This window comes from Cytobacillus massiliigabonensis, assembly GCF_900199725.1.
GTDB classification, from domain to species: Bacteria; Bacillota; Bacilli; order Bacillales; family Cytobacillaceae; genus Cytobacillus; species Cytobacillus massiliigabonensis.
In genome coordinates this window covers 525,147-580,428 of sequence record NZ_LT904904.1, presented here as the reverse complement: position 1 = coordinate 580,428, position 55,282 = coordinate 525,147, and the positions used below count along the sequence as shown (strand labels likewise).

Genomic DNA, 55,282 nt, shown 5'->3' with positions numbered 1-55,282 from the left:
TGAACTGCCCCATAAATGTTAGACATCAAACTAACATTTATGGGGGTTTTTTAATGGCTAAATTTACTGCAGAACAAAGGATTCTAATTGTTTCAAGGTATTTAAATGGGAATGAATCTATCAATGAGATTGCGCGGGAGGTTCAGGTAAAACCAACTATTTTGAGTGGATGGATTCGCCTATACGAACAACATGGCATTGAAGCTTTTCTAAAAAGCTATACAAGTTATTCAACTCAGTTTAAAATGGATGTACTAAATTATATGATCGAAACGGGTACATCTTCTATTGATACAGCTGCGATATTTAATATTTCTTCTCCTGGAATGATACGAAATTGGAGATTAAAGTTAAATCGAGATGGATTAGACGCCCTACAACCAAAGAAAAAGGGGCGACCATCTATGAAGAAAGAAACAAAGAAAATTGATTCAAAGAAAGAAACACCAAAACTAGTTGAAGATACGGTAGAAGTACTACAAGCGAAAATTGAGCGTTTAGAAATGGAGAATGCCTACTTAAAAAAGTTGAACGCTTTAGTTCAAATGCAGGAAAAATTACAAACAAAATCAAAGCGCAGGTAATTTTTGAACTAAAGCATATGTATGAAGTTGTAGATTTAGTTGAAGTCGCTGACATTCCACGTAGTACGTATTATTATTGGGAGAAAAAATTAAATCAACCTGATAAATATGCGAACGTAAAAGAAAGTATTAAAGAGATTTTTCATGAACATAAGGGTCGTTATGGACACCGTCGGATCACGAAAGAACTAGAGAAACGAGGGTTTAAACACGATAAAAAAACCATCAATCGTTTAATGAATGATATGGACTTACTATGCTTAGTCCGCATGAAAAAGTACCGTTCTTATAAAGGTAATGTGGGAAAAGTTGCTCCTAACATCCTAAACCGTGATTTTTCTGCAGAGAAAGTGAATCAAAAATGGGTAACCGATGTGACGGAATTCCACCTATTCGGTGAGAAACGTTACCTCTCTCCAGTACTTGATTTGTGTAATGGTGAAATCATTGCTTATAACGTCATGAAACGTCCTGTTTATAAATTGGTCGGAGAAATGTTAGTCCAAGCAATAGAACGTCTTCAGCCAGGAGAGCAAGTGATTCTTCATTCAGATCAAGGCTGGCATTATCAAATGAAACAATATCAAAAAACATTAGAACAGCACCAAATTACGCAGAGTATGTCTCGAAAGGGAAACTGTTTGGACAATGCAGTCATGGAAAACTTCTTTGGCTTATTAAAGTCCGAACTCCTTTATCTACAGGATTTTGACAGTATAGAGCATTTTGAAAAGGAATTAGCTGATTATATTCACTATTACAATCACAAACGAATGAAGGCAAAATTAAAAGACCTGAGTCCGGTGGAATACCGAACTCAAGTCTTAAAAGTTGCATAAAATTATTTGTCTAACTTTATTGGGTCAGATCAGTATGCCATTAAAGTAAATGGCTGCTCTCTATTTTTTTTACATTGGAACAACAACATAAATCAGGAATTGAAGGAAATAATGGTAATCCTGTATACAAGCAGTTCTTACAGAAGGAATGTTTTCTGGACAAACCTCATAAGGATGAATGAGCATCTTTTGTTTTGAAAATATGGGGTGATCAATATATTGGGGAGAATAACTGCTGTAGTAATTGGGAGTATGCTGTTAGGGATTGGGATTAACGGCTTTTTAGTTCCGCATCATTTAATAGACGGGGGAATAATCGGTCTAGCACTTATTTTGCATTATTATTTTGATCTTCAAGCAGGGCTATGGTCTGCTTTGTTAAGTGTCCCATTAATCCTTTTTGCTTGGATAAAAGACAGACCACAGTTTCATGGCAGTGTTTACGGGATGATTATGACTGCTATCTTTATTGACATACTGGCACCTATTCGATTTTCCCTGCCGATATGGGCGAGTGCCATTTTAGGAGGAGCCATTTGCGGGATCGGTGTTGGCTTGATGCTTCGATATAAGACAAGCACAGGAGGAACTGACTTGATTGCTTATTTTATAGCCAAGGTTACTCCATTGAGTATTGGTCTGATCATCGCTTTAATGGATCTCTTCATCGTCTTACTAGGGTATCAAACACTAGGACTTCAGAGTATTGTGTTTTCAAGCATCACTATATTAACTGCTGGTGTCCTTGCGAATATTTGTTATGAAGGATTCTAATTGCCTTGTGCCCCTTTGTATTTTAAAGCAGAATTTAGTTATTTCAGATATTCCCTAGATGTTACTATCATTAAGCAAGAAATGGAGAATGTTCGGCACTCATTTCCTATACAAAAAAACCCCACCTAGGAAGGTGAGGCAAACATAATATTATTTTGTCATGTGATTTTTTATGAAGCAACCACAGTCTGCAGCTTTCCGATTCTTTCATCTGGATCTGGGTGGCTAGAGGCAAGGTTGGCCCATAAGCCCTTTGATGCGCTTACTTCTAAGCCGTTAAAACTGTCAATCACATGAATTAGTTCGTCTCCATACCCGCATTTAGCGGCAAATTGGTCTGCAGCATATTCATTTTTTCTTGATGAATGCATCACTAGAACCATACCAAACTTAGTCCATAGCCACATTAAGCCGACGAGGACTACATCGATAAAGAAAGTCATCAACAGTGTACCAATGCTGCGGTTAACAACCGCTGACATCATGCCAATCACATTGAAGATAATGCGGTAAATAACAAACATAACCGTTACAATCATATTTCCTACAGCAACAATTAAAACTAAATCTGTATCTTTATTTGAAAGATGACCAAATTCATGGGCTAATACAGCTTTAATTTCCTCATCACTATAGCTAAGCAGCCCTTTATTTACACAAATGGTTCTTCTTCCTGTTGCGAATGCATTCGGACTGTTATCGTTATTTAGGAATAGCTTTACATCATCAGCAATCGTCGGATCGAGTTGTTTGGCCTTTTTGTAAACCTCATCAAATAATGGCATTAATCTTTCAATATGCTCTTTGCGGCTTAGCTGTTTACACCCTTGCTGTATCCGTAAAATCCATTCGCCAAAAGGTGATAATGCTAGTGCCAATGAAAATACGTACAAAACTAGACCTATAATCGGATCCTGAAATATAAGCATTAGTAAAATCGTATTTAATAGAAGATAGATGGAAATACTGATATTTCTCATTTGTACAAGTCTTTTTACGAAATCAATTAAATACACAAAAATTCCCCTTTATGTTAAAACTTTTATTAACAAGAATCAGTACTTTTTATAAAGTGAAATGGCTGCAGCGCTGCTATCGGTTCGATTTTCTTGCAGGCTTATTTGCACCCTATAGTCCTTGTTAAGTTCATAAAACAAATTTAATACCGGCGGATCAAATTCTATATCTTCTTGCTGGCTATCTGGCTCACCCCATGAACGAATGAAATCATCGCCGGTTAATATTCTTTCAACAGGCAGCTTGCGAATAACCGTATAAATTTTATCCCCCTCTTCTTTTAAATAGGGAATGGCATAAATAAACTTTTCATATTCTAGATGTTTCGCACCCATATATCCAAATTCACTGATTTGGTATTCACCTTTAAGCAAATTAGCAATCTCCTTGTTAGAGTCAGATAATTGCACCTTTGATCCGGGCATGCGGCCTTTCTTTAATTCATCTAAATATTCACGCGATGCAAACCACTTTGAGTCGCCAATCGTATAGGTAATCATCTGGTCAAATGGATTTTCTCCAAATTCTATCGTTTCTCCGAGATCACTTTCTGACACGATGAATGTATCTGGCTCATCTGCCTGCTGCTGCATGCTTGTCCTAATTTGGAAACCGTACAAAGACAAAGGTTTCTCCGGTGTAAACTTTATGACATCCCCGGGCTGCACATCAAGGATTTCTCCATTTGGGATGCTTGCTGTAAGAGGAGCAGCATCATTCTCCTTGTTATAAGTAATAACGAGATCACTTTTAGCGGATGATTGCTTTAACTCTGTTGTATGTGTAACGTCGTCCAACTCGTAGGTATACGTTTCAACTGTATGGGCATCTTCGATAATTAATTGATTCTTTTCCACACGCACTTTTCCATATTGTGTGGCTGTGCTATCGACCCGTTCTATTTTCAGCTGCTGATCTTGAACAGAGAGAACAAGGATGCCCGTTCGGCCGCCTTCTGCCGCATGTTCATAAATCTCAATGGCCACCCTTTCACTGCCTCCATCTAATTTAAGAGATCCTACAAAATTAGCTGGATGAGAAAGGAATTCATTTTTAGCCAATTCCGTTTTCCATTCATCTGCTGATTCATCAAATGTGGCCAATCCAAACCAAGCCGTTTCACCTTCTAAAGAGACATCTCCATTATGATGACAAAAGCTGATAATAGATGGCCTTTTTTGATCGGGCTCTAAATAAGCTGTCGTCATCTCTACTGATAATCGCGGACAGGCTTCTGCCATTTTTGCGGACATATCGACTTCTTGCAATAAATCTTCCAGCTGTTCATTTGTTCTTTCAATTGTTTTTTCCTTGCTTTCCTCAACCGCTGGAGCGTCAGGCTGTTTCGCTTCCTCTTTTTCCTTTGATGATTCCGCACTGCAGCCAGTCATCAGTATTGCGAGTAAAAATATATAAAACCACTTCATTCCTCCACCTCATCTTGTTCATTTTTCATGCTGAAGACTGACTCTGAAATCGAAGTCAGCTGAATATAATTAGAATAAGCATTATGCCTTTCTAGCTCTTTCTTATATGCGGCAATGACGTGAGATATCTTTTCCGCATATACGAATGGAGGGAGTGAAAACCTCAGCCAGCGCTCAAGTTCCTTTCCATAATCAACATGGGGAAACTTCTTAGGTTCAAGCATATGCTCTATGAATATTGATTTAATTTTTTCGACTTGCTTTTGCTCTAGAGACGGCGACTTCATTTTAATATATTGATAAACTTGTGACGCCCGCAAAATGACTTGATCACTTTCATTATTCATTCTAACCGTGTCATTTGCGATCACAACGATCGGGTCAATATGAATATAAGATGTATACTCCCCAAAATTTTTTAGTGTCTCATTCAGAAACCTCTGCTTAATGCCCACATGTCGATTTACTTGACTCGCAACATCCTTCATTGGCTCAACACTGCCATCTGGAAGAACCTTTTGCCACTGTCCATCTTTCGTAACATGAATCATGTATTTACCAGAGCTGCTGAAATTCTTTGCCTCAATTGAAAAAACACCATTCTCAGAAATTATGATTGCATCTGACTCTACTGAGGTCTCCTCTGTTTCAATTCTCACATTATATAAAGTGTGCCAAACATCGCGGTACACCTCTAATTCATTAAATAATTTCTGTTCACCCTCCAAGCCCTTGTCGATGATATATCGTTCATCCCGAATCTTTTTCAAGATAGCCGGAAGAAAGCCTGAATGATATGGCTCAATCCAATTAATCGTGTTTTTGATATATTCATAATCTAATTCATTGCGGGTAAATAATGCTTCAATGGCTCTTACATCGCTTGCATCACGATTATAGATATTGACATCGAATAATTGCACACTAGCTCGATAAAATAAGTGATCAAAAGCTTCTTCAAGCTCTTTCATATTTTCTGCAGACTTTAAATATGAATAATGGGCGATGACCGTCCGGTTAAATACCATCAAAAATTCATCTTCCAATTGATTCAAGTAAGCCATTCTTTCTTCAAGATCATGATAGACAACAGCTGATTTCTGCGGTATTCCGCTATTAAAATAGGCATCTGCAAGTAATTTCTGCTGATATTTCTGTGCTAATTGAAGTTCTTTAAAAATTGCTTGTTCCACATGATCGATATGGTCCATCGGCCATCGTTCAAGCATTTTCTGTGCCACAAGTGCCTTTTTCTTTATCCGTTTTCTCCAAATGAAAAGTAAAACGGCCAATAAAATAATAGGTATAATAACTTTGTAGTAAATCGAAAAAAGTTCAAAAGTAAAATATAATGCGACAAGAATAATAAGGGGAGTGAGACAACCATCATTACTGCTCATATGTATCTTCCCTTATTATTATTTGAAGGTTTGGGAGCACTCGCCTGTTCCAATTCATTAATTTTCCCAATCCCCATTAGCTGCTTCGTTTTTCTTCAAATACCTTAATCTTTTATAGGCATTCAATAATCCAATAATCCATCCAAGGCAAATTGTAGCAATAAATGCCAGGGCAAAATTCAGCATTGTGATTGATAGAGCCGTATAGCCATGTGCTCTGCCTTTCGCCCAATGCTCTCGGTCGCTGCTTCTTATCCGGTTATATAAATTTAGAATCTCTCTCCAGCCATATACAATCCCAATTGGATAACAAGCGATTGCCAATAAAATTAAATAATCATTCGTGCCAAATCTTATATGGGAACCTGAATAATTTTTGATCGCGTAGATACAGAAAATGACTGCCAATACGACGCCAATTCCTGCTAATATAAGGATCTTCCTCCATTCCTTTTTATAAGCCATCTGATTTCCTTCCTTTCAAGCTTTTGCTCTCTTAATTTCTTTTACAGAATCATCCAAATTCTTTTTCGGCAAAAAAAGCCATAGCAAAATAGGCCATGGCTTTCTACTATGGCAACCTGACGATCATAGCACTATGATTTAGTGCCTTAGACTCATGGCTTTGCGTCCTCCTCTTTCAAGCGAGTTTGCCTTTATCAATATTAAACTATTAATAGGTCGGATGATTCATCCGGGAGTTATTATATAAGAAAAAAGTACTTTGGTAAATATATTATTTATAACTATTATTTTCATGAATATAGTATTAATTCCCTTTAAATCTAGTACTTTCCATGATTTTACTTACATTTTATACCATCAAAACCACATTTTACACATTGCTCCTAAAGACAACTCCCTATATTATGACAATGTACCTAATTTATCCTATTCTGGAGGGAATATATGTGAAAAGAAGTAGTTTAGTAATAATGTTTGTTATTGCCTTTTTAGCAGGAACACTCGTTTCTAATACGTCTGTAGGGGCAGCAGTATCTGTATCATCTCTTCAAAAAGAAATTCAATCATTAAAAAACAAACTAACTGCTAAGGATAAAGAAATTAAAAAGCTAAAAGCTGAGGTTGCAAAATATAAAAAGGATGCCGACACATATAAAGCAAATGCTGCAAAAGCAGTAAAATCAAATGTTGGCTATCAAGGCAATATTTTAAGCGGCAACTATCAAAGTGGGAACAAATCTGTTCCGGTATTACTTGATTATCGCGGAGTCAGGTATGCGCCTATTGATATGGTGGGATCCCTATTAGGGGAGAAAACAGCTTTCGACAGATCGAAAAATACGTATTATTTCGGAACAAAACCAGAAGGAAGTTATTTGTCTGATTTAATGAGTCCCTATAAATCTTATAGAGGAGTAGACATTAATGAGGAGATGACGGTAGCTGGAGAGAAGTATAATAAAGGGTACAGTATGTATTTTGGTTATGATGGAGTGGGCTATTCCTTGAATTTAAAAGGGAAGTACACCCAGTTAACAGGAATTCTAGGATTTGAAGATGAATCTGCATACTATGCCAACATGGAAATTTACGGGGATGGAATTCTGCTCGCTACCTATGAATTAAATGGTGGGGAATTGCCGAAAGAAGTGGATCTCGATGTGACAAATGTCCATAATTTAAAAGTAGTTGCAGAAAAGGCTAGCGCTGGGCCAACTATTGACTTTGTAAATATAGTGGTGCGTTAGACTCATTCTTAAAACGTTTATTTTTTATAGCAAAAACTGTGTCTCGTTCTCTAAATAAAAGAGGGTTCCAACAGTATTAATTGAAACTGTAGACCCTCTTTTTATATTAGCTAAATTTCAAATTACACTTTTATTTATAGTAATACTCATACAAGAATAAAACCTCAAGCATCGTATCCTCTGTTAATTCTACCTTTTTAGTAATTTCATTCGGTTTGAATTCCACAGTTATTGACTTTTCCCCTTTTGGCGCTAATCCAAAGGACTTAAATTTCAATGGGTAAGGATTTTCCTTTGTAAAAGCATGGCTTGCGATTTCTTCTGATTCAGCATATAAAGTGAATCTAGAATTCAGCTCTGTAATATAGTGGTTGGTATTATTATAGATAACTAAGTTAGCTACAAGATTTCCATTAGCCTTGTATGAAGCGCTCTCTATAACAGCGTTTACTCCCGGTCTGAATGTTGGTTCCATGATTCGGGCAAGGAATACAGAGAACTCTGCACGTGTTAATGGTTTATTCGGCTTGAAGTAACCATCGCTTCCCACTGTAATATTATAATTAGCAAGTGCCTGAACAGGCTGATAAAACCAATCAGATTTTTTAACATCTTTAAATGGAACAGCCATAGCTGGTACTAATTCAAATGAATCAGCAAATACTTTAGCCATTTGTGCACGAGTCATACTTTTTTCAGGTTTAAAATACTCTGCTTGGTCAAATAGTCCATATGCAACACATGTGGCAATTTCCTTATAAGCCGGATGTGTAACTGGAACATCCTTAAACCCTGGATCCGGGACATCAGCACTATCTAATTCTAAAGCTCTATATAAAATAACAGCTACATGAGAGCGCTTGACCGGGTCGTTAACCCCGAATTTCCCATTTGTATACCCATTAATAATGTTTAAGTTTGCAAGATAATGAATCTCATCTTTTGCCCAATACTTGCTGTTAACATCCTTAAAGCCTGCTGCATCCACCTTTGCTGCAGGGGAAATCAATGAAACGATAAGTAAAAATGCTAAAGCTAAAACAGAAATTTTTTTCATGATAAACTCCCTTCAATCATTATATAAGGAGTATATACATACAATAAATGGATTTAAAGGAACTAAATACCTATTAATAAGGAGTAAAAAACCAATCCATTCGTTGATTTAGGGACCTTTCTCTCATATGAGCTAACAATGCTAAGGGAAAGTTTAAAGGTACGAGATTGTTAGAAGAATCACGAGCTATCGATCTATTAATCAAACGTTTGATTAGAAAAAGCCTCCTTCATATATCCAGAAATTTTTGGTAATATTCAGATGATGACAGTCATCGTTTAATGTTAGTATAGTAATTAATAGTTGCCATAAAAACACAATTAATTAAGGAGCTGTTATTCTATGAAAAAGTGGCTGGCTGGAGCTGCTGCATTCTTGATGATATCAGGATTAACCCCGGCAAAGGATACGCATGCTGACCGCCTTCCGTTTAAGGATATCCCTCAGGATCATCGCTTCTGGGCTGAGGAAGAAATTGGTTACTTAATAAACGAAGGAATTATCAGCGGCTATTCAGATGGAACGTTTCGCCCCAATGACACGTTAACGAGACAGCAAGCATCAGGTTTAATTGTCCAGGCGCTTGACCTTAATTTAGCAGGTCGCCCCGATCCAAACTTTAAGGATATTAAAAAAGGGGCTTACTATTATAAAGCAATTGCTGCAGTAGCTGAGGAAGGATTAATACGCGGGTCAAACGGAAACTTCCGGCCGAATGAATCGATCACAAGAGCACAAATGGCAGCCATTCTCAGAAGAGCATTTGCCTATAAGCCAGTGAATGTTCAAAAGTTTATTGATATTGAGAAAACGCACTGGGCATATTTAGACATAAATTCTATCTCGGAAAATGGCATCACTTGGGGAAAAGGCAAACTGCAATATGATCAAATGGTCCATTACTTTGTTCCAGGTGAAGCTACCACTCGTGCTCAGTTTTCTGTATTCCTTGCTCGGGCTTTAAACAGTGATTTAAGCATTGCTTCGGGTCTGGGAAGTATTAATGGGAATCATACAGAAAATAAATTCCCTAACTTAGGAGATTGGGAGATTAAAGTAGATAAAACTAGCGTTACCGCACAGAATAAAAAAACAGGTGAAGAAGACATTATTGTAGATGAAGGCCAGCTGTTTAACTGGTATAGACATGATTTGAGAAATAGGATGAAAGATAGCAGCACACTAACCGTAGAATTGGATGCTTCAACAGCTAAGCTCTCTAGCCAAAATTATTTACAAATGCCGGTCATTTTAAAAGGGGGTTCACTTCCTAAACCAATCCGCTCCTATCTTTCAATCGAAATTTCAGCAGATGCATTAGGTACTGAAACTGAAAAACCAGTAATTAACTATCGGTTAGACCCCTTCAATGACTACAGCTTAAGCAAATATAATCAGCATCAGATTATCATGGACCGTTTTGTCGGCAATGTAAAAAAGGCTGATAGTAATAATGTGACAATTAGTATATATCGAGGGAGATATTACGACAATCAACTGTTTAAATTGTTCGATGTTCTCATAAAAAACGACCGCACATCGACAGGCTACAAAGACCCAGAGTATAAGGATTTCACTTCTATTCGGGCTGATGGAAGCCGTTATTTCTATTACAATACGAATGGCTTATACAGCATGTACCACGATGGAACACAGAAAAAGCTGCTTCTAAAAGGGAATATTCATTCCTTTAAAATCGATGGAACGACCATTTATGCTGAACTTGAAAACGGTGCTAAATATAAAATGTCCTACACAGGGACCTCCCTGCAAAAGGTGAATTAGCTGAGAATGGTGTTAGGCTGCACTGTCTAAAATATAAAAGGCACATGATGATTTCATGTGCCTGCTATTTTGCAATTTATTGTACTTTTACTTGTTTAGTTGAACTCTTATTTCCAGAAGAGTCCTGTGCATATATCTTTAAGATCGTTCCCTTCGCTTGCGGTTTAATACTTATTTTATAGATTCCGTTTGCCGCAACCTTTGCACTTCCAATTTTCTTGCTTCCTTTATACACGTGAACAGTGGCACCCGCTTCCGTTTTCCCGGTAACTGTCTTCGAACTTTTCGTTACATTATTTACTGTTGGAGCTGCTGGCGGTGTTTTATCGACAACAGTCTTAGTAACTATTTGAGTCCCATATCCATTTTTTGCACTGATTTCAATCTTTGTTCCTGCTTTTTGCTTTGGAATAGTGATTGAAAAGATCCCCTTTGAATTCGCTTTTTTCTTATATTCTTTGCCTGATATCTTTACGATTACTTCTTGATTTACAGCAGTCTTCCCTGTAACCGCCTTCGCGTTATCCCCAATCAGGTCAACCGAAAGTGGTGCTAGAAGATATGGTGCCTTTACATTTAAAAGATATTTTCCAGTTTGTCCGCCCCAGCCGTCATAAATTTTTAAGTAATAGGTTCCTTTAGTCAGTGTAACGGGTTGATGGTATTTAGCTGGATTTTTTGAGCTGCCATGTATATTATCGCTAAAAACGCTATCATTCTCTATGTCTAATAACTGAATATAAGTGCTGCTATCGACATAAGATGTTAAATTAATGAAGATCTCTCCGTTTTTTGGTACCGTGATTTTATAAACATCAGTAGTATCGTTCCATGATAAGAATCCTGTTTTTGTTTGAAAAAAAGGCAGTGTTTGAGCTTCTACAGATCCGTTATTAGGTTCACTATCATGATTATTAGCGTATGCTATGGATGTTTTTACAAGGTATTTACCTGATTGCCCACCCCAGCCATCATAAATTTCTAAATAATAAGTTCCAGGTTCTAAATCTACCGAATTTACATATTTTGCAGGATTTTTGGAACTTCCTTTAAAGTTATCACCAAAAACCTTATCATTATTATCATCTAATAATTTGATATATGTGAGATTATCCACATAGGATGATAGATCAACAGTAAATCTTCCTGCCTTAGGTACAGTAATTTTATAAACATCCATATCATCATTCCATGATAAAAATCCTGTAATCGCCTTATCAAATGGCAGCGGCATTGCCTCGACCGTACCGTTATTAGGTTCGATTTCATTATTTTTTGCTGAAGTAAAACTTGTTTTTATCTTGTAATTCCCTTCTTGGCCACCCCAGCCATCATAAATATCCAACCGATAGGATCCAGCTTCTAAATCGACCCAATTAGTGTATTTAGCTGGACTTTTTGAGCTGCCATAAACATCATCACCAAAAACCTTATTGTTATGATCGTCAAATAATTTGAAATATGTAAGATTATCCACATAGGACGTAAGATCAAATGTGACTCTTCCTGCCTCATCTAATTTTATATAATAACTATTGCTCGTGATATCTTTTGTCAATTCTCCATTTGTTTCCTGATTAAACGGCAGAGTAACTTCCTCAGCCGAAGCCTTTTGGCTTATACCATTGAATCCAATTAAGAAAAATAGTGCTACTAGCAGAAATCTACAAGATTGATAAAATGTATTTTGCATATTCAAAGATGTCCCTCCAATTAAACTGGCATTTTATATAAAAGTAATTTAAAAATAAAAAAATCCATCCCCCCTGCAGATAAATTGAATGAAATCGCAGGAATTGATGAATGAGCTTGCTCTCTATTCATTGAATAAAGGCAACCCGGCTATCATAGTCATTAGACTTTAGACCCGCGGCTTTGCGTCCCTCCCTTTCGAAAGGTTTGCCAATATAATAATTTACTTAAATGATCGTACCATTTTACTAAGAGTTTGGATAGATAGAAAAAAATATTTCTATCTTGTTAATTTAGGTATACGTTTAGTGGACCGCTAATCCTATGAAAAAGCAGAGAATGGCTGCTCAGCGTGGCAGCCATTCCTATTTATCTCGTTCATTTATTTCAATTGCCTTATTCATCTTCAGTCCATCCGCATACGTCTTTTTCTTTCTTTATTTGCAGAATTTCATCAGCTTTGACATAGCAATTGACATCATTATTGTGATGGTTAATGAATATTGTACAATTAAAAAAGCCGGACCGCACTTATCAATTTAAGTACCCGAGCTGATAAATAGGCGGAGAAATTCCGCTTAATTGGTGATTTTTATTAAAAAAAGCATAAATAGGCGGAAAGATTCCGCCTATTTACTCAAAAAATTTGAAAAAAGGGGATTTTTCTTTGCATAAGCGGAAAATCTCCGCTTATATCCCCCGAATTGAGCTCCATTTTGAATATAAGCGGAAAATTTCCGCTTATTTTACTTTTGCTGGTTACTCAATCAAAACTAGACATCTTATTTGTATAAATATCAAAAGATCCGGCCAAACCTCGACTGACCTAGTTTACCGATTGCAAACGGCCATCCATAATTTCCGTTGCATTGATTGTTTTGCCTGCTTTCTTCATTTCACGCAGGTAATCAGCAAATAGTTCACGCTGGAAGTCAGGCTCATCTGTCCATTCCACTTCACCAAATGTGAAGTAGTCATCCCCTTCACCAGTTGACAGGAAGTTGTTCGTCACAACTTTAAATGTTCCTTCAGCAAATTTGCCTTCTTTATACAATGGCGTACCATCTGTTAATTCAATGTCAACGATTCTTTCACCAAGAGGCTTTGTTTCATCAAATTTCACTTTTAGTCCGCCAAATTGAATGCTTAGGAAGTTCCATCCATCTTCTGCTGGTCCTTCTAAGATTTCTTTAATTTGCTGTGCTGTCATATCAGCTACTACATTATAGTTATCAAATGGAAGTACTGCGAATACTTCTCCGTAAGTGATTTCTCCAGAGTCAATATTTGTACGGATCCCGCCTGCATTTTGGAATGCAACCTGTGCTTTTGCTCTTTCAAGCATCGCATCGCTAATCATGTTTCCTAATTGGCTTACACCAAACTTGCCTTCTGATAGATCTCTTGTTAGTTCTCCTTCAGTTATTGAAACGATTTCACTTTTAATTTCATTTACTCTATCTTGATGCTTTTTAACAATATCAGCTACAGCCTGGTCTTCTTTTGTTAAGCCTAATTTTGTTTCTAAAATCTCTGATTCAGAAGAATATACTTCCCCTGTTTTGCGATCGATAAATAATTGGATATGCCCCATTGCTGCCGTATAGCTTTGCGCTTCAACGACAGGAATATTATTCACATGACCAGCCACACGTTTGTGTGAGTGTCCGCCAACGATTGCATCTAAGCTTCCATCTGCATCTTTTGCTAAGTCTGCCAATTCACCAATGATCGCATCGGATTCTTTAGCAACCTCACCTGGTAGATGAGAAGTAACGATGACAAAGTCTGCACCTTTCGCTTTCATTTCTGCAGCTAATTCTTTAGCAATTGGAGCTGGAGTTGGGAATGATAACCCTTTAATATGTGTGGCTAACGTTGTTGAAGGTGTCTGTGGAGTAGCAAAACCGATAATTCCGATTTTATAACCGCCCTTTTCAACGATTGTATAAGGCTCTGCCCAATCCACACGCTTATTTGTTGCTTCATCATAGATGTTCGCACCCAATACCGGGAATTCTGCTTGCTCAATACGATCTTTTAGAACTGGAATACCAAAGTCAAACTCATGGTTTCCGATTGCTGCAGCATCGTACTTAATCTCATTTAATGTTTCGAAAGTGGATGCCCCTTCAGTAGAGTTAGAGATTAACGTCCCTTGGAAAATATCCCCTCCATCTACAACAACCGTTCCATCAGGGTTCACATCACGGAAGCCATTCACTAAGCCGCCAATAATGGCCATGCCGCCATTTTGATATTTTTCATTAAACTCAATATTTCCGTGAATGTCATTTGTGGTTAAGAAATCAATCACATCAAAAACAACTGGCTTGAATGCTTTTGCCGCTTCTCCGCGAGTCATAGGCGCATTTGGATTAAAGTCCACACCATGTTCAAAATCAAAGGCACCCTTTAAAATCGAATAAGCAATAAAAGGCTTCATTTCATCGCTCATTTTGTCTGCATCAGTAAAGTTCTTTAATACAGAAAGATCAACATCAGGCACTTTGCCTTCTGTTTGACTTAACGTAAACATTTTCGCAAATTCTTGCTTTGTAATAATAACATTGGGACCAAACTTATCTTTATTGTCGCCAGTTACTATTTTGGCATGAACGGCTTTTGCTACAGTAGATTTATAGCCTTTAGGTACATCCTTAAAAGTAATGTTTGCTTCTTTGGATCCTAACTCTCCAGCATTTTCAAGCATCCAAAGCAAGTGCATGCGCTTTAACGGCTGATCAGCACCTAAATCCCCATTCGGATACCCTTTAATAATGCCTTGATCCTTCATTAATTCCATTGGTGATAATTTAATCGCATCGAAGTTTGTATCAGCTGAAGCCGTGCCTATCCCAAATAAAGATAGTGCGATTGCCGGCGCAGCAAGTGAAGTGATCAGCTTCTTTTTTCTCATTGAATCTCCTCTTTTCATATGTAATGTAGTTGTTCATATGCTTAGATGAAGAGCTAGAAAAATAGCTATCTAAATTCTTTAACTATGTATTTGATACCAAACATTTATGAAACCGCTTTCAAAAAATAAAAAAAAATATAATCGCTATCATTCTAGCTTCATATGCAATGAAACTATATAATTCTACTATTTTTCATAGAATTCAGTCAAGGGTGACAACCATTCCTTATGTAATCCCTTGCCTTTCTAGCTTGAACTTTCCCTACTACACAGTCCCCAAAAAGAGCAACGAGCTTAATAATAATCCAGATTAAAAGTAACTAGCTTAATTCCTTCCATCTTCTTAAAATATAAAAATTGTATGGATCTTCTTCATTTTTCCTTCCAACCGGATTCACTCCATTTTCTAATAAACTCCATAATGAATAACTGGAAGGTCTTTTGTCATAAATTTAAAAACCATATAGGTTCAATTCTCTCGATATTCAGGACTTTCATAGAATTGAATTTTGCTCAGATGAAGTCCAACCTCTTCTCTGAAATCAAAGGACATGATCTTTTCTTGCTGCTTTAATTCTTAATAAATTTTGTAATATAGTAACTATAGACTAGTTCTATCATCCTGATTTGTTCAGAATTTGTTTAGAATAATATGCTACTCTTGAAATATATTTCAATCACTTTGTAAAGTGATTGGAATATTAAGATAGTGAAACAAAATGGAGGATAACATCATGGAAAAACTTGCGATAAATCATATCGCCTTGAATCGCTATTTATCAGTGATTCTCATTTTCACACTAGTAATATGTCTGATTCCTCAGCACCCAGATATTGTTAAAGCTAAAGGTTCCGCGGACATTGTTACATTTCAGCCAATTGAGGAAGACAAAGGTGCATATGATGGTGAACGTGTATCTGCCATTGCTCCAGGAAAAAGTTTCATTGGGGTTAAAAGTGTTGATGATCAAAATGGCCAATGGCAATGGTTTAATGGTATACAATGGCTGAATATTTCTGATCGCCTCGCTACTGACTCATTCCTTCCTTTATCAGCTGATACGAAAATAAGATTTTCTGCAGTACCGAATTGGAATGGAACAACTACCATTAATTATGTTCATTACACAGAAGGATCAACAGACCCGAGCAATATAGACAACTATGAGCTGGAGCTCAAAACAGCTCAGCTGACAGTAACACCTATAGGAGATGTACCAAATTTGACAGAAGCTGGCGGCAATAATTATCTTGGTTTCAGTAATAATTATGCACATGCTACATACCCAAGTATGGATATTTATTCAGATTCCTTTTCTTTTGAAACCTGGATAAAAACCCCTACGATACAAAATGCCTGGGAAAGAATTTTCGACACCTCTTACGGACCGGATAACTTTAATCTCCATTTAGCATTCCAAGGAGGAACTGGGAAAATGGTGCTTGAAGCACTGCCGCAAAATGGGCCGCGTAATGAGTTCTACCTAGCCGTAACTTCAGAACCCTTTCCAATAAACCAATGGGTACACGTGGCTGTTGTTTACAATCATACTCAAAAAAAGGCATATATCTATTGGAACGGCATACTGAAAGCAGAAGAATTTATGGATCTCACAAATATGGGTAATGGAATTATCCAAAATGGAGCAAATGCAAGGACAAACAACTACTTAGGCAAGAGTACTTGGGCTCAAGACGGATATTTTAAGGGCAGTATGAAACATGTAAGATTCTGGAATAAAGCAAAACTCCAATCCGAAATCATTGACCAAATGAATACGGGTTTGACTCAAACTGAACCGAATCTCCTCGTCCAGTATATGTTTAATGAAGGACAAGGAACGACTGCAGCAAACACTGGAAATATAGCCGTACCTTCAGTTTTGAATAATACAACCTGGCTATCCAATGATGGGTTTATTTACGGGGTTACAGGAACAGTAGGTTCAACACGAGTCAAAGAATTTACCGTTTTAGATAATGATATAGGAGACGTGAATCAAATGAGCATTTCGGCTGTCTCCGAAAATGAAAGTGTATTGCCAAACAGTGACATTCAAATTACTGGAACTAGCACAAACCGAAAGATCATTATGAAGCCTGCACAACAAGGGCTGTCCAAAATTACTGTCACTTTAAATGATGGAGTACATTCATATGAAAGCAGCTTTTTATTAAGCGTAACTTCATTGCCTGATGGGGAGCAACTTGATGAACCAGTGCTAACTCCTGATCCTGGAACAAACCCTGACCCAGGAACAAATCCTGACCCAGGAACAAATCCTAATCCCGGAACAAATCCTGATCCCGGAACAAACCCTGATCCCGGAACAAACCCTGATCCTGGAACAAATCCTGATCCCGGAGCAAATCCTGATCCCGGAACAAACCCTGATCCTGGAACAAGTCCTGATCCTGGAACAAATCCTAATCCTGGAACAAATCCTGATCCAAGACCTACTCCAGGAGATGATTCTGCTACAACTAATACAGAGATCATCACAGTTGACGTAGATGGCGAAAGCGGGAAGAACTTAAATAAGACACCAATCAAACGGACAACAGAATCGAATGGCACAGTTAAAGATTATGTATCAATGCTTGATAGCATTGCAAAAGATACTGTAATAAAAGCAAAGGAATTTGGAGATGATACAGCTCGTATCATAATTCCTGATGCAAAAGATATCGTTTCCGAAACAAATGTTGATGTTCCAAAGTCTGCACTCACTGAGCTGAAGAGCGGAAATTTGAACCTTGAAATATTCACGGAAAATGCGACGATATCCATTCCAAAATCATCATTAACTGACTTCAACGATGATCTATATTTCCGTCTGGTTCCTATCAAAAAGGATTCTGATCGAAAGCTTGTGGAAGAAAGAGCCAAGAAAGAAGAAGTTGTTAAAGAAGCACTTGGGGATGGGTCCATTGAAATAGTGGGACGTCCAATGACCATAGAAACAAATTTAAAGAGCCGAAAAGTGGATCTTATTCTCCCATTACTAGGAGTGACTTTACCTGAAGATGCAGTTGAACGCGAAGACTTTTTGAAAGAACTAGGGGTATTTATTGAGCATAGTGATGGAGACAGAGTGCTAGTAAAACCTGAACCTGTAGAGTACAAAAAAGGAGTACTAGGACTTAAGTTTACGATAGAAAAGTTCAGTACCTTTACGATTGTGAAAATGGAAGGATTAGAGGAATATTTCAGCGGACAGAATCCAAAAACCCATACTCCATATATTAAAGGGTATGAAGATGGATCGTTCCGTCCTGAAGCATTTGTTACTCGTTCACAGATGGCTGCGATGCTCGCAAGAAACTTGCCTGCAGACATCGTTTTGAACTCCCAAACAAACTATCGTGATGTTAGTACCCGGTACTGGGCATATGAAGAAATCATGAAAGCCAAGCAAACTGGCATTATGATAGGTGTTTCAACCGAGAAATTCCTGCCGGAAGAAACTGTAACTCGTGCTCAAATGGCAGCGATTGCCTACCGTTGGATCAAAATGGGTTGCGAAAAGGATGCTGAAGCGTTTGACAGCTGTTCCTCTTTGGCAAATGAAAGCATTATTGATTACAACGATGTTAAGAAAGACCACTGGGCTATCGAAGCCATTAGCTTTATGAAGGCTGCAAGAATGATGGAAGGCTATGATGATGAGAGCTTCCGTCCAAATGAGAAATTGACCAGAGCTCAAGCAGTTAAGGTGCTAAACCGCCTATTTAATCGTGGCCCATTACATGGAAATATTGCTCCTACCTTTAAGGATGTATCCGAAAAGCATTGGGCGTATAGGGAAATTGAAGAGGCGGGCCGGACACATAGCTATACCAAAAATGATGCAGGCGAAGAATTGATCAAAAATTGATGGTGAGATTTAACCCTGCAGCCTGTCTATACTAGGTTGAGCTGACCCGCGAAAATGAGACATAGAAAAAACACCTATGCTACCTAGCATCCATATTCAACTGGAGCTAGGTAGTTTAATTTTGCCTGTATTCGTTTTTCGTTATAGTAACACATAGATTGATTCGCAATCTCTCTTACTCATGTACGGAACTGATTTTATAAGCGATTATCTCATTATTTTACAGATCCATTATAGTTGATAGAGAAAGCATGGAAGAGCCGTCTGGCAGGTATGTACTATCTGTTGCCCACTTTTCATTTGGTCTATTTGTCTTAAAGTTCCGGTTAAAAATATTGTCTGCAAATATTACTTTCTCCATTTATTTCTGTCTTTTCACTTTAATCTGGCATTGAAGATGGAACTTTGCATAATCCCTTGTATTGTCTTGCAATCTACATGAATGTTATAACGCCGCTTTAGAAGTATTACGTAATGCTTGAGGTTTATCCTGACTTTCTTGACCTTTCCTATAGTTGTACTGTTTCCTAACAGGCTGATCAAAACGAATCCCCTTTATGCTCCCAGTGCATCCATGTCTTTATTTATGAGAGATTCTTTATCCCAACTTCCCCCAAAATTACTGCGTTCGTAAAATTTATTCTTCTTCATTTCAATTGCTTTTATTTTAGTATCTGATGGATAATGTACCTTCTTTCCTATATAAAAAAACACCCTCCAGAAGTATCGAATAGTTTCTGACTAAATACGATACAAAGGGGTGTTTTTTCCTTGTCTCAATTTAATTTACTGGGTCACTCTACAATGTGTAGTTTTTTGTTGAAAAAGGTCGAATTTGTTGAGAATTTGTTGAGAATAAAATGTTATGATCACTTCTAGCAATTAGGTAAAAAGCTCTATTAAAGTTTATAAGATCATGCGAAGAAAAGTGGTGAACCTTTATTTAATGTACTAATCCATACATAACTATGCTGTTGTTTGAAGTTATTAAACTAGCAATGCACTCCACTTAAAAAAACTAATGCAAAATAAAATGTAAGGAAGTTAACGATGCATATAAAAAAGACCTTTAATTTATTTTTAATTTTTTCTATTTTAATCACAATGATTTATGTCCCTTTTGATGTGAAAGCTTCGACACCAACTATGCAGGATGAATTCCTTGGGACTAAATATGCAGCCGTAGATGCGGAAGATAACCTTTATGCTTTTATAAGCGATAATCTTGACGGAAAAAGCGACGGGAGTGAAGGACATCTAGGTTCTAAAATTAAGAAAATGGATGGAAATTCAGGAGCTATTACAACTGTGCTAGAAGGAATTATGGGAGAAGCTACAACCTTTACAGTCAGTCCTGCAGGTGACATATTTATTTCTTTTTATAAAAGGGATTTTGAAAACGGGAATACAAGTGAAATCAGAAAATATGATTTGGACAATCCTGAAAATAATACCATAAAAGATCTTGGTCACATACAGGTAAGCAATTTAGCGGTTGATGAGGAGGAGAATATCTATTTTACTCAATTGAATGATCCCTGGGTAAAAAAGATAAGTACAGATGGCACAATTAGGGATTTAGGCAGCTTCGACATGATCATGCCAAGCTATATGCCAGTCTATAAGCTGCTAAATGATGTACAGGGAAATATCTATATCGTAACAAGATTGATTTACAATAATAATACAAACAACATATATGTAGCAAAAATTGCAACAAATGACGAGATTTCCAGCTATACTTTACCGACAAGTGAATCCACACTTAATTTCGGAATGACAGTTGATAACGATGGGAATCTATATGTTCCTAGAACATTTTCATATTTAAAAATCAATTCGAGCGGAATTGCCGTTAAATCATTAGACAATACAACAATGGAATTCCCTTCTCTCAGTACGTTAGCGATTGATACGAAGAATAACCTCTATATTGTAGATCGGATTATTCTTGACTTACCCGGTGCTCCTTATTCAACACATACGATTAAGCATGTCAATGTTTCTGCACCGGCAAACACGAACAGCCCTGCTGTTACACCATCTGCAACAGCAGAAGATTCGCCAACAACAAATGGTTTAGTCATTACAAGTAATGCTGCGGATGGATCAAATGTAACACATTTTAAAATTACGGATATTATCGGCGGAAAGCTCTTTAAACATAATGGGACATCAGAAATTAATAATAATGACTTTATTTCATCTGTAGAAGGCGGAGATGGTTTGCGATTTATCCCCTCTCCAGATGCAAATAGCCAAGCTGGTGATACTTTTTCTTTCCATGTACAAGCATCATTAGATGAAAATGGAACTGGTTTGAGCAGCGCTGTACAAGCAGCGATTACTGTATCGGAGGTTAATGATCGTCCGACAGCTGTAAATGACGTCCTTTCTAATATAGAAGAGAATGCCGGGGAGGTAACCATTCCAATCTCCTCTCTACTAGGCAATGATGGACCAGGACCTAGCAATGAAAGCGGGCAAAGCTTAACTTTAACAAATGTTGAAAGGATTGACGGCGGAGATGTAAGATTGGAAGGTTCCAATGTCCTCTTTACACCTGAACCGAACTATCATGGATCTGCCTCTTTCCGTTACACAATAGTTGATGATGGCAAAACAGCAGGTGAGGAAACGCCTCAATCTAGTCAAGCCGTTGCAAGTTTTCAGATTATAGGACGAGCAGACCAGCCAACTGTAACTCATGCGGAAACAAAAGAAGACACTCAAACCTCAAGTGATCTGATTATTACACCGACAGCTGCTGGCGGCGCAACAACCACTCATTTTAAAATTACGGGGATTACAGGCGGCATACTTTATAAAAATGATGGAACTACTCCGATAGCAGATGGTTCATATATAACCGTAGATGAGGGGCAGGCAGGTTTAAAATTCACCCCAAATGATAATGATTACGGAACAACCGGTTTTGGGTTTATGATACAGGCTGCTCCTGGAACAGGGAACACACTTTTAAGTGACGCGATAACAGCTAGCATTATTGTAAAGGAAGTCAATGATTCACCAGTAGCAATGGATGATACATTGACAGCAAGTTATGTAAATTCTATTGAACGACTGATTGATAGCAGTGTGCTGCTCGGCAATGATTCACCAGGCCCTGAAAATGAAAATAATCAAAGGTTATCAATCGTTTCTGTAGAAGACGCAGTAGGAGGAACCGTCCGTTTAGACAATGGACAGGTTTACTTTACACCGGCTCAAGATTTTACAGGGACAGCAAGCTTCCGTTACACAGTAGAAGACAATGGAACAACTGAAGGCAATGCGGAACCAATGACTGGACAAGCAAGTGTATCCTTTCCTGTTATTTCCTTGCCTGTAATGGGCGGGATCGTAAACATACTAGGTGATTTGAAATTTGGAAGTATGCTAACAGCAGACATAGCTGGAGTAACATATACGCCAAACACTACTGATGATGTTCCAGCATATCAATGGTTCCGTGGCGAGACACCTATTCTTGGAGCTAATTTATCGACCTATACACTAGCAGAATTAGACATTGCAGAAATAATCAAAGTCAAAGTGATCGCAGATGGAATCCATGCAATAGGCAGTGTAATCAGCAACGAAACAGCAGCCGTTCAAAAAGCTGATAGTTTATTGCCAGCCCCTCCAGCCCTTGATAATAAAACAACGACAAGCATTACGTTGGTTCCTATTCCAGGACAAGAGTTCAGTATTGATGATGGTGTCAATTGGCAAGATCGTCCGATATTTACCGGATTAACACCAAATACGGAATATCCTTTTATTTCAAGAATTAAAGCGACAACAACAACTAAGGAATCCGTGAACAGTGAAGTTAAACAATTTATGACGGATCCTTTAACTTATTCTGTCATGTATATGGGCAACCATCACACTGGAGGGACAGTCCCAGCAGATCGTCACGCTTATCAGCAAAATGAAAATGTATCTGTATTAAACAATACAGGAAACCTAGTACGATCAGGATATACATTTACTGGATGGAACACGAAAGCAGATGGCAGCGGAACTAAATATTCACCAGGCTCCAGCTTCTTAATGGGCAGCGATTCTGTGACGCTATACGCAGTGTGGGAAGCGATTCCGGCTAATAATGATGGCGGAAATCCTTCAAATGGCGGCGAAGAGTCCTCAAACCAAGGACCTACAACAGAAGTGATTACAGTTCCAGTTGAAACAGGAACTGTTGGTGAAGGAGATACCGTAGCACGAACTCCTATTACACGGACAACAGAAGCAAATGGAAAAGTAAAAGATGACGTCATTCTAACACCTGAACGGGCAATGGATTCCATTAAAAAGATTGTTGAAGCAGGTCAAAGCACTGCTCGCATAATGATTCCAGATGAGAAGGATAAAGTTTCTGAAGTGAAGGTTAATATTCCTGCTGAAGCAAAAAAAGTAGTAGAAGATGCAAATATTAACTTAGAAATTCATACAGAAAACGTTAGAATTGCGATTCCACAGGAATCGTTAAAAAGCTTCCAGGATGATCTATACTTCCATTTAATTCCGATTAAAGAGGAAGAACAGCGTAATGAAGTAGAAAATCGGGCAAGAGTCGAACAAATTGTTAAAGACATGGCTCAAGATCAAAGTATTAATGTTGTAGCCCGCCCGATGACAATTGAAACAAACATGCAAAGCAGACCTGTAACACTTACCCTGCCATTACGAGATGTTCAACTTCCTAGCAGTCCTTCCGAACGAGAACAGTTCCTGAAAGAGCTCGTAATCTTCATTAAGCATAGTGATGGTGAAAAGGAGTTAGTAAAAGCAAAAGTAGTAGATTATAAGAAAGATCAGCTTGGATTAGAATTTGGCGTCAACAAGTTTAGCACATTCACGATCCTTCATATGGAAGGCTTGGACGAAGATGCGAATGAGGATAAGACGCATACTCCTTATATAAAAGGATATGGCAAGGAATTCCGGCCAAACCACTCCGTTACACGCGGACAAATGGCAGCCATGTTAGCACGAAACTTAGCAGCAGCACCTTCTGCAAAAGCTTATACGGATATCCCAGCGACACATTGGGCGTATAAAGATGTAATGGAGGTAAAAGGTGCTGGCATCATGACAGGCAGAAATGCCACAACATTTGACTCAGCTGGCCACGTAACCCGTGCGCAAATGGCAGCAATTGTGTATCGCTGGATTAAAAACCAATGTCAGACCGATGACAAAGCTGCAGCCTGTGCCAAGTTAGCAGCGAACGAAAAGGCAAATTATAAGGATGTTTCAGCAAATCATTGGGCATCTGAAGCCATTGATTTTATGAAGGATACCGATTTTATGGTTGGATATGAGGATCATACATTCCGGCCAAATGAAAAACTAACAAGGGCTCAAGCAGTTAAAGTATTAAATCGCCTGTTTAATCGCGGGCCATTAACCGGTTTAAAAACAGCGACATTCCCAGATGATGTTCCTACCACTCATTGGGCATTTGAAGAAATAGAAGAAGCTGCAAGAAATCACTTTGTTATTTTTGATGAAAATAAGAATGAAATAATAAAGGAATAAAAGAAAAAGGATTGAATTGAAGATGCTGTCTTCAATTCAATCCTTTTCTATTTCATAAACGGCAATGTACCGATTTGGAAATACCCAAACTGCTTCTGATTCATTCATTATCCGGTTAAATGATTTGAACTCTTAATAGAAAAAAACTTACAAACTTACATACTATATTTTCCTATCCAATTTCCGCAATTGAACTAAACAACCGCTTGAATTCTTTCTCTAGCTGATCTCTATTTTTTTTTGGAATAAGCTCGATGTTAATATCGCGCTTGTTGATTTTTAAAGTTTTGTTCAATTCTACTTCTTGAATATCCCTTAATACTAGCTTCTGCTTGAACGAGAGCAAATTATGCCAATAAATGTGCCGAGTGGTGATTAAGAAACCATCCTTCGCACTGCCAAATGCCGTATTATCATATAACAAGATAGGCTGTTCATCATTTTCCAGCTGGGCGTAGGAGGATAAAACATTCGAAAACTTCTTGCCTGATTTCGAATCCTGTTGGCGATAGAGATAAAATAAATCTTTTACATATCCCTGAAGGTTATCATAAAAGGCTGTTACTAGCTTTTCAATTCGTTCTTGAACTGACTCCTGATCTTGTTGCTTGGAGCTTGCAGCTGGCTCCTTCTTCACTTCTTTCTCAGGTCCACTTTGTTCTGTTTCTTCCTTTTTTGTGCCTTCCAAACCAAAATGCTCATATAGCTTTGCCTGCCCCTCAGAAAAACCCCCTGTTAAGGCAGATAGTTTCCAGTCTCTACCCTTTCGGTATACTTCAGCAAGCACAATGGCATTTTCCACAGTAAACGAGCCAAGAGAATAAGTATATAATTCGTTCTGAGAATCTTTATCCACTACTTTCAAAAAGCCATTTTTCATTTGTGAAAAGGTTTGCCCCTTCTTCTCTCCATCATCTATCGTCAAGGTAAAGACAAGCTTGTCTATACTAGAAGAAATCCGATTGATATCAATATCAAACTGGTCGATATTTATAGCGGTACCCGTCAAAACGGAATGATTGATTGAATGATCCGCTGCTGTTGGATTTCCGTAAAAAATAATGGACTTAGAATCAGGACATTTTCCATCAGCCCCAACCATAAAAACAGAGGCATCGATTTTTAATGATTCATCTGGATCCCAGCCAATTTGCACCCATACATTCTTTAAATTCGGATCAAGTTTCGTCAGTTCTACCCTAGACCCTTTAACAATCGTTTTAGAATTTGTTTGATTAGCAGTTGTCAGGGATGCAGCAGCAGGATTCATCCCATGCCTCGAATTTTCCAATGCATTCGTACGTATGGAAGTTTTTGTGCTTTCCACCTCAGCATCTGTTTGGGGCGCCTCCACGCTTTCAACCGCAGCAGCGATTTCTGTCATAGCTTTATCCGGTGCATTTTTTTCAATATATTCACGTAAAACATCCTTCATGAATAATACAAATTTACCTGCATTCATAAGGTTTCTTGTGTATAACCTTTTAGGTTCTGCCTGATTTTTAACCAAAACATATACATCGTAAGTATCTTTCAATTGAAGATCTACTACATCCTCAAAAAGAACAGGCTCCGTCCACCCGTAGGAGTAGATGGCCTTCGAACTAATGACAAAGCCCTCTTTTGGGTTAATAAAAGATGTATTTTCTTTGCAGCTGAAGATGAGCGTATCTTCCAATTCCTCTCTTTGTTTAGAAAAGTCATGAATGAATCGGCCACAGTCAAAGTATTTATACTGATAACTGTTAAACTCATTTCCAAACAGGGTGCTTTCAAGATTCCTATACTTTTTCATGGTCTCTTCAATAAAATGCTGTTCCTCTTTTTCAGCCTCAGTCATGGATAGAATACAGCCAAATAACTTCTCTTCAATTGTATAAAAGGTACCCTTTGCAATAATTTTGAGGCTCTTTAATTGATTCAAAATCGTTTGCAGCAGTTCACCTTTCATGCCTAAATATTCAACCCGATCTAACACTGAGATAAAATAATCCCTTTTGTATTCCCACTTCTTGCCGGTAAAATCAGGAGTATTATAAATCCTCCCTAGTACAGCCGCTTCATATATCATGCGATCCATTTCATTGATTTTATACTGGTCTTCAAGGCTTGCAAGCTTTTGCTTTAAAGCAGCTTCTCCCAACTTATGGTCAACAAGGGCGTCCATTTCTGATAAATAGTTCAGTATCCGTTTCTCCTTAGAAATGGATTGAAACTTTTCAAAACTTGGAGATTGAGTGATCATTTGCTTCGCTGCCTCTGCTGGCTTCTCAGCAACAGGCTCCACTTTTTTAATCTGAAACTTGCTTGCCCCCTTCCAGATTATCTCTATATCTTTTGGCAGCGTATGGGCACAAATGAATTCAGCCATTTGCCCGGGACCAGCCTCCTCTGCCTTTTCTCCATTCATGCGAATTTCTTTAAGCTTCATCGAACTTTTTTCACCGGTAAAGATGATATCTCCCTCACGGAAATATCCCTTTTCAACCTTTCCAGTCAGCTTGTTTTCCAAAATTCCCTCAACCTGAACATAAAAAGGAAGGACATCCTGTTCCCCTTTTATTTTATTAAAAGAATCCTCTAAAGCCAGTAAATATCGATGGGCTGAATGATGATTCCGTTTCACCCATCGCTGATAGACATGTGGAGCCATTTGATATTTTGATAGAAGAACACTTCCGATTGTCAAAGAATCTAGAAGAGATATAACATCATCAGAATCGGTATGCAGTGTCAGTGTTAGTTCTTCATACGTTTCTTGCTCTACATGGCTGACAATCGTTTTGCCCAGCATCTGAAGGTTACCGTCAATTGTCGCTTGGTCACTTGTGTATTTACGCAAATAATACACAGCCTGCTCCTTCACCTTTGTAAACGTGGCATCTAAATCCCTTGGTGTCTGCATAAAGTCTGCTTGATATGCCGTTTGAAGATACTGCAGCTTTCCTCTAACATCCTCACCCTCTTCAGCCGCCTGTTTTAAACAGGAAACTGCATTGATGGCATCACCGATCTCGATAAAGCAGTTTGCTTTATGCAGTAAAGAAGTTCCGGTATGTGCTGGGCTTGAAAGGAGCGGATAGGTTTTTAGTGCAGCTTCATACTGGCGGTTTTGATAAAGAATTTCACCCAATCCCATCTTGATCTTATCTTCATAATAGGCAAACTCATATTTGATCTTCTTATAAGGGTCCATATCCTGCTGATCAGAATACTGGAAATAATCCTGCGGTGCTATACGGTATTGATCATTGCTCCCAGTTAGCGATACCTCCCGCGCCTCTCTAAAAAGCGGCTCCGCTTCTTCCACTTTGTTTAAGTTAAGCTGGGCAAAGGCTTTTTCTACTGTGCTTTTCTTGATCCCAAGGACATAATCAAGAGCATACTCAGCATCTTCCTCAAATAATAATGCTTTTTCATAATAGGAAATGGCCTGATCAAACTCACCCATTTCCAAGTAGGCCTCTCCAATTGAATACAGCACATAAGAGTCTGCCGGATTACTATTCAATATTTCCTGATAGAGTTCAATCGCTTCATCATAACGCTTATGATAGAGGTAAAGTGAAAATGCCTTTGATTGAACTGCCAGGAGTGAGCGTTCAATTGAAAGTGCCTGATCATAGCAATTAAGTGCTTCATCAAAGCGTCTTTGCTCTTCGAAAACTCTTGCCATTAATAAGAATAACTCCTGGTTTCTCGGTTCCTTCCCGATTTGAAATTCCAAGAGCTCAAGTGCTCCTTCATATTTCTTCACTTCCATTAGCGACTTAATTTTATGTATCATCCGATCTCCTCTTCCCTAATTGAAAAATAGTTCTAATTACTTTTACCTAGACAAAAACTTCAAAGTTTGTAAGTAAATTATACCACCGGCGATAGATAGAATGGAGAATTTGATAGAGTATTTATCAGGAAGGACCTTTTGAACGAATTGCTGGAGCATGCGAAAAGATCACTAAAAGATGTCACGCATAGTGATGGTAATTTGCTGTAGAGGATTCTTCTGAGGATTAAATGGAATCGAATTGGGAGAGGAGATCATTTCAAACTTGAGAGCATGTTTTTGTCATACGAACAGCATGAAGGTGCAGGGGAATAGTGAAGGAAGGGTCTGCGGGGAAATCTCCCCGCAGACCCTTCCTTTCCTCTATCAGTCTACTAATCTTCCGACAGAAATTCGAGTGCTGACAGGCATTGTTCCAACCCTAGACTCTAAATAGAAATCACAAACCCCCTTACTTCCTCCTATCAAATAACTCCTGAATCACCCTAGTAACTGTCCCTTTTTTCCCTTCGCTAATAAGGTGATTATCCACCCAATAAATCGGCATGATTTCCAATGTTGTACTTGTAATAAATAGTTCATCGGATTGGATCATTTCTTCTGGTGAAAAGTGCCTTTCAATTAATGGGATCCCTGCGTCTTCAGCTATGCTTTTCACAGCCATTCTCGTAATTCCAGATAAGATATGCTTTGAAAGCGGTGTGGTTATGATGGATGAATCTTGAACAATAAATACATTAGAGCTCGTCCCCTCTGTCACCTTGCCATTCCGTACAAGAACTGCCTCTAGAAACCCCTTCTCATGCGCAGTTTGTTTCGCAAGAATATTTGGCAGCAGGTTCAGTGACTTAATATAGCAGTTTTCCCATCGTTCATCAGGATGCAATGTGACGCCTGCCCCCTTTTCACCTACTGATGAAATATGTCGAAACGGCTTAGCTGTCATTGAAATGGATACAGGTCTTTCTGGGAATAGGTGATTTCTTGGTGCAATCCCTCTCGTAATTTGCACATACAGATCCAGGCTGCTTAACCCGCTCTTATGTATGAGGTTCCATATCGAATCTTTAAGCGTATCTTGATCAGAATCTACACATAATTTGATAGCAGCAGCGCTTTGATATAATCGTTCGATATGCTCATCCAGCATAAAGGGCTGCCCATTATACACTCTAATCACCTCATAAACCCCATCCCCAAACTGATGGCCACGCTCATCTATAGGTATGACGGGCTCATCACATGTAACGAAAGCTCCATTAAAATAGGCCGAAAACATCCTAGCTCCTCCCTTTAAGAGAATGACCCTATTAAAATATCATAAGGGATTGCTTCTCTTATTCTTCCTTTATTCCCTTCAGCAGCTACTGCCTTGCAAATAGAATTCCAGATCGCTTCCTCAACAGCATCAGCAGTCATTTCAAATAATTGCGAAATGGATGGGCCGTCTTCTCGCATAAATGTATACGGCATGTTTTCCTGATCAGCCGGGATGTCATGATACACCCGATGTGCAGTAGAAAAGGCAATTACAATATCCCCGCTTCCATGGGCTGCATAAGAGCCTGTCCTTGAAAGACCGAAAGAAGCACGTTTGGCTAACCGGCCCAGCTGCCTCTCATTTAGAGGCGCATCTGTTGCAATGATTATCATAATGGACCCATCAGGCATTTTCTCTCCTTCTTCTGCTAGCTCTAGCCATCCTCCATTCGGTCTGCGCAAATTCTTCTTTTCGCCAAAATTGCTGACTACTAATGATCCGACCGTGTAGCGTTGTTCTCCGAAGCATGCCACTCTTGAGCTAGTTCCAATCCCGCCCTTATAGCCGAAACATGACATGCCGGTTCCAGCCCCAACGCTCCCTTCCTCGACTGCGCCAGATTTCGCAGCAGAGATTGCTTGATATGCATGCTCTGGCCGAACATGCAGCCCGCGGATATCATTAAGATAGCCGTCATTGCATTCGCCAACAATGACATTAACTGTGCCTGCTGTATCGCCGATTTGCGGATTTTGTTCAAGAAGATACTGGATCGTTCCTTCCATAACAGCAGGAACTGAGAGAGTATTGGTCAAGAGAATAGGACTTTCTATAACTCCTAACTCTTGCAGCTGAATTGTACCTGCTGTTTTACCAAACCCATTTATTATGTAAGAGCTGCCTAGCACTTTTTCTTCGAACATACTTCCTGAGTGCGGAAGAATAGCAGTTACTCCAGTTTGCACCATACGGCCATCTTCTTTTCTCTCAGAAAGAGTAACATGTCCAACCTTGACGCCACGTATATCTGTAATAGAATTACATTCTCCGGTTTCAAATCTACCAATGGCTATGCCTAAATCACGAAGCCGAACTCTATTCATTCTTTACACCACCAAAATTGTTCTTGTAGTATATCTAGTTATTTTCCAGACGAAGCTTTTCTAAAAATAATTCCCCTTTTCTTGAAATCGTTGTTCCAGATCGCCCTTGACGGACATTCAATAATTCTAGCTGATTTAAAACTTCTAATCTTAATCGCAATTGCTGTTCGGTTAGAATGATCCCTTTGCTTTGAAGCATCTCTCTAACAACGGTACGGCCAAAGGATTTACGCTGTTTCTTCCCTTGCTCGAACACTTCAAGTATGGCTAAGCTTTCTTCTAAAAATCCATGCCCTTCAATGCTTACTACTAATTCATCTAATTCAGGCTCTGACAGTTCTTGAGGAGGGGCCAATTCTGCATTATTTTTTCGAAGTCTGCCTTTAATATAGAAAGGCAGTAATTCAAAAGATAACTTCTTTCCCTTTAAACAAGCCATGTATGAAACGGCATTAAATAGCTCTTTCACATTGCCAGGCCATGAATACTGCATTAACAGCTGAATCATATCTTGAGGAATATTTAAATCATTTCTCTGTAAGTGAGACTTTAAATAAATTTGTATAAGCGTTTCAAAATCTTCCTTTCTTTCTGAAAGAGAAGGAATCTTGCAAGTTAATGCAGCCAAGTAATAAAATAAATCCCTGCGAAATTTATTTTCATCTACCAATACAGAAAGGTCAGAATGACTAGTAGTGATCAATCTAACATCAATAGGAATAGGTAAATGGCCGCCAACCCTTATTATTTGTCCCTCTGCCAGCACCTGCAAAAGCCTGCCTTGCAGGGAAAGGGGGATTTCATCAATTTCTTCTATACATAATGTTCCCCCACTTGCCAGTTCAAACAAACCTGGGGAAATCTTTCCGTCCATCTCTGAACCAAATAAATCTCTTTCTAGCACATCCAATGGTCTTGCCGCACAATTAATGTTCAAATAAGGCCCTCTATTGACTGGTGAATCATTATGAATGGCTTGTGCAAGCATTCGTTTCCCAGTTCCGGTCTCGCCAAAAATATGAACAGGATCATGTAACCCTGCAAACTTCTTTAAAATGTATAATGCATCACTCATTGCCTGGCTATAAGCAATGACATCTTCAAAGTAATAGTTTGCCGTTTTACTTACTCTATGTTCATCCCATTTATTGAACGTAGAGTCGATCTTCAAATTCTTATTTTGATTAGATAGGGCCACTAAAGATTTCATATAACGGTTCGTTAGAAAGGATTTAGAAAAATCGAGCTCTAATATATCAAATATTTCAAAAATTGTATCTAGAGATATAAGTCTATATCCAATGTCAATAACCTCTGCCAGCCCCTCTGGGACAAGCTGCATTTCCCCTGGAGTTAATACAAAATCAAATTTTTCAGGTATGGAGGCGTCTGGATAATACGCATAATATTCATGTTCAAATACTACTTCCTTAAGAGATTGAATCGTTTCCTTTGTTGTCTGCTCCGTATCATTGACGACTAAGATTTTTTTCCCTTTTGGTGCAGATAGCAATTTTCCCATATTAACATAATTAAAACCTCTCTTACAGATAATATATCTACCCTCATCAGGCAAAAACGGGGTAACCAGCGGCAGAATAAAATCTGTGCCTAATAAAACAATTTCATCCTTTGAAATCTTCTCCCGCGCGAGATTTTTAATGGTTATTGGGCGTATTCGCACCAAATCTCCTGCCAATTCTGTCATTTGTTTCGATATGATTGACAGGTATTCATCCTGTATTGAAATAATTGTTATCGTTTTTTCAGCCAAGGCTTCTCACTCCTACTTATTGCTCATAAAGAAAGAATACCCCATTACTCATACAAATGACAGGCTGAAAAATGGCCAGGTTCAATTTCCTTTAGCTCAGGCACGACTGTTTTACAAATTTCCATACATGATTGACAACGAGGGTGAAAGGTACACCCAGATGGCGGGTTAGACGGGCTAGGTATATCCCCCTGCAAAACAATTCGTTCCCTTTTCACTCGAGGATTTGCCACAGGGACCGCGGACATTAGCGCTTTCGTGTATGGATGCAATGGATTGGCATATAATGACTCCTTGGGAGCAATTTCAACGATTCTTCCTAAGTACATCACACCCACACGATTACTAATATGTTCCACTACGCTTAAATCATGAGATATAAAGAGATAGGTTAAGCCAAACTCCTTTTGTAAATCCTGCATGAGATTCAGCACTTGAGACTGAATAGAAACATCTAATGCTGAAACCGGTTCGTCCGCAACAATTAGCTTGGGGTTCACCGCCAATGCTCTTGCAATTCCTATACGCTGCCGCTGGCCGCCGCTAAATTCATGTGCATAGCGATTAGAATGATAGGAGGTTAAACCCACATATTCCAGCAATTCATGTACTCGTTTTTCTCTCTCTTTCTTCGCCATCAGATTATGAACGATTAAAGGTTCTGCAATTAAATCCCCAATGGTCATTCTAGGATTTAAAGAAGCATATGGATCCTGAAAAATCATTTGCAGCTCTTTTCTCGTTTCACGCAATTGATTGTCATTTAATTTGCTGATATCTTTTCCGTTAAACCAGATTTCTCCCTCAGTAGGTGCCAGCAGCCTCATAACCATCCGGCCCGTTGTCGACTTTCCGCATCCGCTTTCCCCTACTAATCCCAGTGTTTCGCCTTTTTTAATCGATAGAGAGACTCCGTCTACCGCCCGTACATATGACTTTTTCTGGCCAAATAAACCTTTTCTAATGGGAAAATGTTTTTTTAAGCCTTTCGCTTCGATTAATAATTCACCCATTTATTTCGCCTCCCTTGCCATTTCATGCTGATATAGGAAACAGCGGCATTTATGCCCTTGTTCCATTTGAATCAATTCGGGATCTGCTTCTTTGCAGACTTCCATTACAGATGAACAACGCGGAGCAAACTTGCAGCCTGCAGGCATATTGGCTGGAGTAGGCACGTTTCCTGGAATAGAATCAAGACGATTCATTTTCTGGCCTAATTTTGGAATAGAGTTAAGCAGCCCTTGCGTATATGGATGCTTAGGATTTTCAAAGATTTCAATTACCTCCGCCTCCTCCACCACCTTGCCAGCATACATGACCACGACTCGATCACACATTTCGGCGACAACACCTAAGTCATGGGTAATTAGCATAATTGCCGTTCCTTTTTCTTCTTTCAATTTCTTCATAAGCTCTAGTATTTGAGCCTGAATCGTCACATCTAATGCAGTAGTAGGCTCATCCGCAATTAATAATGTAGGATCACAAGACATCGCCATAGCAATCATGATTCTTTGCCTCATTCCCCCTGATAATTGGTGCGGGTACTCATTAATAATTTCTTCTGCACGAGGGATGCCTACTAGCTTTAGCATTTTAATAACATGCTCTGCCGCCTTTTTTTTATCATATTTTAGATGCAGCTTCACAGCTTCAGCAATTTGCTCACCAATTGTATACACAGGATTCAACGAGGTCATAGGCTCTTGGAATATCATCGCAATTTCATTCCCGCGAACTTCTCTCATTTCTTTTTCAGACAAAGACAGAAGGTTTCTTTCCTTAAAGCGGATAGAACCATCTACTACTCTTCCTGGCGTGTGAGCAAGCAGTCCCATTACGGAGAGGGAGGTCACGCTTTTCCCGCATCCAGATTCACCTACAATGCCAAGTGTCTCCCCTTCATTGATAAAAAGATCTACGCCATTGACCGCAGGAACTTGACCATTGTCGACGAAAAAATACGTTTTTAAATTATCTATCTCCAACAGCTTATTATTCATACAATCGCTCCCTGTCTATTAGTCTTTCATCTTAGGATCGAGGGCATCACGCAATCCATCCCCCAGCAGATTAAATGCCAGTACAGTAACAAAAATAGCCAGCCCTGGATAAATCGTTACATGCGGCGCAGTATTCAGGAAGTCTCTTCCAGAACTAAGCATTGCACCCCACTCAGGTGACGGAGGCTGTGCACCTAATCCTAAGAAGCTGAGACTGGCTGCCGTCAAGATTGATGTACCAATCCGCATCGTGAAATACACAATGATACTCGATATCGTCCCAGGAAAAATATGCTTCCATATAATTCGTTTTGCTGGGGCCCCAATCGACCTGGCAGATTCCACATAAACCGTAGCTTTAATCGAAAGCGTACTGCTGCGGACAATCCGGGCAAAGGTTGGAATTCCAAAAACAGCAACCGCAATAATCACATTTCCTAAGCCCGGTCCTAAGATGGCAATGATTCCAATAGCAAGCAAGATTCCAGGAAAAGCGAATAACACATCGCAAAATCGCATGATCAAACTATCCAGCCTTCCCCCATAGTATCCGCTAACCAATCCCAAGACCGTCCCTGCAACTGCCCCTACAAACACAGAACTTAATCCAACAAAAAGGGAGATTCTAGTCCCTTCAATAATCCGGCTAAAGATATCTCTTCCAAATGCATCTGTCCCGGCTAAATGTTCAATTGATGGAGGGCTTAATATATTTTCATAGTCTGGTTCAACTGCCGAATAAGGCGCAATAATCGGACCCAATAGAGCAACCGCAAATAGAAAGATAATAAAACATGCCGCAATCATGGCCATTCGCTGTTTTTTAAATTTTCGCCAGAACACTAAAAATGGGGTTCGTGCCTTTTCCGCTTCGTGTCGAATAACTTGTTCTTCTGATTGAACAACTACAGTGCCATTTTCCAATTCGTTTCCCCCTCCTTACTACTCATAACGAATCTGCGGATTCATTACACCATACAAGATATCAACAATTAAATTGATTAAAATAAACTCTAATGCAAACAGCAGCATTTCCGCTTGAATGACAGGATAGTCCCGAAACGAGACAGAATCAATCAGCAGGCGGCCCAAGCCAGGCCAGCTGAAAACAGTTTCTACAACAATGGATCCGCCAAGCAGAAACCCAAACTGTAGACCTGTCATCGTAACAACTGGGATCATCGCGTTCTTTAACGCATGTTTCCATACGACCGCATTTTCCTTTAATCCTTTTGCTCTCCCAGTACGAATATAGTCTTCTCGTAAAATATCCATTAGGGAGGAACGGGTAAAACGTGCAATAACCGCTGCTACCCCTGCGCCTAGTGTAATAGAAGGCAATATATATCCAGTCCAAGAGTCATTTCCTCCAGTTGGAAACCAGCCTAGCTTAACGGAAAATAGCTGGATAAGCATTAAGCCAAGCCAAAAGGACGGCAATGAAATGCCAGATACAGCGCTGAACATCCCGGTATAATCTTGCCATTTATTCCGCTTTGTTGCTGAGATTACTCCAATTAGAAGACCAAATATAATAGCCCAGGCCATGCTCCAAACAGTCAGCCAAAATGTCGGCATGAATCTAGCGGCAATTTCTTCAAAAACAGGCCGCTTCGTTTTCATAGAAGTGCCGAGATCCCCCTGAACTAAATTGCTAATAAAATTGAAGTATTGTGATACAAGCGGTTTATCTAAACCTAATTCCTGACGCACAAGTTCTACATCCTGATAACTTGCATCCGGTCCAGCCACAAGCCTGGCTGGATCCCCAGGTATCATATGAACGAACAGAAAGATGAAAATAGAAACGATTAATAGAGTGGGGACAATTCCCACCAGCCGCTTAACGATGTACCGAAACATAGCCCGCCTCCTTCTCTTCTCCTTTATTTAGATGAATGAGCGCTAATTTATCATTAGCGCTCATCTTCAATTTCGTTATTGTTTTATTTCAGCTTCTCTTGCACTCATCGATCCGTCAGGAAGCAAGTAAACGCCTTGAAGATAGTTCTTCTTCCCTGCCATTGTATCTTCTACCGATAGAAATGCCCAAGGTGCATCTTCCCACATTATTTTCTGTACTTCTTCATAGGCTGCTTTACGCTTGTCTGGATCTGCTGTTTGCAGAGCTGCATTAATTAATTCGTCTGCCTCTTCATTTTGGTAATAGGAAACATTATAGGATTTAGGCGGAATTGAATCTCCGGCTAATAATGGACGAATTCCCCAATCCGCATCACCTGTTGAAGAGGACCATCCACCATAATAAAGCTCCACTTCAGCATCTGCTTCATTTTGCACAGACCAAATCTTGTCAGAAAGCGTGCCCGACTCCATTGGAACAACATTGACTTTAATGCCAACGAGGCTTAATTGCTGCTGAATAAACTCCATTGCTTTAATTGCATCCGAGTTATTTCCACCCCAGACAGTCGTTTCAAATCCATTTTCATAGCCAGCCTCTTTCAATAATGCTTTCGCTTTTTCTGGATCATATGTGTAAGGTGATTGTTTCGAGTAAAATTGGAGTCCCTCTGGGATAATGGAATCCATTTCACTTCCATATCCGCTGTATACCACCTTTATGAATGCCTCTTTATTAATTGCATAGTTTATTGCCTGGCGCACTTTGACATCATCAAATGGTTTCTTTGTCGTATTAATTGACATGTACCGTGCGACAATAGATGGTCTATTTTCAACCACAATTCCGTCTGTTCCATTTAATGATTCTGCCTGTTCAGTTGGAATTGGATAAATGAAATCAGCTTCTCCTGTTTGCAGCATGGCAACACGTGTACCATTTTCAGGTACAGGCTTGAATTTAATCCCATCTACCTTTGGCAAACCATCCTGCCAGTATTCAGGATTCTTTTCAACCGTTAAATGGTCACTTTGATCCCACTCAGAAAACTTAAATGGACCTGTCCCAACAGGATGCATGGCGATGTCTTTTCCATATTTATCAATAGCCGCTGGACTAACCATTCTTGCTGCAGGGTGAGCGAAATTATTCAGCATAGCCCCAAACGGTTCCTTTAAGGTAACTTTCACAGTATACTCATCTACTGCCTCTGTCTTTTCTACAAGTTCAAACATGCTGTAGCGTTTTAATTTGTTATCTGGATTAGAGACACGATCAATGTTTACTTTTACTGCTTCAGCATTGAATGGGGTTCCATCGTGGAACGTAACCCCTTCCTTTAATTTGAAGGTGAATACCTTTGCGTCATCACTAGCTTCATAGCTTTCGGCTAACACAGGAATCATTTTCATATCCTTATCAAAACCAACAAGACCCTCTAACATAGTCGATTGAATCGAACCTGATAACGTATCATTTGTGTCATGCGGATCCATACTTATGAGGTTATCCTTGATAGCAATAGTTATCGAGTTTCCTTCTTTTTTTGCAATCGGCTGTTCCCCGGAATCATTTGTACCTTTTTTCTGTGCTGATTCATTACTGGATTTTTCAGTACAGCCAGATAGGACAAGGAAGACTGCTAATAAAGTAGTTAATAAGGTTCCTACATACTTTCTTTTCAACATTTTGTATCCCCCTTACTCATTTTTATTTACAATAGTGCGCGTGCACTTTTCGTAACGTAAACGCTGGAACTAATTCACCAATACTTTCTTGGCGGGCATTTTTTAATACTGGCCGGTAATGATGCATCAAACGATTGATCTGATCCTCTCCCATTAAGCCAGCTTGTCTTAATGTTTCCAGTGCTGCAGGATACACGGCACGTCCATTCCCATCTTCCATCTTGATGGCTATCCCTATTCCAGTCTCTTTATCTCCAATTAAATAGACTCCTTCAGCACCTGCCTTGCCAAATAGGCGTCCATTGGATTCCTTCATGAAGTCTGTGCAAAATCTCCCGGTACCCCCAACCATTTCAGGATAATCCATCATCGCTTCAGTAATTCTATTAACAGCACTGGCTCTTTTCTCTCCTAAGGTTTTGGAATCAGCCATTCTAGCAAATCCATAAGCTAGCCTTTCTAGCGGCAGTGCATGTACAGGTACTCCGCATCCATCTGTTCCAATCTCGATCTTTTCCAGCGGGTAATCTGTTACTTCTGAAATGGTCTGCAAGATTCTTTGCTGTACTGGGTGATCTGGCAAATAATAATCTTCTACCGTTTCATCCATAAACTTAGCCGTGATCAGCATCCCTGAGTGCTTGCCTGAGCAATTGTTATATAAAGGAGTTAAGTCTTTTCCCTGAGCGAGTAAGCTCTTATATGTATCTTGCGCATGCGGGATATGCGTACCGCATTGTAAAGCTTCATCATTCATTCCGGCTCTTTTCAGAATAGACTGCACTCTGTCTGTATGCTGTGCCTCTCCGCTGTGTGATGCACAGCATAGAGATAAATCTGGTGCACTTAACTCGTAGTAGTCAGCAGCACCTGTTTCAACCACCGGAATTGCCTGAATGGGTTTAACCGAAGACCTTGCATAGGTAACCCTATAAGGATCTCCAGCTGAATAAAGCAGTTCACCCGTTGAATTAACTACCGCAATATGTCCACAATGTGAGCTTTCTATTCTTCTGCCACGGTATACATCTACTAGATTTGTAGAAGACATCTTTCCACCCCTTTTGACAATTTAGTCATTTCTGAATCTTTTGTTAAATTATATTTCATGAAACAACCTATTTCAACCTATTTTTTTAAAAATAAAGGAACTTAATTAACCCTTCTAGAATTAGAGAATATGACGCATCTTAATAAATAGGGTCTAATAGGAGGAATTCATGTTGAAAATCTTTATATCTGCGGACATAGAAGGTGTGGCTGGAGTCGTTCACCGTGAGCATACAGCTAGAGATGGAAAAGAACATGATCGTGCTAGAATGTTAATGACTCAAGAGGTAAATGCATGTATAGAAGGAGCTTTCGCTTGCGGGGCAGCTGAAATAGCCGTAAATGATTCACATGGTACGATGCGAAATTTAATTCCAGAGCTGATCCATCCAAAAGCAGAATATATAACAGGATCACCAAAAATGCTGGCCATGATGGAAGGCATTCATTCGGAATTCGACGCAGCCATCTTCTTAGGGTACCACTCAAGAATGGGGAATGAAGGGGTATTAAATCATACTTTTCACGGAGGAGTGATTCAGAATATCAGGATTAATCAAAGAGATATGGGCGAGTTTGCGCTTAACGCAGGGATATCTGGGTATTTTGGCGTTCCAGTTGTTTTGGTCACAGGCTGCCAGCATACAGCAAACGAGGCGCATGAATTCCTTCCTGGCATTGAAACAGCGATTGTCAAGCGCACGATTAATCGCCAATCGGCACGTCATTTAAGCCCGCAAAGTGCACAAACCTTAATAAAAGAGAAAACGATCACAGCCCTATCCAATCTCTCAAATTTTCAGCCGTTATTAATGAAGGGGCCTTTTCTAGTGGAAGTCACCTATCTCCATTCAGGATTAGCAGATGCAGCAGCAATCCTGCCAATTGCAGAAAAAGTAAATCCCATCACCCATCGCTTTCAAACAGATGATTTTATCACTGCCTTTCGATATATTCGCAGTTTAATTGCGATAGCCGGCTCATTAAGTTGAAAAAGAAGGAAGGTTCCCGCGTTTCAATTAGAAACTTGAGAACCTTCCCTTTGTTTATACAAAATCTCCTTTTATTTTCCCCGCACCCTGTCCTTTCCCACCCTTAACCCATATGTAACAAATAAAGGGTGGTGCATGTAAATGAATTTAAAATCAGGTCCAATCAAGCAGTTTGAGTCTTTTTCACAATTTAAGAACTTAGAGGAATTTAATACGCATATTGAAATGTGGATGTCGGTTCATAAGGACAAGCTTTCCAAGGGAGAGCGCGTCGGATTGAAGCGGCTTATTCGCTTTGCTGCGAAGGTGCCGGGTGTGTGCCATGCGAAAATTGGGACAGTTTTAAAGGCGATCCATGAGGAGTTCAACGGCAATGGGATTTCCCGCTCAACCTTCAAAAGGATGATTGTTAAAGTCACGGAACTTGGCATCTTAACCATCTATGAAACAGAGAGAAAGAATGGATCTCAGTCCAGCAACCTGTATGTGTTCAATCGTTTTCCCAACAATGAACCACCCAAGAAGGAGAAAATGGACCCCCTTAATAAAACTAGTAATCTTTCTAAAACTAATCATAACAATTTTAATAAACGTAACGCGGGTGATACGGTTCTAGACCACACCTTTACAAGTGACCGTGTGCCTAAAGCCTTTGTACAAGCGGTGAAGGTCTTTTTCCCTGAGGCAACATGCATTGAGGAATTCTGGAGAATGGCAAGCATAGCTGCTTATCGCAACAACCGGGAAACAGAAACGGAACAAGTACTATCTATCGCTATCCATTCCTTTAAACAGCTTATTCGAAAAATGAAAACAGCAGCCAAGATCTCCAAGCCTATTGCCTATTATTACGGCATTCTAGATAAGAAATTCAGAGATCTTTATTTCGAAGAGCTAGGCGAGCTGGACTTCCCTTCTAGCCTAGCTGCAAGAAGACCTCTACCCTCAAGCTGGCTGGATGAGCTCTTTCACTCTGTCATGTTCGATTCTTCTGCCCGATAAGCAACAAATCACCGTTCCATACATTTAGCATAAAACAGACCCAATTTCTTTAATATGTATTCAATATTCTCTTTTGATACGGCTTTATGAGCTTTCCCCCCTATTTTTGACTGTAAATATGGAATAGGGCTGTTCGCTGGTTCAAATGTATTTCGGTATGGTGTAGAAAACCCGGGAATACATGGCAAAGCGCGCTTTTGCGAAAGGATTTCTAATGGAAAGCTTTGAGCAGATTTCTAGTCAATATACACCAATGATTTACAAGATCATTTCGTCTTTGAATATTTACAAAAACAAGGATGAGTTTTTTCAGGTTGGGCTGATTGGGTTATGGGAGGCATATGAACAGTTTGATGAAAATAAGGGAAACTTCACGAGTTACGCTTATTCGTATATTAAAGGGAGACTGATGACGGAATTGTCGAGAATAAATAGACACGCAGAGAAGACGACCCCAGTAGAGGAGGAATTTTGGGAATATATCGAAGACGGGTTTAGATTCTGCTCCATGGATGAATCAATTCTGCTGTCCTATTGTCAGGCTGGAGAATTAACAGATAATCAAACCAAATGGGTCGTTTATACATTCTTAAAGGAACTAACTGTTATGGAAATTGCAGCAATTGAACAGGTTTCGCCTTCTGCGGTAAAAAGTTGGCGTAAAGGTGCGAAAGAAAAACTGCGGAAGGCATTAAGCAGCTATTAATCGTACTTTCATGGGGAGCAAGGTGCCTATACACTTGCTTCCTATAATGGTCTAGATTTGTCATAAGTATGTAACAATTGCCCAGGATCTCCTCTTAACTCTTATAAACCTATATATATCAATGTATACCGATGTTTACACTCCTCCATTTAACGCTTTTTCTGTCGGTCTTCTCCTTAGTTTTCCCCAAAGGAAACATATGGGAACTGCACGGTATTCCAAACATTGACAGATTGTGCTTCAATAGTCCTAAAAAAGTGACTATTTATGGAAGATTACAAATTAAAGTACATAGGCCCTACTTTAAAGCGATTAAGAAAAGCAAAGCTTTTAACACAGGAGGATCTTGCCGATAATAGTACTGTCCACAGAAAAACAATTAGTTTACTAGAAAACAATTTGCAAGAGCCGCTCCTAGGCACCATTAGTTCTCTCGCAGAAGGATTAGCCATCGATCTATCAGACTTTATTAAAGAAGTCGAAGAGGATGTACTCAATGGAAAGTATCGTTAATTAAAGGCAGATGCCTGCTAAAGGAGTCGATTTACTTGTTTATATTATCCCACTATATTATCAGGAAAGAGCTAATGTATATGAGAGGTATTTTTGACCGTCATGGAAAAATGTGCACACTCGTTAAAGAAACAAGGAAAACGTTTATCGTTGATCAATCCCCATTAGAGATTCTTGAAGAAAGCATTCGCCAGATTGGCTATAATCTAAGCGGTGCCATGGAGACCTCCAAGCTGCTGCTGGGAAATATCCATCATTGTCCCGTTCTAGTCAATCCGATTCAGCGAATTGTCCTATTTCCAACGAGATCACCTTTCCATGAAGGATGTATCTGGTTTAACCCCGCTCACACAAAACGAACAACAAGCCTCAACCGAAAAACTCACATCACGTTTAGCAACGGGAAAACCTTGATCTTCCCTGCGAAACTATCTTCCTTCAATTGTAAAATCAAACGAGCTGAGCAGCTTGAAGAGATAACTCGGGATTCTATTTTCATTATTTTGAATGGACAACGTTCTCCTTTTAAAAAAAGGAAGAGTAGGAAATGATCTTTTGCCTTAATTGTACTTTAGATTATCATTCTTGAGCTCTCTATCTTTAAACAATAGTCCCTTTTTTTGAACTAATATTTCGAGCTGCTACTGATCAAACGTTTGATTGAATTTATTACTTAGGATACTTCAAGCAATTTCCCTTTATCTATGCTTCCGGCATTCTTTTTTTAAAATCACAAAAGGAAAGACCCTGCAGAGATTTCTCTCTACAAGACTTTCCTTCTAAATCCGGTGGGGAAATAAAACTGCAAAAATACTCACAACAACTGGAGGGTTACAGGAGACCCTTCTTAGTGAGTAGGAGCTTTTTTCTCTTATACTTTTTTATTTTAATTTCCTTTCAGATTTAAAAGGTTTTTTAATTTCATCGATAAATGCTACGATAATGGTCACTATAGTTGTATAAATTTGTTCTTCTGATGTTGGAGTAGGTAAGAAAAAAGTAATAACTACACCACTCAATAAAAAGATACCAAGTTTATCTACTTTTTGTTTTATGGTTGTATTTTCAATTAGTACTAAGCCTAACGTTATAATAATTAAACAGGGGTAATTAGGAAACCAGATTATTAATAAAAAGGAAATAATGATCGCTAACCGAAATAATTTATTTGTCTCTGAGTTTAATTTCATGATAGTTCCCCTCCTTAAAACTTATTATCGATTTTTATACTAGATTGATTAAAAAGTATTTACTTTCTTTTTTATAGTTATTACGAAAGATACACTAACATCCTTCTATTTGGTTATTATTGTAAGTTACTATTTTAGTATAGATTAATTGTAAAATATTGTAAATATTTGCATATTTTCAGCTATAGACAATACTAGAATAGGAAATTCAAATTGATAATATTGTTCATTAATCCCAACAAAAGAAATTACTGATCTACAACAAAGTATTCCTATAATAAAAAGCCCCATTTCTCAGTTTTAATAGAGAAATAGGGCTTTTTCCTTACGATTGAGTTGAATTTGTTTGTATATTAAACTTCGAGACATTTTCCTGCATTTTTTTAGCTAATTGTGCTAATGATTCACTGGAATTGGCAATTTCATAAATAGAGTTTGTTTGACTTTGTAAATATGCGGCAGCTTCTTCCGTACCGGCAGCATTTTCTTCCGAGATGGCAGATAGGCTTTGTAAAATATCTATTACTCCGTCTTTCTTTACATCCATATTGTTGCCTAAGTTATATAAATCTCCAATTACTGTTTTTATTTTTTCAATAGAATCCGCAACGTCTTCGAATTTGCCATTCGTAGTTGCCACACTTGCAGCCTGTGAATGGACAATATTATTCACTTCTTGGATCGTTTGTACGGCTTGTCCAGTTTTTCCTGTTAAATCTCCTATAACAGAAGCGATTTCCTTAGTAAATTGATTAGATTGTTCTGCCAACTTGCGTATTTCGTCAGCAACAACAGCAAACCCTTTCCCTGCTTCACCCGCTCTAGATGCTTCAATCGCTGCATTTAATGCTAATAGATTTGTTTGTTCCGAGATGGTCCGTATCATCTGGCTTGCATTTTGAATTTTTCCAGCGCTTTCATTCGTCGTGAGAATGATATCATATATTACTTTTGCTGCATGATTATTTTCTTCTGTTTTAGCAACAAGCTCTTTTAATATGAGTAAGCTTTCATCCTTTATGTTGCTTACTTCATCTACAAATTTATTCAGGTTTTCTAAATAGACCTGATTATTTTCAATTAACTCGCCTAATTCTCCAATACTTTCAGTCCCGCATTCAGTATCTTTCGCTTGTTCCACAGCACCCTTAGCAATGTCTTCCACAGCAGATGATAAATCCTTTGAAGACTCTAAAGAAATACTGGTTGCTTCTTTAAGTTCTTCTGATGATGAAGTAACCAAATTCGAAGTTAAGCTGATTTCATTAAGCAAATCAACAAAGTGATTCTGCATCTCATTCAAGGCATGCGTGAGCTTGCCTACTTCATCGTTTCTGCTTGTATATTTACTGTTGATTAGCTCGGTAAATTCTCCCTTTCCCATTTCATTGCATTTATCCACTGCTAACAGCAAAGGTTTGAACATTTTATTTAAAATAAAGATCATTAGAATAATGAATAAAAGACAGCCAATAGCAACTGTAATCATTTCCCGTGTTAAAATTTCATTCGTTACCTTTGTAATATCCCCCTCAAATATCCCTACATCCATGGAACCGTAAAGCGTATCATTTATGTAAATCGGTACCATTATATCGAAAGTCCAGCTTTTCTGAACATCAGCATAAAATCTGCTTGTCATCGTCTTCCCATTTTTTGCTCCATCTACAGAGTAGGCATCATCTTCATAGCTTTTACCAATCTTCTCCTTATCACTGTGAGCAATTGCGGTGACATTATTATCAATAACAACAGCATATGCAATTCCATTTTGTTTCACTTTGTTTTCAACAAAACTTTGCAATTCCTCAGTGGGATTAGACGCAGAAACTAGAATGTCCTCTGCTTGACGCGCAATTTCATTGACCTGCTGTACACTCTTTTCTAAAAGCGCATCCGAAACATTCTCTTTAACTGTCTTGATATTCAGATAGGAACTAATACTAATAATTGAAATAAATAGCAAAAGAGATATACCGATAATCCGATTTTTCAAGCTTCCTTTTTTAACTTTACCACTTGGTTGTTGATTCATAGATGCACCTTCTTTTCTTATTATTCTTATAGTTTCAATTAATTATAGTTCTTTAGATATAGAGAAATCAATCGCATTTCGAATTGGGCTAAATTACCAGATGGAATGCCATTCCTGCTCCTTTACCAATTATATTCATTAGGCTCTGTTATAACTGATTGTTGATTTTTTAAAAAATAAACGGAAAAATTCTGTCTAAATTGAGAAATACCGATATTTCCCTAAAAATAAGCGGAATTTTTCCGTTTATAGGATCCAAATCGCTGGATTTTGTCTAATTTAGAGGAATTTCTCCGCTTATATCTGCTCCTTAAGCTTCCTCTCTATATATTAGACGGAAATTTTCCGCTTAATGAATTCTCATACTTACACAAAAGTCAACAATGAGAAATAACAGAGCCATTCATTAAAGGAATTTTCGTTATTAATAAGGGATAAGGTAAATTTTATACTTCATATTGTTATTACAAACACTTCTTTGAAAGTAAAAAACTGTCTAACCAAATTTATTATTAGTTAGACAGTTTTTATTGATAGTATCATTCCATCCTGTTTGTTTTAGAGTTTAAACTTGGAAATCAGTGTGTTTAATTCTTCTGACATAGAAGAAAGGGATTTGGCTGATACAGAAATATCCTCCATTGTAGCTAACTGTTCCTCTGATGATGCGGCTACTTCTTCCGACATCGCTGCATTTCCTTGTGCAATGGCAGACATCTCATTCGCTGTGGAAGTAATTTCTTGAATAGCTGCTGACATTTGTTGGGCAGTAGCTGAGATATCCTCCATTTGTGGAGTAACTTCTTTTGTACTTTGAAGAATGAGATTAAATTTCTCAATCGCTTCATGGGATACTTCTACCCCTGTCTGGACATCATCTGTCACACGAGCCATGATTTGAACAGAGCTTTCTGTATCTCTTTGAATTCCTTGGATAATCTCATTGATTTGTCCCGCAGAGCTTTGGGATTGTTCCGCAAGTTTTCGCACTTCATCCGCCACAACCGCGAATCCCTTTCCATGCTCCCCAGCCCTTGCTGCTTCTATCGCTGCGTTTAAAGCAAGAAGATTGGTTTGTTCCGAAATTCCTGTAATTACATCCAAAATAGACCTGACCTCTTTAGAACGTTCATGCAAAGATGTAATCATTTTATTTGATTCCTTTACGGAGTCATGAATAGAATTCATTTGAGCCACCGTATTCGTGACTGCCTGTCCTCCCATTTCTGCTTGAACCGTTGTATGATTAGAAAGTTCGGAAACCTTCATCGAATGGGATGCAATAAGAACGGCATTTTCAGAGGCTCCGGCTAATACTTTTGCAATTTGTTCGACTCCATCTGTTTGTTTTTCCGCACTGCTAGCAACCTCTTGAATCGAAGCGGCTACCTGTTCTGTAGCATTTGCTGTTTGTTCCGCACTTGCAGTCAGTTCTTCTGCAGAAGCTGAAACCTGTTCAGCATGCTGTCCAACTTCCTGAACTAAGACACTGAGGCTTTTCTGCATATCATTAAAAGCCATTCCTAATTGACCAATCTCATCATTGGATTCAACAGCAACATGCTGGGTTAAATCTCCTTTACTAATGGTAATCGCCGTTTCTTTTAACTCCTTAATCGGTTTAATAATCGATTTGATAATAAATAAAACAACAAATGCACCAATTACTAAAGCAACTGCGATAACTAATATTGTTTTTTGAAAAATGGGTGCAGCTGCAGCACTAATCTCTGCAGTATAAAGACTTCCGCCGATTTTCCATCCTGTCATCTCGTTGGTCACAAAATTCATTACTTTATTTTTACCATCTAGCACATAGTCAAACTGATCTTCCTCTTGCTCAAACATTTTATTGTAAAAGCCTTCTTTCGCTTCATCTCCAGCGCTGTTTGTCGGATGTGCAATGAATTTTTTATTTTCATCTAGAATCAGTGCATATCCCTCTTCACCAACCTTTATTTGCTTTGTAAGCTCTTGCAGGTAACTTAAACGGATATCAACACCCAATACACCTGATCCATCTTTTGTTGTTTTAGATACCGTTACGACCATATCTCCTGTACTTGCAGCAATGTAAGGAGCTGAAATGACTACTTCGCCCTTTTTCTCAATCGATTCTTTATACCAATCTCTTTTTCTTGGATCATAATCATCCGGCATCTTTACTTTCGGTTCTCGTATAAATAATCCTTCATCCGTACCAACATACATGCTTAGAGCTTCTGGGTGCAATTGTACATACTGTTCTAATTTTTCACGTATGTCGGGACTGCTTGCCCCTTCATACAATAGTGATGTGACCGATTCTGACAAAAACTTAACATCATGCACTTTAGGCTGCAGGGTGTCATCAATTGTCAGATTTAATAAATCAAGACTCTCCGCAATTCCATCTAATACCTGATGTTCAACTGCATCTCTTGCCGTTATATAAGCGATTGAACCAATACTAATGGCAGGAATAATCAGTATGAGGGCAAAAGCTGCTATTAGTTTTGTCTTTATATTTCTAAAGTTGTTTTTTATCATAAGGGGCCTCTTTTCGATTTCAATTTCGTCCATGTACTTTCTTACCTATTTTCAGAAACATTTATCAGTTTAGCTGCCAAACTATACAATAGTTTGAAAAGATCTAAGTGAATCCTAATTAACACTGTCATTTTTGAATCCATATACAATCTCGTGATATCGTTCTCTTTTTAAAATAAAAAACTATTCTCGGTATCGTGAATAGCCAAAGATTTTAAATAAATAATTATCAAAGGTTTGATACCAAGCAGTTATTTGCTTACAAGGCATACGCTTAACTCAAATGTTATATACAGCATCACTTATCATGAGTCTTTATCCCTATAAAAATATAGGTATAATTAACCATTAATAGAAGTATAAACTGGCTTTCCTGATTTTTCAACAAGTTTCAATACACTTATCTAATAAAATACTTATCTTATTAGGTAAGTAGTGAAAAAGATATATTCAATGAATGCTACTTTGGTTTAGAAGTCTCTCAATCTTTTGTATTTTCCTGAAATGGTCTCCATGTGAACACACTCCTATGAAATCAAACAATTTTTTTCACTTTGTCAAAATACATGGGTTATTTGTCTTTTATTTTTGTGAAAAAGTAGAAAAAAGGAGAAATAATACAAAAAATGGAGAATTTTAGGTAATTCATGGAAGATTTCGAGAATAACCCCCAAATATAGTAGTTTTTGGTTTTTTCCTAATTTTCTAATTTGGTATACAATTCTAACTATACGAACGATATGTTGGTAGAATGTTAAGGGGGATGAAATTTGAAGTATCCATTAGTTCGAAAGCATTTAATTATGGTACCTTTTGGTCAGAAACTTTCAATAGGAACAACTCCAAATACAGCTATTGAGATAGAAGATCCTGATAGATTAATATATTCAGTTCTTTCTAAATGTAATGGAGAAACTACAGTTGAGGAAATACATAATAATATAATAGAGGATTTTCCAAGTATATCAATTGATGATGTAAAGGATATTATTAAACAAGTTGCAGATATGCCATATATAATGGAGGATGCTGAACTTGCAAATCATTCAAATCTTAATGAATATTATCGGGAAAGGCATAGTAGAAATATTAACTTCTTGTCAAACTTTGACCCTAAGGGAACTCAAAAATATGAGTATATGGAGAAGATAATTAATACAACGGTTATATTAATTGGGTTAGGTGGTGTAGGTTCTTCGATACTGTATAACTTAGCTTCACTGGGAGTAAAGAAAGTTATTGGTATTGATTACGACACTGTAGATTTATCTAACTTAAATCGTCAAATCTTATATAGAGAAAAACATATTGGAATGAACAAAACCGATGCTGCTTCTGAAACAATTAGAGAATTTAACTCTGATGTAGAATTTATACCGGAATATAGAAAATTAAGTGGCTATGAAGATATATTAAACATAATAAAAACGCATAACGCAGACTTTGTTATCTGTGCTGCAGACAAGCCGCCTTTATGGATTTACCGTTGGACTAACCAAGCTTGTTTAGAAACAAACACTCCTTGGATATATGGTGGTAATAGTGAAACAACTTCATACTTCCAAACAATAATCCCATTTGAATCTGCTTGTTACCAATGTAAAGAAAAATACATATATGCGAATTTTCCAGAAGCAGTTGAAAAATATGAATCTATATTGGAAGGTGGTTATGATGCACAGAACAATTGTCTAACTGCATCATCAAATGTTCTAGGTTCCTTCGTTATTTTTGACTTTATTAGAACAAGGACAGGTATTGAAAAGCCCCTTTCAATAAATAAGTTAACTTATTTTGACTATAAGACATACAAAATAGATAGCGAAAGTGTTCCTATAATGGAGACTTGTAGTTGTCATGATATGCCCTTGAAAGGGGGTGAAACCAATGAAAATCACTATCAAAGTACTAAATGACGTAGAATTAACAAAACGCGGTGGACGAAATACTTTAAATCCTGAATCTTAATTAGCAAGCTCAAAGAGTTAGACTATTGAACTGCCATTCAATAGTCTACTCTTATATTTAAGGGGGAAGTGTATTGTTAACACTAAATAAAAATATTATTTCTCTAAAAACCGAAAATCATAACTATCATTTAAAAAATATTATAACAGGACAAGGCATAGAAATAAATCAGGAAACGTTAGAATTTATCCGACAGTTCGAGTTAGGATTAACTCTTGAAGATATAGAAAGTAAGTTTGGATTAGAAAAAGAAGAAATCGAACCAATAGTTAGTACTTTGATTAGATTAGGTATTCTTAATAGTGATAGTGATACTAACCAAAATGAAATAATTAATGATACATTTTTCGAGAAGAAAGGTTCAAATTTTTCATTTTTTGATAGTGCAAATGAACCAATTAATGAATCCCAAATTGGATTACTTGGAATTTCATATGATGGAGCAGTAACAGGTATCTCAGGAACTAAACTAGCACCAAATAAAATTAGACAGTATACATCTGGATACACATCTACCATTACTAATATAGATGAGGTTGACAAGACCTATACCTTGACTTCTTCCATTTATAACAAAAGTTTAGTTTTTGATGCGGGAAACATCCTATATGTACCCGGTGAATCATCATATAGTCTACATAATAGAGTAAAAAATGCATACAGTTTTCTAAAAAATACATATAATAATATTTTTTTTGCTATAGGAGGAGATCATTCTATTACAGCTCCAATCCTAGAATCATTTGATACAAAAGAAGTAACATTAGTTAAGATAGATGCACACTATGATGCAGTAATTCCCTACAAAAACCAACCTGTAAATCATAATAATTTTATAAGTAAAGTGCGGGATCAACCAAACATTAAACAAATTATTCATTTAGGAGTAAGAGAATCATTAACGCCCTCAATGGAATTATTAAATGATAAAGTAATTACCGCAGAAGAGATCATACAAAATCAATGGGTTGATAAACTACAACAGTATTTAGATGTAAACGATAATGTTTATATTTCAATTGATGTTGATGTTTTAGACCCTTCTGTCGTACAAGGTACAGGCTATCTACTGCCGTTCGGGTTAAAATTGGAACAACTAAATGATTTAATCGGATATTTTAATCAGTTCTCTATTATAGGGCTAGATATAGTAGAATTTAACCCTTTGTTAGATAAAAATAATCAAACTTTATACGCCATACTAAATATTATTGAGAATACAATAAGACAACTTATAAAAAAGGAGGCTTATCAATGAAAGCACTACTTGTATTAGATATGCAGAATGGGATGTTGGAACGCAAGGATTTTAGTGAAGTGAAAGAAAAAATTAGAGGAATTGTAAGTGAGTTTAAGAAGTCAAACAATTTGGTGATATTTACTAAACATATTGATTCAGATCCAAATAGCATAATAGCTGATAATACTGAAAAGGGAGAAATTGAAAAGGAGTTTGTACATTTCGCTGATTTTATATTAAATAAAATAACAGGCAGTGCATTTTATAACACTGAATTAGATGCAATTTTAAAAGAAAGAAATATTGACCATCTATATATAACAGGATTTAATACTGAATACTGTTGTTTGTTCACTGCTATAAGTGCTTTTGATAGAGGTTATAAAGTTACATTTATTGAGGATGCTACTGGAACTGTCAATGATGAAAATACATACGAAATGAAAGGATTAGATATAAACGACTTTATTGGGTGTGTATTAGATTGGTCAGGGTCTGTCGAGGTTTTATACTATGAGGAGTTTTTAGAGCAGAATGTCAAATGCTAACGAAAACATTATCTCTTTGCTTGATAATGAGGAAGACATAAGCTGTCAGTTTTTTGAAGACTTAGTAATATTTGATGAAGGAGAAGATGAAATTTATATTGGCAGAACATTGATAAATCGCTTTATTTTAGTTCCAAAAATAGCTGGATATATAATTAATGAATTAAGAAACGGAAAGACATTAAGCGAAGTCAAAACTGATTTGAATAGTAAAGATATAGAAGTTGATTTAGAAGACTTTATATTGAGTCTTCTAAGCATTAATTTTGTAAAAAAAGTAGGAGAACATGTAATACCGTCTGAAGAGCAAGAAAAGAAGAACGGAATCACATTTGAATTTGTGAAGCAAAAGCACGTTAAATGGATATTTTCTATACCTGCTGCTATCGCCTACTTTATTTTTGTTTCTATTGCACTTTTTTTATTACTTAGTGGAAAGACTGGCTCAATTATCCCTTCTTATGATGAGGCGTTTTGGCACTCGTCATTATTAGTAGTAGTATTAAGTTTAATAGTTTTGGATATAGTTTTTAATTCTTTCCACGAATTGTTCCACTTTTTCTCTACAAGAGCAATTAGTGGTGGTTTAGGCTTTATGTCATTAGGGAGAAGATTAACCCATCTTGTTTTTCAGACAAAAATTGAAAATATTTGGGTTATACCAAGAAAAAAGAGATATATTATCTACCTATCTGGAATGCTATTCGATATATTCCTCATTTGCATATTTACTTATATCGCATTTTTTCAATTCGAAACACAAGGATTACTATATCATTTTTCAAGGTTTGTAATACTCTTATTACTAATTGGATTGGTATTTGAATTCAGATTTTATATGAAAACGGATCTATACTACCTAATCAGTGACTACTTAAAGTATCCAACTTTGTTCGAAGAATCATATGATCTATTTAAAAGCCTAATTAAATCTAGAAGTACTAAAGGAAAATATCCTAAAAAGGTTTGGATTTATGGAACATTTATGGTTTTAGGAAGTATCATTGATATCTTGATTACTTTCAATTATATTATCCCTGTGGTCGTATCAGTATTTACAAATATAAAATCATCCTTTGAATCTGGAACTACGGGAGAAATAATTTCAAATGTTTTGACTATAACATTGATTATTGTTGAAACTGCCTTAGTAATATATTTCTTTGTTAGGGATAAGTATTCGAAGCAAGAGAAAAGCTTCTCTGTTTCAAACTAAATTGTTCATACAAAGATGTATACATTTCAGTTGGTAGGCAAAGTGATATTATCCATCAAGGATTGGAATTGACTTTGTTGAATAAATACAATGAATTTAAAATAAATAAAATTAAAGCTGATAGGCGATTTCCTCCTATCAGCTTTTTTGTACTAGATTCTACGATAATAACTAAACATAATCACTTAGGTAGTCCATGTAATAAATATGCTTATCGTCTTCTACATGAATTTTTCTGTATAACATTGTTTGTGTGCTATTAATAAAATTCCCATTTGTAAATTCTTGTTTAGCTCTATCAGTTTGTTTTGGTGAAGCAGCGACATTGTATGCAGGTAAGAGCAAACAAATGATTATACAAATAATGAGAGCTTTGCTATTTCGCACCCCATTCATCCCCTTTGAAAAAAGTTCAAAAAATCTCCCTTTTTAGGTGCCTGAAATACTGATCATTAAAGGCCGCACAAAGTTTCGTATGAATCTGAAGACTAAATCAAGAAAAAGACCTTGGAAAAAATCCGGATCCCTTACTACTTATAGGAAATTTTTAAAGTTATTTTAGCATAGATTTTGTAGGTGGGATACTGTATAGGATAAAGGAATTAGTGATTTTATTCAGAAATATATCATCAATATTCCTGATAAAATCAAAGTAATTGGAAGAGGCACGTAATAGTAAATCTGTGGGCAGTATCTACCTTAAAGTGATCATAGAAATAAAAAATTGAAAGCTTTGTAAAAAGACAAATCAAGCGGTTATTATTCTAGCATAAAGCAAGCCAAGTTTCCTTCATTGTATTCAACGTTCTCTTTTGGTGCTGTTTTATGTGATTTACTATTGTTTTTGACTGTAAATTAGGGCTAACCTAGAGCATTCTTCTTTAGCATATGATCATTTCTTATAGTTCCATTGTATACAATTATTTCTGACTATAATGATATTTGTAAAACAAGAGAGGCAGTTATATTATGGAATAAAAGAAATACTAGTCTTTCTAACAAACTTCGAAGAATCCCTTGTTACACAATGTCACATCATTAAAGAAGACTGCCTGAAAAAATCAAGCAATCCTCTAGTTTATTATTTCTTTAACACTTCTTTTTCAGACTCACTAATTATAACTTGGCTTGCTCTCTTGCTGCTTATTCAATTTAGGCTAATGCCCAATTAGTGACTTATAGATGTTTCACTTGTAGAACCGAACAGGAAGCCTGATACAATTGAGCGGAGGGGTACGAGTTCCACTAATATCCCCATTCCCGTGATAAATCCTATGAGCAAATGAATAAACTAGAAATATTACATAGCACAATAATCGCAAGAAGTAACTTCCATCAAATACCCAAAAACGTAAATATTTATGATATGATTAATAGGTAAAATTACACAAAAGGGAGCAAGGGTCAATGAAAAAATTCTATGCAATATTTACGATTATGCTTCTGCTATTTGTAGCGGCTTGTTCAAACGGAGAACATGCGGGAAGCTCAGAGTCTTCTGGAGGGGCTACAAAGTCAGAAGATAGCGGGAAAAAAGAGGAATCAAAGGAAGAACCTAAGCTAGAGGTTGTAGATTCTACAGCTAGTTCATGGAAAAACTCCATCGATACAGTATGGGTTCACTCTGCTGCAGTCTATAAAAATACAGGAAACACACCTGTAGACATTGGAGAAACACAGATAACTTATAAAGGACAGGATGATAGCGTGTTAGGTACTTCAACAATGATCTATTCTGTACCTGAAGTTGTGCAACCAGGTGAAACGGCATTTATTGTGGATTCAACAACTTTGGATGGACAAGCGGATCCAGCTATATTTAAAGAGTCAAGTTACAATTATGGTTTTGACGAAACAGACAAAAGTAGCAACCTTTTAGAAACTAGTGGGGTTAAAGGGATTGCAGGGGATTCGTTTTCTCCTTACAAAGTAACCGGTCTTGTGAAGAATATAACTGATGCTAAACAAGATGACATTCGGATCGCTGCGGGGCTATTTGATGCAAACGGGAAACTGCTAGGCGTTTTAAAAGGTTCTGTTGATGTAGGCTTAAATGCTGGTGGAGAATCTGGTTTTGAATTAAGCTATCCAGATATTCCAGCGTCTATAGTTCCAAATATTGCTTCGGTTGAGGTAAAGGCGTTTGCGTGGAATTGGTAATATAAACTCAGGGAG

Annotated in this window: 39 protein-coding genes and 2 riboswitches; of the genes, 17 read left to right on the top strand and 22 right to left on the bottom strand. The window is 37.7% G+C overall.

The window, feature by feature from the left end; genetic code table 11:
- The first annotated feature begins 53 nt into the window (after nt 1-53).
- Together C1726_RS13955 and C1726_RS13950 are read left to right on the top strand one after the other, a co-directional pair.
- Nucleotides 54-1,423 (top strand): IS3 family transposase gene (locus C1726_RS13955; RefSeq protein WP_102271266.1). Its coding sequence is split into 2 segments (ribosomal slippage): nt 54-519 and nt 519-1,423, totalling 1,371 coding nucleotides; the frame shifts between segments, so codons are not numbered across the junction.
- A 219-nt stretch (nt 1,424-1,642) separates the two neighbouring features.
- On the top strand, nt 1,643-2,197 hold the full coding sequence (locus C1726_RS13950) for a YitT family protein (RefSeq protein ID WP_235822780.1): 555 nt from the start codon (nt 1,643-1,645) through the stop codon (nt 2,195-2,197).
- 170 nt (nt 2,198-2,367) lie between these two features.
- On the opposite strand, the gene C1726_RS13945 is transcribed toward C1726_RS13950, so the two are convergent.
- The 4 genes from C1726_RS13945 to C1726_RS13930 are packed head-to-tail and all read right to left on the bottom strand — an operon-like array spanning nt 2,368 to nt 6,506.
- The gene (locus tag C1726_RS13945) at nt 2,368-3,213 is read right to left on the bottom strand and encodes a zinc metalloprotease HtpX (protein ID WP_102273711.1); all 846 of its coding nucleotides are present in this window, start codon (nt 3,211-3,213) and stop codon (nt 2,368-2,370) included.
- Between the two features lie 39 nt (nt 3,214-3,252).
- Nucleotides 3,253-4,641: a hypothetical protein gene (locus C1726_RS13940; protein WP_102273710.1), complete on the bottom strand. Its 1,389-nt coding sequence runs from the start codon at nt 4,639-4,641 to the stop codon at nt 3,253-3,255.
- The gene (locus C1726_RS13935) at nt 4,638-6,041 is read right to left on the bottom strand and encodes a nuclease-related domain-containing protein (RefSeq protein WP_102273709.1); all 1,404 of its coding nucleotides are present in this window, start codon (nt 6,039-6,041) and stop codon (nt 4,638-4,640) included. Before C1726_RS13935 ends, C1726_RS13940 begins: the two co-directional genes overlap by 4 nt.
- 57 nt (nt 6,042-6,098) lie before the next feature.
- Nucleotides 6,099-6,506 (bottom strand): hypothetical protein, encoded by a 408-nt coding sequence (locus C1726_RS13930; RefSeq protein WP_102273708.1) that lies wholly within the window; start codon nt 6,504-6,506, stop codon nt 6,099-6,101.
- A 107-nt stretch (nt 6,507-6,613) separates the two neighbouring features.
- A riboswitch (cyclic di-GMP riboswitch) is annotated at nt 6,614-6,706 on the bottom strand.
- Nucleotides 6,707-6,952: 246 nt separating this feature from the next.
- Between C1726_RS13930 and C1726_RS13925 the strand changes: the two genes are divergently transcribed.
- A complete protein-coding gene (locus tag C1726_RS13925; RefSeq protein WP_180968198.1) occupies nt 6,953-7,753 on the top strand; it encodes an NPCBM/NEW2 domain-containing protein in 801 nt (266 codons plus the stop codon).
- A gap of 130 nt (nt 7,754-7,883) precedes the next feature.
- Here C1726_RS13925 and C1726_RS13920 read toward each other — a convergent pair whose 3' ends face one another.
- Nucleotides 7,884-8,810 carry an S-layer homology domain-containing protein gene (locus C1726_RS13920; protein WP_102273706.1) on the bottom strand — a complete coding sequence of 309 codons (927 nt, stop codon included), beginning with the start codon at nt 8,808-8,810 and terminating at the stop codon, nt 7,884-7,886.
- 342 nt (nt 8,811-9,152) lie between these two features.
- On the opposite strand from C1726_RS13920, the gene C1726_RS13915 reads away from it, so the two are divergent.
- Nucleotides 9,153-10,595, top strand: a complete 1,443-nt coding sequence (locus C1726_RS13915) for an S-layer homology domain-containing protein (RefSeq protein ID WP_102273705.1) — start codon at nt 9,153-9,155, stop codon at nt 10,593-10,595.
- A gap of 76 nt (nt 10,596-10,671) precedes the next feature.
- On the opposite strand, the gene C1726_RS13910 is transcribed toward C1726_RS13915, so the two are convergent.
- Nucleotides 10,672-12,288: an Ig-like domain-containing protein gene (locus C1726_RS13910; RefSeq protein WP_235822860.1), complete on the bottom strand. Its 1,617-nt coding sequence runs from the start codon at nt 12,286-12,288 to the stop codon at nt 10,672-10,674.
- A gap of 136 nt (nt 12,289-12,424) precedes the next feature.
- Nucleotides 12,425-12,509, bottom strand: a riboswitch (cyclic di-GMP riboswitch).
- A 102-nt stretch (nt 12,510-12,611) separates the two neighbouring features.
- Between C1726_RS13910 and C1726_RS13905 the strand changes: the two genes are divergently transcribed.
- Nucleotides 12,612-12,830: a hypothetical protein gene (locus C1726_RS13905; RefSeq protein ID WP_102273703.1), complete on the top strand. Its 219-nt coding sequence runs from the start codon at nt 12,612-12,614 to the stop codon at nt 12,828-12,830.
- A 283-nt stretch (nt 12,831-13,113) separates the two neighbouring features.
- On the opposite strand, the gene C1726_RS13900 is transcribed toward C1726_RS13905, so the two are convergent.
- Nucleotides 13,114-15,207 (bottom strand): 5'-nucleotidase C-terminal domain-containing protein, encoded by a 2,094-nt coding sequence (locus C1726_RS13900; RefSeq protein WP_180968197.1) that lies wholly within the window; start codon nt 15,205-15,207, stop codon nt 13,114-13,116.
- Nucleotides 15,208-15,941: 734 nt separating this feature from the next.
- Between C1726_RS13900 and C1726_RS13895 the strand changes: the two genes are divergently transcribed.
- Nucleotides 15,942-19,085: an S-layer homology domain-containing protein gene (locus C1726_RS13895; protein ID WP_180968196.1), complete on the top strand. Its 3,144-nt coding sequence runs from the start codon at nt 15,942-15,944 to the stop codon at nt 19,083-19,085.
- Nucleotides 19,086-19,168: 83 nt separating this feature from the next.
- Here C1726_RS13895 and C1726_RS26955 read toward each other — a convergent pair whose 3' ends face one another.
- Together C1726_RS26955 and C1726_RS26190 are read right to left on the bottom strand one after the other, a co-directional pair.
- Nucleotides 19,169-19,240 carry an IS3 family transposase gene (locus C1726_RS26955; protein WP_407642073.1) on the bottom strand — a complete coding sequence of 24 codons (72 nt, stop codon included), beginning with the start codon at nt 19,238-19,240 and terminating at the stop codon, nt 19,169-19,171.
- 65 nt (nt 19,241-19,305) lie between these two features.
- A complete protein-coding gene (locus C1726_RS26190) occupies nt 19,306-19,446 on the bottom strand; it encodes a hypothetical protein (RefSeq protein ID WP_180968194.1) in 141 nt (46 codons plus the stop codon).
- 689 nt (nt 19,447-20,135) lie between these two features.
- Between C1726_RS26190 and C1726_RS26185 the strand changes: the two genes are divergently transcribed.
- Entirely contained in the window at nt 20,136-24,635 is a 4,500-nt protein-coding gene (locus C1726_RS26185) for an S-layer homology domain-containing protein (protein WP_180968192.1), read from the top strand.
- Nucleotides 24,636-24,807: 172 nt separating this feature from the next.
- On the opposite strand, the gene C1726_RS13885 is transcribed toward C1726_RS26185, so the two are convergent.
- The 10 genes from C1726_RS13885 to C1726_RS13840 form a co-directional block, all read right to left on the bottom strand.
- Entirely contained in the window at nt 24,808-28,422 is a 3,615-nt protein-coding gene (locus C1726_RS13885; RefSeq protein WP_102273700.1) for a TerD family protein, read from the bottom strand.
- Nucleotides 28,423-28,873: 451 nt separating this feature from the next.
- Nucleotides 28,874-29,701 carry a D-amino-acid transaminase gene (dat, locus tag C1726_RS13880; protein ID WP_102273699.1) on the bottom strand — a complete coding sequence of 276 codons (828 nt, stop codon included), beginning with the start codon at nt 29,699-29,701 and terminating at the stop codon, nt 28,874-28,876.
- A gap of 14 nt (nt 29,702-29,715) precedes the next feature.
- Nucleotides 29,716-30,786: a DmpA family aminopeptidase gene (locus tag C1726_RS13875; RefSeq protein ID WP_102273698.1), complete on the bottom strand. Its 1,071-nt coding sequence runs from the start codon at nt 30,784-30,786 to the stop codon at nt 29,716-29,718.
- 34 nt (nt 30,787-30,820) lie between these two features.
- On the bottom strand, nt 30,821-32,560 hold the full coding sequence (locus tag C1726_RS13870) for a sigma 54-interacting transcriptional regulator (protein WP_102273697.1): 1,740 nt from the start codon (nt 32,558-32,560) through the stop codon (nt 30,821-30,823).
- Between the two features lie 44 nt (nt 32,561-32,604).
- The gene (locus C1726_RS13865) at nt 32,605-33,573 is read right to left on the bottom strand and encodes an ABC transporter ATP-binding protein (protein WP_102273696.1); all 969 of its coding nucleotides are present in this window, start codon (nt 33,571-33,573) and stop codon (nt 32,605-32,607) included.
- Nucleotides 33,574-34,566: an ABC transporter ATP-binding protein gene (locus C1726_RS13860; RefSeq protein ID WP_102273695.1), complete on the bottom strand. Its 993-nt coding sequence runs from the start codon at nt 34,564-34,566 to the stop codon at nt 33,574-33,576.
- Between the two features lie 18 nt (nt 34,567-34,584).
- A complete protein-coding gene (locus C1726_RS13855; RefSeq protein ID WP_102273694.1) occupies nt 34,585-35,490 on the bottom strand; it encodes an ABC transporter permease subunit in 906 nt (301 codons plus the stop codon).
- Nucleotides 35,491-35,508: 18 nt separating this feature from the next.
- Entirely contained in the window at nt 35,509-36,429 is a 921-nt protein-coding gene (gene gsiC, locus C1726_RS13850; protein WP_102273693.1) for a glutathione ABC transporter permease GsiC, read from the bottom strand.
- A 75-nt stretch (nt 36,430-36,504) separates the two neighbouring features.
- Complete coding sequence (gsiB, locus tag C1726_RS13845) at nt 36,505-38,118, bottom strand: glutathione ABC transporter substrate-binding protein GsiB (protein ID WP_102273692.1); 1,614 nt, start codon at nt 38,116-38,118, stop codon at nt 36,505-36,507.
- Between the two features lie 22 nt (nt 38,119-38,140).
- Entirely contained in the window at nt 38,141-39,169 is a 1,029-nt protein-coding gene (locus tag C1726_RS13840; RefSeq protein ID WP_102273691.1) for an asparaginase, read from the bottom strand.
- 172 nt (nt 39,170-39,341) lie between these two features.
- Here C1726_RS13840 and C1726_RS13835 point away from each other — a divergent pair, with 172 nt between their 5' ends.
- From C1726_RS13835 to C1726_RS13815, 5 genes are all read left to right on the top strand, one after another.
- Nucleotides 39,342-40,160, top strand: coding sequence for a M55 family metallopeptidase (locus tag C1726_RS13835; RefSeq protein WP_102275808.1), 819 nt, complete (start codon nt 39,342-39,344; stop codon nt 40,158-40,160).
- Between the two features lie 141 nt (nt 40,161-40,301).
- Entirely contained in the window at nt 40,302-41,162 is an 861-nt protein-coding gene (locus tag C1726_RS13830; protein WP_235822779.1) for a hypothetical protein, read from the top strand.
- Between the two features lie 214 nt (nt 41,163-41,376).
- On the top strand, nt 41,377-41,868 hold the full coding sequence (locus C1726_RS13825) for a sigma-70 family RNA polymerase sigma factor (RefSeq protein WP_102275807.1): 492 nt from the start codon (nt 41,377-41,379) through the stop codon (nt 41,866-41,868).
- A 267-nt stretch (nt 41,869-42,135) separates the two neighbouring features.
- Nucleotides 42,136-42,381, top strand: coding sequence for a helix-turn-helix domain-containing protein (locus C1726_RS13820; RefSeq protein ID WP_102273690.1), 246 nt, complete (start codon nt 42,136-42,138; stop codon nt 42,379-42,381).
- Nucleotides 42,382-42,416: 35 nt separating this feature from the next.
- Complete coding sequence (locus C1726_RS13815) at nt 42,417-42,932, top strand: competence protein ComK (RefSeq protein WP_102273689.1); 516 nt, start codon at nt 42,417-42,419, stop codon at nt 42,930-42,932.
- A gap of 330 nt (nt 42,933-43,262) precedes the next feature.
- Here the strand turns inward: C1726_RS13815 and C1726_RS13810 are convergent, their stop codons facing one another.
- The 3 genes from C1726_RS13810 to C1726_RS13800 all read right to left on the bottom strand — a co-directional run bounded on the left by C1726_RS13810 (nt 43,263) and on the right by C1726_RS13800 (nt 48,135).
- Nucleotides 43,263-43,571: a hypothetical protein gene (locus tag C1726_RS13810; protein ID WP_102273688.1), complete on the bottom strand. Its 309-nt coding sequence runs from the start codon at nt 43,569-43,571 to the stop codon at nt 43,263-43,265.
- A 325-nt stretch (nt 43,572-43,896) separates the two neighbouring features.
- Complete coding sequence (locus tag C1726_RS13805) at nt 43,897-45,606, bottom strand: methyl-accepting chemotaxis protein (RefSeq protein WP_102273687.1); 1,710 nt, start codon at nt 45,604-45,606, stop codon at nt 43,897-43,899.
- Nucleotides 45,607-46,164: 558 nt separating this feature from the next.
- Nucleotides 46,165-48,135 (bottom strand): methyl-accepting chemotaxis protein, encoded by a 1,971-nt coding sequence (locus tag C1726_RS13800; protein WP_102273686.1) that lies wholly within the window; start codon nt 48,133-48,135, stop codon nt 46,165-46,167.
- Between the two features lie 770 nt (nt 48,136-48,905).
- On the opposite strand from C1726_RS13800, the gene C1726_RS13795 reads away from it, so the two are divergent.
- The 5 genes from C1726_RS13795 (at nt 48,906) to C1726_RS13770 (ending at nt 55,267) form a co-directional block, all read left to right on the top strand.
- Entirely contained in the window at nt 48,906-50,051 is a 1,146-nt protein-coding gene (locus C1726_RS13795; protein WP_102273685.1) for a HesA/MoeB/ThiF family protein, read from the top strand.
- 125 nt (nt 50,052-50,176) lie between these two features.
- Nucleotides 50,177-51,361, top strand: coding sequence for an arginase family protein (locus C1726_RS13790; protein ID WP_102273684.1), 1,185 nt, complete (start codon nt 50,177-50,179; stop codon nt 51,359-51,361).
- On the top strand, nt 51,358-51,891 hold the full coding sequence (locus C1726_RS13785) for a cysteine hydrolase family protein (protein WP_102273683.1): 534 nt from the start codon (nt 51,358-51,360) through the stop codon (nt 51,889-51,891). The genes C1726_RS13790 and C1726_RS13785 overlap by 4 nt, the downstream gene beginning before the upstream one ends.
- Nucleotides 51,878-53,107, top strand: a complete 1,230-nt coding sequence (locus C1726_RS13780; RefSeq protein ID WP_102273682.1) for a hypothetical protein — start codon at nt 51,878-51,880, stop codon at nt 53,105-53,107. The genes C1726_RS13785 and C1726_RS13780 overlap by 14 nt, the downstream gene beginning before the upstream one ends.
- A gap of 1,407 nt (nt 53,108-54,514) precedes the next feature.
- Nucleotides 54,515-55,267, top strand: a complete 753-nt coding sequence (locus tag C1726_RS13770; RefSeq protein WP_102273680.1) for an FxLYD domain-containing protein — start codon at nt 54,515-54,517, stop codon at nt 55,265-55,267.
- Nucleotides 55,268-55,282: the final 15 nt, after the last annotated feature.

Excerpts from the sequence above, each read along its gene's own strand:
- C1726_RS13940 (WP_102273710.1), bottom strand. The coding sequence starts at position 4,641 with ATGAAGTGGTTTTATATATTTTTACTCGCAATACTGATGACTGGCTGC.
- C1726_RS13935 (WP_102273709.1), bottom strand. The coding sequence starts at position 6,041 with ATGAGCAGTAATGATGGTTGTCTCACTCCCCTTATTATTCTTGTCGCA.
- C1726_RS13930 (WP_102273708.1), bottom strand. The coding sequence starts at position 6,506 with ATGGCTTATAAAAAGGAATGGAGGAAGATCCTTATATTAGCAGGAATT.
- C1726_RS13920 (WP_102273706.1), bottom strand. The coding sequence starts at position 8,810 with ATGAAAAAAATTTCTGTTTTAGCTTTAGCATTTTTACTTATCGTTTCA.
- C1726_RS13915 (WP_102273705.1), top strand. The coding sequence starts at position 9,153 with ATGAAAAAGTGGCTGGCTGGAGCTGCTGCATTCTTGATGATATCAGGA.
- C1726_RS13910 (WP_235822860.1), bottom strand. The coding sequence starts at position 12,288 with ATGCAAAATACATTTTATCAATCTTGTAGATTTCTGCTAGTAGCACTA.
- C1726_RS13905 (WP_102273703.1), top strand. The coding sequence starts at position 12,612 with ATGAAAAAGCAGAGAATGGCTGCTCAGCGTGGCAGCCATTCCTATTTA.
- C1726_RS13900 (WP_180968197.1), bottom strand. The coding sequence starts at position 15,207 with ATGAGAAAAAAGAAGCTGATCACTTCACTTGCTGCGCCGGCAATCGCA.
- C1726_RS13895 (WP_180968196.1), top strand. The coding sequence starts at position 15,942 with ATGGAAAAACTTGCGATAAATCATATCGCCTTGAATCGCTATTTATCA.
- C1726_RS26190 (WP_180968194.1), bottom strand. The coding sequence starts at position 19,446 with ATGGAGAAAGTAATATTTGCAGACAATATTTTTAACCGGAACTTTAAG.
- C1726_RS26185 (WP_180968192.1), top strand. The coding sequence starts at position 20,136 with ATGCATATAAAAAAGACCTTTAATTTATTTTTAATTTTTTCTATTTTA.
- C1726_RS13885 (WP_102273700.1), bottom strand. The coding sequence starts at position 28,422 with ATGATACATAAAATTAAGTCGCTAATGGAAGTGAAGAAATATGAAGGA.
- dat (WP_102273699.1), bottom strand. The coding sequence starts at position 29,701 with ATGTTTTCGGCCTATTTTAATGGAGCTTTCGTTACATGTGATGAGCCC.
- C1726_RS13875 (WP_102273698.1), bottom strand. The coding sequence starts at position 30,786 with ATGAATAGAGTTCGGCTTCGTGATTTAGGCATAGCCATTGGTAGATTT.
- C1726_RS13865 (WP_102273696.1), bottom strand. The coding sequence starts at position 33,573 with ATGGGTGAATTATTAATCGAAGCGAAAGGCTTAAAAAAACATTTTCCC.
- C1726_RS13860 (WP_102273695.1), bottom strand. The coding sequence starts at position 34,566 with ATGAATAATAAGCTGTTGGAGATAGATAATTTAAAAACGTATTTTTTC.
- gsiC (WP_102273693.1), bottom strand. The coding sequence starts at position 36,429 with ATGTTTCGGTACATCGTTAAGCGGCTGGTGGGAATTGTCCCCACTCTA.
- gsiB (WP_102273692.1), bottom strand. The coding sequence starts at position 38,118 with ATGTTGAAAAGAAAGTATGTAGGAACCTTATTAACTACTTTATTAGCA.
- C1726_RS13840 (WP_102273691.1), bottom strand. The coding sequence starts at position 39,169 with ATGTCTTCTACAAATCTAGTAGATGTATACCGTGGCAGAAGAATAGAA.
- C1726_RS13830 (WP_235822779.1), top strand. The coding sequence starts at position 40,302 with ATGAATTTAAAATCAGGTCCAATCAAGCAGTTTGAGTCTTTTTCACAA.
- C1726_RS13825 (WP_102275807.1), top strand. The coding sequence starts at position 41,377 with ATGGAAAGCTTTGAGCAGATTTCTAGTCAATATACACCAATGATTTAC.
- C1726_RS13820 (WP_102273690.1), top strand. The coding sequence starts at position 42,136 with ATGGAAGATTACAAATTAAAGTACATAGGCCCTACTTTAAAGCGATTA.
- C1726_RS13810 (WP_102273688.1), bottom strand. The coding sequence starts at position 43,571 with ATGAAATTAAACTCAGAGACAAATAAATTATTTCGGTTAGCGATCATT.
- C1726_RS13805 (WP_102273687.1), bottom strand. The coding sequence starts at position 45,606 with ATGAATCAACAACCAAGTGGTAAAGTTAAAAAAGGAAGCTTGAAAAAT.
- C1726_RS13800 (WP_102273686.1), bottom strand. The coding sequence starts at position 48,135 with ATGATAAAAAACAACTTTAGAAATATAAAGACAAAACTAATAGCAGCT.
- C1726_RS13785 (WP_102273683.1), top strand. The coding sequence starts at position 51,358 with ATGAAAGCACTACTTGTATTAGATATGCAGAATGGGATGTTGGAACGC.
- C1726_RS13780 (WP_102273682.1), top strand. The coding sequence starts at position 51,878 with ATGTCAAATGCTAACGAAAACATTATCTCTTTGCTTGATAATGAGGAA.
- C1726_RS13770 (WP_102273680.1), top strand. The coding sequence starts at position 54,515 with ATGAAAAAATTCTATGCAATATTTACGATTATGCTTCTGCTATTTGTA.